The sequence below is a fragment of the Streptodolium elevatio genome (assembly GCF_053592165.1).
In genome coordinates this window covers 1-57,671 of record NZ_JBSFVE010000015.1, presented here as the reverse complement: position 1 = coordinate 57,671, position 57,671 = coordinate 1, and the positions used below count along the sequence as shown (strand labels likewise).

At 70.1% G+C, this 57,671-nt stretch carries 48 protein-coding genes, 3 tRNA genes and 2 pseudogenes; 30 read left to right on the top strand and 23 right to left on the bottom strand.

The annotated features are described in order from the left end of the window. Positions 1 to 88: 88 nt before the first annotated feature. Positions 89 to 1,420, top strand: a complete 1,332-nt coding sequence (locus ACWD12_RS25750; RefSeq protein ID WP_450101530.1) for an aminotransferase-like domain-containing protein — start codon at positions 89 to 91, stop codon at positions 1,418 to 1,420. A 267-nt stretch (positions 1,421 to 1,687) separates the two neighbouring features. After that, positions 1,688 to 2,641, top strand: coding sequence for a D-alanine--D-alanine ligase family protein (locus tag ACWD12_RS25745; protein WP_358362335.1), 954 nt, complete (start codon positions 1,688 to 1,690; stop codon positions 2,639 to 2,641). Positions 2,642 to 2,915: 274 nt separating this feature from the next. On the opposite strand, the gene ACWD12_RS25740 is transcribed toward ACWD12_RS25745, so the two are convergent. From ACWD12_RS25740 to rpmH, 8 genes and pseudogenes are all read right to left on the bottom strand, one after another. Continuing rightward, a complete protein-coding gene (locus tag ACWD12_RS25740) occupies positions 2,916 to 4,103 on the bottom strand; it encodes a ParB/RepB/Spo0J family partition protein (protein ID WP_450101529.1) in 1,188 nt (395 codons plus the stop codon). Beyond that, on the bottom strand, positions 4,100 to 5,107 hold the full coding sequence (locus ACWD12_RS25735; protein WP_450101645.1) for a ParA family protein: 1,008 nt from the start codon (positions 5,105 to 5,107) through the stop codon (positions 4,100 to 4,102). Before ACWD12_RS25735 ends, ACWD12_RS25740 begins: the two co-directional genes overlap by 4 nt. 364 nt (positions 5,108 to 5,471) lie before the next feature. Further along, positions 5,472 to 6,257, bottom strand: a complete 786-nt coding sequence (gene rsmG, locus ACWD12_RS25730; protein WP_435839177.1) for a 16S rRNA (guanine(527)-N(7))-methyltransferase RsmG — start codon at positions 6,255 to 6,257, stop codon at positions 5,472 to 5,474. Between the two features lie 338 nt (positions 6,258 to 6,595). Further along, on the bottom strand, positions 6,596 to 7,147 hold the full coding sequence (locus ACWD12_RS25725) for a R3H domain-containing nucleic acid-binding protein (RefSeq protein WP_435839092.1): 552 nt from the start codon (positions 7,145 to 7,147) through the stop codon (positions 6,596 to 6,598). Positions 7,148 to 7,244: 97 nt separating this feature from the next. Beyond that, on the bottom strand, positions 7,245 to 8,447 hold the full coding sequence (gene yidC, locus ACWD12_RS25720; RefSeq protein ID WP_435839093.1) for a membrane protein insertase YidC: 1,203 nt from the start codon (positions 8,445 to 8,447) through the stop codon (positions 7,245 to 7,247). 2 nt (positions 8,448 to 8,449) lie between these two features. Then, entirely contained in the window at positions 8,450 to 8,791 is a 342-nt protein-coding gene (gene yidD / locus ACWD12_RS25715; RefSeq protein WP_358356443.1) for a membrane protein insertion efficiency factor YidD, read from the bottom strand. 80 nt (positions 8,792 to 8,871) lie between these two features. Then, positions 8,872 to 9,234: pseudogene (rnpA, locus tag ACWD12_RS25710) on the bottom strand (ribonuclease P protein component); the annotation flags it as partial. A 29-nt stretch (positions 9,235 to 9,263) separates the two neighbouring features. Next, positions 9,264 to 9,401 (bottom strand): 50S ribosomal protein L34, encoded by a 138-nt coding sequence (gene rpmH, locus ACWD12_RS25705; RefSeq protein WP_010849920.1) that lies wholly within the window; start codon positions 9,399 to 9,401, stop codon positions 9,264 to 9,266. A 422-nt stretch (positions 9,402 to 9,823) separates the two neighbouring features. Between rpmH and dnaA the strand changes: the two genes are divergently transcribed. From dnaA to ACWD12_RS25645, 12 genes are all read left to right on the top strand, one after another. Continuing rightward, complete coding sequence (gene dnaA, locus ACWD12_RS25700; RefSeq protein ID WP_358356449.1) at positions 9,824 to 11,959, top strand: chromosomal replication initiator protein DnaA; 2,136 nt, start codon at positions 9,824 to 9,826, stop codon at positions 11,957 to 11,959. Between the two features lie 1,032 nt (positions 11,960 to 12,991). Beyond that, positions 12,992 to 14,122, top strand: coding sequence for a DNA polymerase III subunit beta (gene dnaN, locus ACWD12_RS25695; RefSeq protein ID WP_358356451.1), 1,131 nt, complete (start codon positions 12,992 to 12,994; stop codon positions 14,120 to 14,122). A 198-nt stretch (positions 14,123 to 14,320) separates the two neighbouring features. Then, positions 14,321 to 15,199 carry a phosphogluconate dehydrogenase (NAD(+)-dependent, decarboxylating) gene (gene gnd, locus ACWD12_RS25690; RefSeq protein WP_358356453.1) on the top strand — a complete coding sequence of 293 codons (879 nt, stop codon included), beginning with the start codon at positions 14,321 to 14,323 and terminating at the stop codon, positions 15,197 to 15,199. Between the two features lie 89 nt (positions 15,200 to 15,288). Then, positions 15,289 to 16,419 (top strand): DNA replication/repair protein RecF, encoded by a 1,131-nt coding sequence (gene recF / locus ACWD12_RS25685; RefSeq protein WP_450101528.1) that lies wholly within the window; start codon positions 15,289 to 15,291, stop codon positions 16,417 to 16,419. After that, positions 16,416 to 17,057: a DUF721 domain-containing protein gene (locus ACWD12_RS25680; protein ID WP_450101527.1), complete on the top strand. Its 642-nt coding sequence runs from the start codon at positions 16,416 to 16,418 to the stop codon at positions 17,055 to 17,057. The genes recF and ACWD12_RS25680 overlap by 4 nt, the downstream gene beginning before the upstream one ends. Positions 17,058 to 17,477: 420 nt before the next feature. Further along, entirely contained in the window at positions 17,478 to 19,520 is a 2,043-nt protein-coding gene (gyrB, locus tag ACWD12_RS25675) for a DNA topoisomerase (ATP-hydrolyzing) subunit B (RefSeq protein ID WP_358356458.1), read from the top strand. Positions 19,521 to 19,673: 153 nt separating this feature from the next. Beyond that, a complete protein-coding gene (gene gyrA / locus ACWD12_RS25670; RefSeq protein ID WP_358356460.1) occupies positions 19,674 to 22,223 on the top strand; it encodes a DNA gyrase subunit A in 2,550 nt (849 codons plus the stop codon). A gap of 101 nt (positions 22,224 to 22,324) precedes the next feature. Continuing rightward, positions 22,325 to 23,065 (top strand): DUF3566 domain-containing protein, encoded by a 741-nt coding sequence (locus tag ACWD12_RS25665; RefSeq protein WP_358356462.1) that lies wholly within the window; start codon positions 22,325 to 22,327, stop codon positions 23,063 to 23,065. A 100-nt stretch (positions 23,066 to 23,165) separates the two neighbouring features. Continuing rightward, positions 23,166 to 23,239: transfer RNA gene (locus ACWD12_RS25660), tRNA-Ile, on the top strand. A gap of 169 nt (positions 23,240 to 23,408) precedes the next feature. Continuing rightward, positions 23,409 to 23,762, top strand: coding sequence for a YciI family protein (locus ACWD12_RS25655; protein WP_358356464.1), 354 nt, complete (start codon positions 23,409 to 23,411; stop codon positions 23,760 to 23,762). A gap of 87 nt (positions 23,763 to 23,849) precedes the next feature. Next, on the top strand, positions 23,850 to 23,987 hold the full coding sequence (locus tag ACWD12_RS25650) for a DLW-39 family protein (RefSeq protein ID WP_358356466.1): 138 nt from the start codon (positions 23,850 to 23,852) through the stop codon (positions 23,985 to 23,987). 160 nt (positions 23,988 to 24,147) lie between these two features. Beyond that, positions 24,148 to 24,220: transfer RNA gene (locus ACWD12_RS25645), tRNA-Ala, on the top strand. A gap of 293 nt (positions 24,221 to 24,513) precedes the next feature. On the opposite strand, the gene ACWD12_RS25640 is transcribed toward ACWD12_RS25645, so the two are convergent. Beyond that, the gene (locus ACWD12_RS25640) at positions 24,514 to 25,254 is read right to left on the bottom strand and encodes a DUF5324 family protein (RefSeq protein ID WP_450101526.1); all 741 of its coding nucleotides are present in this window, start codon (positions 25,252 to 25,254) and stop codon (positions 24,514 to 24,516) included. A gap of 227 nt (positions 25,255 to 25,481) precedes the next feature. On the opposite strand from ACWD12_RS25640, the gene ACWD12_RS25635 reads away from it, so the two are divergent. Further along, on the top strand, positions 25,482 to 26,003 hold the full coding sequence (locus tag ACWD12_RS25635) for a peptidylprolyl isomerase (protein ID WP_358356469.1): 522 nt from the start codon (positions 25,482 to 25,484) through the stop codon (positions 26,001 to 26,003). Positions 26,004 to 26,143: 140 nt separating this feature from the next. After that, positions 26,144 to 26,908 (top strand): rhomboid family intramembrane serine protease, encoded by a 765-nt coding sequence (locus ACWD12_RS25630; RefSeq protein ID WP_358356471.1) that lies wholly within the window; start codon positions 26,144 to 26,146, stop codon positions 26,906 to 26,908. A gap of 368 nt (positions 26,909 to 27,276) precedes the next feature. On the opposite strand, the gene crgA is transcribed toward ACWD12_RS25630, so the two are convergent. After that, positions 27,277 to 27,528 (bottom strand): cell division protein CrgA, encoded by a 252-nt coding sequence (gene crgA, locus ACWD12_RS25625; protein WP_358356473.1) that lies wholly within the window; start codon positions 27,526 to 27,528, stop codon positions 27,277 to 27,279. A 272-nt stretch (positions 27,529 to 27,800) separates the two neighbouring features. Between crgA and ACWD12_RS25620 the strand changes: the two genes are divergently transcribed. From ACWD12_RS25620 to ACWD12_RS25595, 6 genes are all read left to right on the top strand, one after another. Next, positions 27,801 to 28,487 carry a DUF881 domain-containing protein gene (locus ACWD12_RS25620; RefSeq protein ID WP_358356475.1) on the top strand — a complete coding sequence of 229 codons (687 nt, stop codon included), beginning with the start codon at positions 27,801 to 27,803 and terminating at the stop codon, positions 28,485 to 28,487. A 114-nt stretch (positions 28,488 to 28,601) separates the two neighbouring features. Continuing rightward, positions 28,602 to 29,336, top strand: coding sequence for a class E sortase (locus tag ACWD12_RS25615; RefSeq protein ID WP_358356477.1), 735 nt, complete (start codon positions 28,602 to 28,604; stop codon positions 29,334 to 29,336). Beyond that, positions 29,336 to 29,548, top strand: coding sequence for a hypothetical protein (locus ACWD12_RS25610; protein WP_450101525.1), 213 nt, complete (start codon positions 29,336 to 29,338; stop codon positions 29,546 to 29,548). The genes ACWD12_RS25615 and ACWD12_RS25610 overlap by 1 nt, the downstream gene beginning before the upstream one ends. Next, the gene (locus ACWD12_RS25605) at positions 29,545 to 30,183 is read left to right on the top strand and encodes an aminodeoxychorismate/anthranilate synthase component II (protein WP_358356481.1); all 639 of its coding nucleotides are present in this window, start codon (positions 29,545 to 29,547) and stop codon (positions 30,181 to 30,183) included. Before ACWD12_RS25610 ends, ACWD12_RS25605 begins: the two co-directional genes overlap by 4 nt. Next, entirely contained in the window at positions 30,108 to 31,283 is a 1,176-nt protein-coding gene (locus tag ACWD12_RS25600) for a class E sortase (RefSeq protein ID WP_450101524.1), read from the top strand. The genes ACWD12_RS25605 and ACWD12_RS25600 overlap by 76 nt, the downstream gene beginning before the upstream one ends. Positions 31,284 to 31,379: 96 nt before the next feature. Further along, the gene (locus tag ACWD12_RS25595; protein ID WP_450101523.1) at positions 31,380 to 32,147 is read left to right on the top strand and encodes a class E sortase; all 768 of its coding nucleotides are present in this window, start codon (positions 31,380 to 31,382) and stop codon (positions 32,145 to 32,147) included. 106 nt (positions 32,148 to 32,253) lie between these two features. Here the strand turns inward: ACWD12_RS25595 and pknB are convergent, their stop codons facing one another. The 6 genes and pseudogenes from pknB to ACWD12_RS25565 all read right to left on the bottom strand — a co-directional run bounded on the left by pknB (position 32,254) and on the right by ACWD12_RS25565 (position 40,614). Then, positions 32,254 to 34,143: a Stk1 family PASTA domain-containing Ser/Thr kinase gene (gene pknB / locus ACWD12_RS25590; RefSeq protein WP_450101522.1), complete on the bottom strand. Its 1,890-nt coding sequence runs from the start codon at positions 34,141 to 34,143 to the stop codon at positions 32,254 to 32,256. Between the two features lie 120 nt (positions 34,144 to 34,263). Next, the gene (locus ACWD12_RS25585) at positions 34,264 to 35,769 is read right to left on the bottom strand and encodes a penicillin-binding transpeptidase domain-containing protein (protein ID WP_358356488.1); all 1,506 of its coding nucleotides are present in this window, start codon (positions 35,767 to 35,769) and stop codon (positions 34,264 to 34,266) included. A gap of 364 nt (positions 35,770 to 36,133) precedes the next feature. After that, positions 36,134 to 37,507, bottom strand: a pseudogene (locus tag ACWD12_RS25580) (FtsW/RodA/SpoVE family cell cycle protein); the annotation flags it as partial. Next, positions 37,504 to 39,132, bottom strand: a complete 1,629-nt coding sequence (locus ACWD12_RS25575) for a protein phosphatase 2C domain-containing protein (RefSeq protein ID WP_450101521.1) — start codon at positions 39,130 to 39,132, stop codon at positions 37,504 to 37,506. The pseudogene ACWD12_RS25580 and the gene ACWD12_RS25575, both read right to left, overlap by 4 nt. Positions 39,133 to 39,137: 5 nt before the next feature. Further along, positions 39,138 to 39,680 (bottom strand): FHA domain-containing protein FhaB/FipA, encoded by a 543-nt coding sequence (locus tag ACWD12_RS25570; protein WP_358356492.1) that lies wholly within the window; start codon positions 39,678 to 39,680, stop codon positions 39,138 to 39,140. Between the two features lie 10 nt (positions 39,681 to 39,690). Further along, on the bottom strand, positions 39,691 to 40,614 hold the full coding sequence (locus ACWD12_RS25565; protein WP_358356494.1) for a DUF3662 and FHA domain-containing protein: 924 nt from the start codon (positions 40,612 to 40,614) through the stop codon (positions 39,691 to 39,693). Between the two features lie 493 nt (positions 40,615 to 41,107). Between ACWD12_RS25565 and ACWD12_RS25560 the strand changes: the two genes are divergently transcribed. Continuing rightward, positions 41,108 to 41,191 (top strand) — tRNA-Leu (locus ACWD12_RS25560). A gap of 95 nt (positions 41,192 to 41,286) precedes the next feature. Here ACWD12_RS25560 and ACWD12_RS25555 read toward each other — a convergent pair. Then, a complete protein-coding gene (locus tag ACWD12_RS25555; RefSeq protein WP_450101520.1) occupies positions 41,287 to 41,916 on the bottom strand; it encodes an LUD domain-containing protein in 630 nt (209 codons plus the stop codon). 215 nt (positions 41,917 to 42,131) lie between these two features. On the opposite strand from ACWD12_RS25555, the gene sigJ reads away from it, so the two are divergent. Further along, a complete protein-coding gene (gene sigJ / locus ACWD12_RS25550; RefSeq protein ID WP_450101519.1) occupies positions 42,132 to 43,082 on the top strand; it encodes an RNA polymerase sigma factor SigJ in 951 nt (316 codons plus the stop codon). A 63-nt stretch (positions 43,083 to 43,145) separates the two neighbouring features. On the opposite strand, the gene ACWD12_RS25545 is transcribed toward sigJ, so the two are convergent. Both ACWD12_RS25545 and ACWD12_RS25540 read right to left on the bottom strand, forming a co-directional pair. Further along, positions 43,146 to 43,649, bottom strand: a complete 504-nt coding sequence (locus ACWD12_RS25545; protein ID WP_450101518.1) for a carboxymuconolactone decarboxylase family protein — start codon at positions 43,647 to 43,649, stop codon at positions 43,146 to 43,148. A gap of 122 nt (positions 43,650 to 43,771) precedes the next feature. Continuing rightward, positions 43,772 to 44,644: an alpha/beta fold hydrolase gene (locus ACWD12_RS25540; RefSeq protein ID WP_450101517.1), complete on the bottom strand. Its 873-nt coding sequence runs from the start codon at positions 44,642 to 44,644 to the stop codon at positions 43,772 to 43,774. 172 nt (positions 44,645 to 44,816) lie between these two features. On the opposite strand from ACWD12_RS25540, the gene ACWD12_RS25535 reads away from it, so the two are divergent. Then, entirely contained in the window at positions 44,817 to 45,602 is a 786-nt protein-coding gene (locus ACWD12_RS25535; RefSeq protein ID WP_450101516.1) for a rhomboid-like protein, read from the top strand. A 12-nt stretch (positions 45,603 to 45,614) separates the two neighbouring features. Here the strand turns inward: ACWD12_RS25535 and ACWD12_RS25530 are convergent, their stop codons facing one another. Beyond that, positions 45,615 to 46,115 carry a rhodanese-like domain-containing protein gene (locus tag ACWD12_RS25530; RefSeq protein WP_450101515.1) on the bottom strand — a complete coding sequence of 167 codons (501 nt, stop codon included), beginning with the start codon at positions 46,113 to 46,115 and terminating at the stop codon, positions 45,615 to 45,617. A gap of 175 nt (positions 46,116 to 46,290) precedes the next feature. Here ACWD12_RS25530 and ACWD12_RS25525 point away from each other — a divergent pair, with 175 nt between their 5' ends. Both ACWD12_RS25525 and ACWD12_RS25520 read left to right on the top strand, forming a co-directional pair. After that, positions 46,291 to 47,295, top strand: coding sequence for a helix-turn-helix domain-containing protein (locus ACWD12_RS25525; protein ID WP_450101514.1), 1,005 nt, complete (start codon positions 46,291 to 46,293; stop codon positions 47,293 to 47,295). Between the two features lie 413 nt (positions 47,296 to 47,708). Next, on the top strand, positions 47,709 to 49,124 hold the full coding sequence (locus ACWD12_RS25520; protein ID WP_450101513.1) for a DUF2252 domain-containing protein: 1,416 nt from the start codon (positions 47,709 to 47,711) through the stop codon (positions 49,122 to 49,124). Between the two features lie 65 nt (positions 49,125 to 49,189). Here the strand turns inward: ACWD12_RS25520 and ACWD12_RS25515 are convergent, their stop codons facing one another. Both ACWD12_RS25515 and ACWD12_RS25510 read right to left on the bottom strand, forming a co-directional pair. After that, on the bottom strand, positions 49,190 to 52,873 hold the full coding sequence (locus ACWD12_RS25515) for a hydantoinase B/oxoprolinase family protein (protein ID WP_450101512.1): 3,684 nt from the start codon (positions 52,871 to 52,873) through the stop codon (positions 49,190 to 49,192). 253 nt (positions 52,874 to 53,126) lie between these two features. Further along, positions 53,127 to 53,720, bottom strand: a complete 594-nt coding sequence (locus ACWD12_RS25510) for a TetR/AcrR family transcriptional regulator (protein WP_358356512.1) — start codon at positions 53,718 to 53,720, stop codon at positions 53,127 to 53,129. A gap of 228 nt (positions 53,721 to 53,948) precedes the next feature. Between ACWD12_RS25510 and ACWD12_RS25505 the strand changes: the two genes are divergently transcribed. Together ACWD12_RS25505 and ACWD12_RS25500 are read left to right on the top strand one after the other, a co-directional pair. Then, positions 53,949 to 54,731, top strand: a complete 783-nt coding sequence (locus ACWD12_RS25505; RefSeq protein ID WP_450101511.1) for a hypothetical protein — start codon at positions 53,949 to 53,951, stop codon at positions 54,729 to 54,731. A gap of 486 nt (positions 54,732 to 55,217) precedes the next feature. Continuing rightward, positions 55,218 to 55,547 carry a rhodanese-like domain-containing protein gene (locus ACWD12_RS25500; RefSeq protein ID WP_358356516.1) on the top strand — a complete coding sequence of 110 codons (330 nt, stop codon included), beginning with the start codon at positions 55,218 to 55,220 and terminating at the stop codon, positions 55,545 to 55,547. Between the two features lies 1 nt (position 55,548). On the opposite strand, the gene ACWD12_RS25495 is transcribed toward ACWD12_RS25500, so the two are convergent. After that, a complete protein-coding gene (locus ACWD12_RS25495; RefSeq protein WP_358356518.1) occupies positions 55,549 to 56,265 on the bottom strand; it encodes a PaaI family thioesterase in 717 nt (238 codons plus the stop codon). Between the two features lie 178 nt (positions 56,266 to 56,443). On the opposite strand from ACWD12_RS25495, the gene ACWD12_RS25490 reads away from it, so the two are divergent. After that, a partial coding sequence (locus tag ACWD12_RS25490; protein ID WP_450101510.1) for an AMP-binding protein occupies positions 56,444 to 57,671 on the top strand: 1,228 nt, incomplete at its 3' end.

The following is a 57,671-nucleotide window of genomic DNA, read 5'->3' as shown; positions in this document are numbered from 1 at the left end:
ATCACAGCGCGCCGAGTCGTGCGATTTCGCATACTCGGTGGAACAGCAGCAGGTTCGACCACCCGCATCGCCTCAAGGAGGCCGGTACGTGAACGTCCCGCAGAGCTCCCCCGGATCCCGTCTCGACAACTATGTCGACCGCTACGCCGCCCGTACGGCCGGCATGACGGCCTCCGAGGTACGAGCTCTGTTCGCCGTGGCATCACGGCCCGAGGTCGTCTCACTCGCCGGCGGTATGCCCAATATCAACGCGCTCCCGCTCGACGCGGTCGCCGACACCGTCGCCCGCCTGGTCGCCGAGCGCGGCACCGTGGCACTGCAGTACGGCTCGGGTCAGGGCGACGAGACCCTGCGCGGGCAGATCTGCGACGTCATGCGCCTCGAAGGCATCGACGCGCATCCCGACGACATCACGGTGACCGTCGGCTCGCAGCAGGCCCTCGATCTGGTGACCCGCATCTTCATCGACCCCGGGGACGTCATCCTGGCCGAGGCCCCCAGCTACGTGGGCGCGCTGTCGACCTTCGCGTCGTACCAGGCGAACGTCGTGCACGTCGGCATGGACGACGACGGGCTCATCCCCGAGCACCTGGAGAACGCGATCGCCGCGGTGCGCGCTTCCGGCAAGCGGGCCAAGTTCCTCTACACGATCCCGAACTTCCACAACCCGATGGGCGTCTGCCTGTCGCCGGAACGGCGGGCCCGGATCCTGGAGATCTGCCGCGCCGCGGATCTGCTGATCGTCGAGGACAACCCGTACGGATTGCTGGGCTTCGACGGCGACCCGATGCGTGCGCTGCGCGCCGACGACGCCGACGGGGTCGTCTACCTTGGCTCGTTCTCCAAGACCTTCGCGCCGGGTCTGCGCGTCGGGTGGGCGGTCTCCCCGCACGCGGTCCGCGAGAAGCTGGTGCTGGCGGCCGAGGCCTCCGTACTCAGCCCGCCGGTCTTCTCCCAGATGACGGTGTCCGCGTATCTGGAGACGCAGCCGTGGCGGGCGCAGATCAAGACGTACCGCGAGATGTACCGCGAGCGCCGCGACGCGACGCTCGACGCGCTGCGCACCTACATGCCGCCCGGCGCCACGTGGACGAACCCGGCCGGCGGCTTCTTCGTCTGGGTGACCCTGCCGGAGGGCCTCGACGCCAAGGCGATGCTGCCGCGCGCGGTCACCGCCCGGGTCGCGTACGTGCCCGGCACCGCCTTCTACGCCGACGGCTTCGGGGCGTCCTCGATGCGCCTGTCGTTCTGCTATCCGACCCCGGACCGGATCCGCGAGGGGGTACGCCGCCTCGCGGGCGTCATCTCGCAGGAGCTGGAACTGCGGTCGATGTTCGGCGGCCCGGGCGCCGGCCCCGCACTGCCGGGCGGCGCCTCGCCGTCTCCGACCACCCAGGCGCCGGGACCGGACCTCGCGTGAGCGACGCTCGGACGAGCGTCGGCGGATCGGCGGTGTTTCACGTGGAACGATGCTCGGGCCGGGGCGGTCCGTTACCGCGTCCCGCGCGTTTCACGTGAAACCCGCGGGCACCGGCTCGCACCGCCACGGCTGCACCGGCGGCCGCGCGACGGCTCCTCCTCTCGGCTCGCCGTCGCCTCCGCCTCCGCCTCCCCCGTCTCTCCCCGTCTCCCCAAGGGGTATCCGACCACCATGCCCCCGAACTCCCTCCCGAAAGGACCACCACGGATGAGCGACCTCGGCCGCGTCGTCGTACTCGCCGGCGGGCTGTCGCACGAGCGCGACGTGTCGCTGCGCTCCGGCCGCCGGATCGCCGACGCCCTCCGGGCGATCGATGTGGACGTCGAGGTCCTGGACGTCGACGGACGGCTGCTGTCCGCACTGGCCGCCGACCGGCCGGACGTCGTCTTCCCGGCGCTGCACGGGTCCTACGGGGAGGACGGCGCGGTGCGCGATGTGCTGGACCTGCTCGGCATCCCGTACGTGGGCTCCGGTCCGGACGCTTCGCGGACCGCCTTCGACAAGCCGATGGCGAAGGCGGTGCTGCGCGCCGCCGGGGTGCGGACCCCCGACTCGGTGGCCCTCCCCCACGACACCTTCCGGGACCTGGGCGCGTCCGCCGTCCTGGAGGCGATCGTCGCGCGGTTCGGACTCCCGCTCTTCGTGAAGCCCGCTCGCGGCGGCTCGGCGCTCGGCGCCTCGGTCGCGCGTACCGTCGAGGAGCTGTCCTCGGCGATGGTGGGGGCGTTCTCGTACGGCGACGTCGCACTGGTCGAGACCTACCTCGAAGGAACCGAGGTCGCGGTGTCGGTCGTGGACACCGGATCGGGTCCGGAGGCACTGCCGATCGTCGAGATCGTGCCGGACTCCGGGGTGTACGACTACACGGCCCGCTACACGGCTGGAACGACGGAGTTCTTCGTCCCCTCCCGACTCGATCCGGAAGCCGCTCAGGCGGCCGCACAGACGGCTCTGACGGCCCACCAGGTCCTGCGGCTGCGCGACGTCTCGCGTACGGACCTCATCGTCGACGCCGCGGGCACCGCGTGGTTCCTGGAGTCCAACGTCGCTCCGGGGATGACCGAGACGAGCCTGCTGCCCCAGGCGGTCGCCGCGGCCGGCCTCGACGCGGGCGTCCTCTACCGGGAGTTGCTGCACCGGGCGGTGTCGCGTTCCACGTGAAACGCGGATGCGCCGAAGCGCCGAGGCCCGAATGTGCCGAGGCGTCGGGGGCTCTGTTCCACGTGAAACACCGGCGCACCGAGCGGTACCGAACAGTGCCTCGTGGCCCGGCCACCCGGGCCACGAGGAGCGCACCACGCGACACCCGTGACGTGTTCCACGTGAAACGTCGGGTCTCGGATGCACGGTGACAATGCCGAGGGCCCCACGGACGATGTCCGTGGGGCCCTGGGCATTGCCGACCCGGTCCGCCCGGCGTCGGTACGCGCTCCGGCTATCCCGCAGCCGACTCCGCATCGTCCGAAGTACGGCTGCGCAGGCGCGCGAGCACCCGCTCCTCCCCCGGCGCCATGACCGAGAGGATGCGCTCCAGGTCCTCCACCGTCGCGAACTCGACGATGACCTTGCCCTTCTTCTGGCCGACGGCGATGCTCACGCTGGTCTCGAACCGGTCCTTGAGGCGGGTCTCCAGGTGGTCGATCTCCGCGGCCCGCCGCGTGCCCGCCCGCGCCCGGTTCTGCTTCTTCGGCTTGGCCGGGCCGTTGCGCTCCTCCTCGGCCTGCTGGAGATACACGATCTCCTCGACCGAACGCACCGACAGCTCCTCGGCGATGATGCGTTTGGCGAGCGCGATCTGCGCCTCGGGGTCCGACAGCCCGAGCAGCGACCGCGCATGGCTGGCGGACAACGTGCCGGCCTGCAGCTTGGACTGCACCTCCGGCGGCAGCCGGAGCAGCCGCAGCGTGTTGGTCACCTGAGGCCGGGACCGGCCGATGCGGGCGGCCAGTTCCTCCTGCGTGCAGTCGAAGTCCTTGAGCAACTGGTCGTAGGCGGCAGCCTCCTCGATCGCGTTGAGCTCCGAGCGGTGCAGGTTCTCCAGCAGCGCGTCGAGGAGCATCTTGTTGTCGTCGGTGGCCCGCACGATCGCCGGGATGGTGGTGAGCCCGGCGGCCTTCGAGGCGCGCAGCCTGCGCTCGCCCATGATGAGCTCGTACGCGTCGGCGCCCGTCTGCCGGACCACGATCGGTTGGAGCAGGCCCACTTCCCGGATGGAGTGGACCAGCTCGCCCATCGGCTCTTCTTTGAAGTCGTCACGCGGCTGACGCGGGTTCGGCATGATCGCGTCGACCGGCAGCTCGGCGAAGAACGCCCCGTGCACGGTGGCGGGTTCGGCCGGCGCCGCGGACTCGTCGGGCTCGTCGCGCCGCACCGGGGTCGGCTCGGCCGGCACCACACTCCCCGGCACCACGCTTCCGGGCACCACGCTTCCGGGCACCACCGGCCGCACCGGCTCGATGACCGCCGGAGCCGCCGGATCCGGGATGACCACGGGCCAGGACGTGGGCGACGTCTTGGGCTCGGGGAGCGTCGTGGCGAGTGCCGTTTCGACCGCCGCGGGCTGCTCGGACGAGGGGATCAGCGATGCGAGCCCCCGGCCCAGACCCCTGCGCTTCTCGTTCACTGTGCCCCCTTCGTTTCTGCGGCGATCCCACGAAGCGCGATCTCGCGCGCCGCCTCAAGATACGACAAGGCACCGCTGGATCCCGGATCGTAGGTCATCACCGTCTGCCCGTAACTGGGCGCCTCGGAGATCCGCACGGAACGCGGGATCGATGTGTTCAACACCTCGGCGGCGAAGTGGTCACGCACCTCCTGGGCGACCTGTGAGGCCAACCGGGTCCGGGCGTCGTACATGGTCAACAGGATGGTCGAGACGTGGAGTTGCGGGTTCAGGTGGCCGCGTACCAGCTCGACGTTGCGCAGCAACTGGCCCAGCCCCTCCAGCGCGTAGTACTCGCACTGGATCGGGATGACCACCTCGCGACCGGCCACCAGCGCGTTCACGGTCAGCAGACCGAGCGACGGCGGGCAGTCGATCAGGATGTAGTCCAGGGGCTGTTCGTACGCCTCGATGGCCCGCTGCAACCGGCTCTCCCGGGCCACCAGCGACACCAGTTCGATCTCCGCGCCGGCGAGGTCGATCGTCGCGGGGGCGCAGAACAGCCCCTCGACGTCCACCACCGGCTGCACGACCTCGGCGAGGTCCTTACCCTCGACCAGGACGTCGTAGATCGACGGCACGCTCGCGTGATGGTCTATCCCCAGCGCGGTGGACGCGTTGCCCTGCGGGTCGAGGTCGACCACCAGGACGCGGGCGCCGTGCAGGGCGAGTGCGGCCGCGAGGTTCACGGTCGACGTGGTCTTGCCGACGCCGCCCTTCTGGTTCGCGACGACCATGACCCGCGTCTCCGCAGGCCTCGGCAGTCCCTCGGCGGCCGCCCGGCTGGTTTCGACGGCCTGGCGAGCGGCCCGCGCGATGGGGGTGTCGTCCACCAACTCCGGTTCGGTTTCACGTGAAACTTCGCCGGGGGCGGTGCCGGGACCACCCGGCGGATAGGGATCCCGAGGCCCCGGCACGGGGTCCGTCGGCGAGTCGTGGAATCCCCCGTGCGGCTGAGTGGGCAGGGCAGTTCCCCCTGCCGGCCCGCCCTGCCCGGGGGCGGTGACGTCGGACGACAACGGTCCACTCTCCTCTGCTGCCAGAACCCCGGCGGAGCCACGCGCCCCGTCGGCATTCTCAGAGACTGCCATGTTCGGCGGTCGTTGCGGGCGAGGGGAGCGAACCTGCTGGATCTTTGAAGCCTCCGGGACGCCGAGCTGCGCGGCCCATTTGCGCTTCCACGGAAGTCGTTTCACGTGAAACACGATGCCCGGCGCGATCACGAAGAGGCTTCGCGACACACCGGGCACTTACAACATGAGTCACATATCCGACGGATCGGATCAATCTCCGAACAATCAGCAGAACTCCGATCGAAGTGCGGTGGGCTCAGCCACGCCGCCCCGAACGGCCGCCGCGGGTCGAACCCTTGGCGCCGGTACGGCCGTTCCTCGCGGCCTTGCGGGCTCCCCGGGCGGGGGGACGTACGACTTCACCCATCCGGACGCGTACAACGGTGGTCAGCGGGTCCACGATGCCCTCCCCCACCTGGACGACGTCCCAGCCGACCGCACCGAGCTTGCGCAGATCCGCCTCGGACTCCTGCAGCTCCGCAGCCGCGGTGTCCCCCTTCAACGCCAGCATTTCGCCCCCGGAGCGCAGCAACGGCAGGCCCCAGCCCGCGAGTCGGGACAGCGGTGCGACGGCCCGGGCGGTCACCACATCGGAGGCGATGCTGCCGCGTACCTCCTCGGCACGACCACGCAGCACCTCGACGTGGTCGAGGCCCAACTCGCGCACCACCTCGTCGAGGAAGGTGGTACGCCGCAGCAACGGCTCCACCAGCGTGATCCGCAGGTCCGGGCGCACGAGTGCCAGCGGAATGCCGGGAAGCCCGCCACCGGACCCCACGTCGTGCACCACGGCACCTTCGGGCACCAGCTCGGCGAGCACGCCGCAGTTGAGCAGATGGCGCTCCCACAGGCGCGAGACCTCCCGGGGGCCGATCAGCCCACGACGTACCCCTATGTCGGCCAGGATGTCGGCGTAGCGCACCGCGAGGCCGAGGTTGTCACCGAACAGGCGCGCCGCGGCGTCCGGCGCCTCGGGGGCCCGCTCGGCGGGCTCCCCGGCACCACGCTTCGGCCGCCCGCCCGGGGACGTCTCGTCCTCCACGTGGCCGTGCTCGCCGGAGGACGGCCCGCCGGTCTCCCGGCCGGCCTCACCCGGCACCTCGCCCTTGCCGGAGCCGTGCGCGTCCTGGGGACGACCCCCGGACCCCTTGCTTGCCTCACCTGCTGTCTCGTGTTCCACGTGGCTGTGCCCGCCCGGGGGACAACCCCCGGACCCCCGGCCTACCTCACCCGCTGTCTCGTGTTCCACGTGAAACATCTTCCCAGGAACGGCCGGGGCCCCGCCCTTTCACAGGCGGGGCCCCGGCGACGGATCTGCTCGGTTCAGGACGGCGGGACCGCGCCCGCGCGGTGGCCGCGCGGGTGCGGTCCGGCGGCTCCTCAGGCCGGCAGGACGACGACGCAGCGCTGGGGCTCTTCGCCCTCCGACTCGCTGCGCAGTCCGGACTCGGCGACCGTGTCGTGCACAACCTTGCGCTCGAACGGCGTCATCGCCTTCATCTTGACCGACTCGCCGGTCTCCTTGACCTGCTCGACCGCCTCGGTCGCCAGGCGTGCCAGGTCCTGGCGGCGCTTGGCGCGGAAGCCGGCGATGTCGAGCATGAGGCGGCTGCGCTCGCCCGTCTCGCGGTGCACGGCGAGACGGGTCAGCTCCTGGAGCGCCTCCAGGACCTCGCCCTCCCGGCCCACGAGCCGGTTGAGGTCGCCGGACGCCGCATCGGCGTCCTCGGCCGCGATCACGGAGACCGAGGCGCGGCCGCCCTCGACGTCCATGTCGATGTCGCCGTCGAGGTCGGCGATGTCGAGCAGGGCTTCCAGGTAGTCGGCCGCGATCTCGCCTTCCTGCTCCAGACGGCTGATGTCCTCCGCGGTCAGAGTGATACGCCGCGGCGTCGCGGGGGTGTCGACGGCGGGGGTCGTGCCTTCCGTCACAGGGGTGCTCCTCACTACTTCTCGAACGCTGCGCGTCTTCTCGGAGCCGGGACGGGCCGGCCGGGCAGGGACGGGCCCTGGCGTCGGCCTGCCCCGGTCAGGACTTCTTGCGTCCCTGGTTCTTGCGGCTCTGCGTCTGCTTGCGGGCGGGCCTCGGCCGGCCGTTGGCCGCACCACCGCTCGCGCCGCCGGTGTTCCCGCTGCCGCCGGAGGTCTCGCCCGGGGTGGCGTCGGCCCCGATGGAGGGGGTGCCGTTGGTGCCAGTGGGAGGCGTCCTGGCCGTCGAGCCCTTGACGGTGGAGCGCTGCGCCGGGGAGCCCTGCGTACCGCCGCCGCCCTTGCGCTTGGACTTGGTGGTGCGGGACGGCTGGGTGCGCTTGGCGGCCCGCTCCTTCTCCTCCGCGAGCTTCGCCTCGTACTCCGCGGCGTCGACCACGTCGCCCTCGGGCGTCAGGACCTTGCCCTTCTTGCGCGCCTTCTCGGCAAGCCGCTCCTGGCGGGCGGTGAACGCGAGGCTGCCGGGCGTGGGGTTGCGCTGGATGACGAAGAGCTGCTGGCCCATGGTCCACAGGTTGGTGGTCAGCCAGTAGAGGAGCACGCCCACCGGGAAGTTGACACCGAAGACGGCGAACATGATGGGGAAGACGTACATCAGGATCTTCTGCTGCTGCGCGAACGGGTTCGCGGCCATCGCGGCAGGGTCCGTGTTCTTCACCATCAGCTGGCGCTGCGTGATGAACTGCGACGCCGACATCATCAGGATCATCACGACGGTGACGATGCGGACCGTGGTGATGTCCGCGCCGCCGAGGTTCGCGAGCTTGTCGGCACCGTCGGTGAACTTGGCCGCCAGCGGGGCGCCGAAGATGTGCGCTTCCTTCGCCGAGTCGACCTGGCTCTGGTTCAGCACGCCCACCGTGCGGCCGCCCGACACGCGGTTGAGCACGTGGAAGAGCGCGAAGAAGAACGGCATCTGCACAAGGATGGGGAGACAGCTCGAAAGCGGGTTCGTCCCCGTTTCCTTGTAGAGCTTCATCATCTCCTGGGACTGGCGCTCTTTGTCGTTCTTGTAGCGGTTCTGGATCTCTTTGATCTTCGGCTGCAGGATCTGCATGTTCCGGGTGGCCCGGATCTGCTTCACGAACAGCGGGATCAGACAGATCCGGATCAGCACCACCAGACAGACGATGGAGAGGCCCCAGGCCCACCCGCTGTCCTCGCCGAAGAGCGGGCTGAACAGCTTGTGGAACTGCAGGATGATCCAGGAAACGGCGTCGTAGAGGGGGTTAAGTAGCCCCACGGTCAGGCTCCTCGGGCGATGGTGTGCGCACCGTGCACGTGATCGCCGTGCTCGGCGACGCACTCGGTACGGGAGGTCTTCTGCGCCTCGGGGGCTGCCCCGGAGGACCGGAGACGCCATGGGCGGCGGGTACGCGGCGGCACGGGATCGACTCCACCGGCGTTCCAGGGGTTGCAGCGCAGGATGCGCCACACGGTCAGGTACGTGCCTTTGATCGCGCCGTGCGTGGAGATCGCCTCGTACCCGTAGCGCGAGCAGCTCGGGTAGAACCGGCACACCGGCCCCAGCATCGGACTGATCGTCCACTGATAGAGCCTGATGAGCCCCATGAGCAGGTACTTCATGGCCTCGCCCCTGGCTGGGCCCCTGTCCGGGCCTCGGTGTCACCCGACGGCGGGGGTGCCGCGTGTGTCTCCTTGGAACGACCGAGCAGTCGGCCCAGTGCCGCATCCAGGTCGCCGGCGAGTTCGGCGAACCCGGCATCGGCCGCCGACGGCAGGGCGCGTACCACGACCAGGCTACCTTCCGGCAGCAACGCCAGACGGTCTCGGACCAGATGGCGGAGGCGGCGCTTGACGCGGTTGCGCACCACCGCCGGCCCGACGGCCTTGCTCACGACGAAACCCGCACGCGGCGGCGGGGTCTCCCCTGCGGACACGTGCGGGTCCGTGGAACTGCCGGGCCGTGCGATGTGAACCACGAGCAGCGGTCGTCCGGCGCGTCGTCCGCGTCGGACGGCCACGGCGAACTCGTCGCGGCGCCTCAGCCGGTTGGCGGGAGGGAGCACGGTGAACCGCCTCCTCTCCGCACCGAAGATCAGGCGGACAGCTCGGCGCGACCCTTGCGGCGGCGGGCAGCCAGGATGGCGCGGCCGGCGCGGGTGCGCATGCGCAGCCGGAACCCGTGGGTCTTCGCCCGGCGACGGTTGTTCGGCTGGAAGGTGCGCTTGCTCACTCGGGGGCTCCAGGATTTGACTCGGAGGCTGGCGGGATTTGCCGCCAACCATCACCGAACGTCCGCAGGGCATTTACGGACATGCGGCAGCGGTCGTCGACAACTAGACCGGCTTACGGTACGTACCAACGCCCGTTGCGGTCAAATGGGGGACACGACCGCGTCTCCGGGCGAAGGCCCCGGCCGACGCCCCCGAGGGCGTCCCAGCCCGCAGTGTACGCCGTCTAGCTGGGAAGACACCGTATTCACAGCCTGTGGACAACGGGTTGAGCCGGGGCCCGCCCGACGACTACCGTGGTGGGTTCTGCTCCCCGTCGCCCGCCCCCGCATTCGGTGACGGCCCTCCCGATCGACTTTCCGGTCGTCACGATCGACGCGATCGGCCCGCCGCCCCGTAACGACGCAAGAAAGAGCGTGCACCCGTGGCTGACATCACCAGCGACCTCGCCGCAGTGTGGGCACGGTTCCTGGAACGACTGGCCACAGATGAAAGCGTCGAGGCCAAGGACCGCTCGTGGTTGCAGCGCACGCAACCGCTCGCGTTGATCTCCGACACCGTATTGCTGGCGGCGCCCAACGAGTTCGCGAAGCAGGTGCTCGACGGGCGGCTGCGGCACATGGTGACGGACACGCTGAGCCAGGGCTTCGGGCGGGCCATCACCTTCGCGGTGACGGTGGAGCCGGGTGCGGCGGGCGAGGCGGCGTACGGCCAGGAGGGGTACCAGCCGGAGCCCTATCAACAAGAGCCGTATCAACAGGAGTCCTATCCACAGCAGGACTCCTACGGTCCGCCGCAGCACTACCGCCCTGAGCCGTACCCGGGCAGCGACCCCTATGCCCAGGACTACCGGCCAGACCGCTACGGGCCCGCGCCGCGGTACCCGCAGCGGGACCCGCGCGAGCCGCAGTACGACCCGCGGGATCTGCGGGACCAGCGCGATGCGCGCGACACCCGTGATCCCCGCGACCCTCGGGATCCTCGTGACCCCCGGGACGGCCGGGACCCGCGGGACCACCGCGAGCGGGATCCGCGCGAGCAGTACGACCAGGGCGGCTACGGGCCGGACCGCTACGGCCCCGGCCGGTACCCGCAGGACGGGTACGGCCAGGACCCGTACGCGTCGGAGCACCGCTACGGCGGCGACACGCCGTACCGCCCCGGCCAGTTCGGGCAGGAGGACCACCGCGGTCCGAACGGCCACGATCCCGACCACGGTTCGCCGCTGCCCGCGCAGAAATCCCCCGGCGGGGAAATGCCGGGGCAGGGTGGCGCATCAAGTGACCACAAAACGCCCGGCGCATCAATTCCGGCGGAAGAGGGCACGCTGTTCTCGGGGCGCGATGATCTGATCAACGCTCCTGTGATCAACGCACCGGGGACTTTTTCCACAGCGGCTGTCCACAGCTTTGTGGACAATTCGATTCATGGATCCGACGACAGAATGCCGTCGTCACCCGCGCGGCCCAGTGCCCGGCCCGATGCGCGTCCTGGAACCGGCCGCGAGCAGCTTTCGCCGGGCAAGGAGAACGAGCCGGCCGCCCGGCTGAATCCGAAGTACCTCTTCGAGACGTTCGTCATCGGGTCCAGCAACCGGTTCGCCCATGCGGCGGCGGTCGCGGTCGCCGAGGCGCCGGCCAAGGCGTACAACCCGCTGTTCATCTACGGCGAGTCCGGCCTCGGCAAGACCCACCTCCTGCACGCGATCGGGCACTACGCGCGCAGCCTCTACCCCGGGACCCGGGTGCGGTACGTGAGTTCCGAGGAGTTCACCAACGAGTTCATCAACTCGATCCGCGACGGCAAGGCCGACGGCTTCCGACGCCGCTACCGCGATGTGGACGTCCTGCTCGTCGACGACATCCAGTTCCTGGAGACGAAGGAGCAGACGCAGGAGGAGTTCTTCCACACCTTCAATACGCTCCACAACGCCAACAAGCAGATCGTCATCTCGTCGGACCGGCCGCCCAAGCAACTCGTGACTCTGGAAGACCGGTTGCGGAACCGCTTCGAGTGGGGTCTCATCACCGATGTGCAGCCGCCTGAGCTGGAGACACGCATCGCGATCCTCCGCAAGAAGGCGATCCAGGAGGGGCTCAACGCTCCCCCGGACGTCCTGGAGTACATCGCCAGCAAGATTTCGCGGAACATCCGTGAGCTCGAGGGTGCGCTGATCCGCGTCACCGCCTTCGCGAGCCTGAACCGGCAGCCGGTCGACCTCCAGCTCACCGAGATCGTGCTGAAGGACCTCATCCCGGACAGCGCCGGCCCGGAGATCACGGCGGGCACGATCATGGCGCACACCGCGTCGTACTTCGGCCTCTCCGTCGAGGACCTGTGCGGGACTTCGCGCAGCCGGGTGCTGGTGACGGCCCGTCAGATCGCCATGTACCTGTGCCGTGAGCTCACCGATCTGTCGCTGCCCAAGATCGGCGCGCAGTTCGGCGGCCGCGACCACACGACGGTGATGCACGCGGACCGCAAGATCCGCTCCCTGATGGCCGAACGGCGCTCGATCTACAACCAGGTCACCGAGCTGACCAACCGCATCAAGAGCTGAGCCCGCGGCGGGTGGCCGCCAACCGCCCGCCGTCGTACGCCAGTTCGCCCGTTCGCCAGTTCGCTCGCAGGCCCGCTCCCGCCCCGGGGACGGGCCTTTGGTCTGTCCCCGGCCTTGTGACCGGCCTGTCTCCCCCGCTTGTCCCCAGGCCGGCCCCTTGGCCCCTGGGCTGTCCTCAGCCTGCCTGTGGCGTGCCTGTGGGGTGTGTCTGTGGCACGTCCCGGAACCTCCCCGCGGTCCCGAGAAGCCTCGTAATGCCCCTCCGACAGCCCCGAACGGCTTCCCCGAGCGCCTCCAACTGCCTTGCAGCAGTGTGACTTTCGTCTCATCGTCCCCCGATCGGCCGAGTTATCCACCGACAAGCGGGGAAACCGGCGTCCACACCGTGGGGAAGACTGTGCGTCACCCGGGTTGCCCACAGGGGCTGGGTACGCCGCACTCGAACAGCCTGGTCATCCCCCTGTGGATCTGTGCATCGCGACTGTCCACACTCTGTGGACAACCTTCGGCGCACACTTGTCCACACTCCCGGTCCACCGGTTGTCCACCGGTTGTCCACCGCATCGGGCCGGTTGTCCCCAGGTTGTCCACGGAACTGTCCACAGACCGGGCCCTTTCACCCGATCCAGTGAATACCTGGCCGATGAGGGCACACAAACCATGGGGACAACCCGTTGCCAAGTTGGGGATTGATTGGGGACAACTGGGGGTAAGGCTGGGGACGGCCTGTGGAGCGGATTCCGTCGTCCACAGCGACAGGGGGTTTGTCCACCGGTTACCCACACCCCTGAAGTGGACAAAATTGTGGCTCTGACCTGCGCAGACAACGGTTATCCACGGTATCCACACCCCCTACTACTACGACTACCTAGATAACCCTGGGATTGATCGTCTAAAGGTGGGGTGGGCGCCGATCTGTGGACCACGCCGCAGCGAGGGGTGCGAGCGGGCTGTCGGCCCGGTGCGTCAGACTGTGGGCACACATCCAGTGCCAGACATCAGGCAAGCGGCAGCAGCAGGAGGCGGTGACCGGTGAAGTTCCGGGTCGAGCGTGACGTTCTGGCGGACGCGGTGGCGTGGACCGCCCGGAGCCTCCCGGCCAGGCCCGCCGTCCCCGTGCTGGCCGGCCTGCTCCTTGAGGCGGGCGACGGGTCGCTGACCCTGTCGAGCTTCGACTACGAGGTGTCGGCGAGGGTGGGGATCGAGGCCGACATCGAGGACGCGGGCCGCATCCTCGTCTCCGGCCGCCTGCTCGCCGACATCTGCCGCAGCTTGCCGAACCGCCCGGTGGAGGTGTCCACAGACGGTGCAAAGGTGGCCGTGGTGTGCGGCAGCGCGCGGTTCACACTCCCCACACTTCCTGTGGAGGACTACCCGTCGCTCCCCGAAATGCCCACCGCCGCCGGCTCGGTGGCCGGCGATGTCTTCGCCGCCGCGGTGGCCCAGGTGGCCATCGCCGCCGGTCGTGACGACACGCTGCCGATGCTCACCGGTGTGCGCATCGAGATCGAGGGCGACACGGTCACGCTCGCCGCGACCGACCGCTACCGGCTCGCCGTCCGCGAGTTCCTGTGGAAGCCGGACCAGCCGGGCCTGTCCTCGATCGCACTGGTGCCCGCGAAGACGCTGAACGACACCGCCAAGGCGCTGACCAACGGCGACAGCATCCAGATCGCCCTGGCCGGCGACAAGCTCGGCGAGGGCATGATCGGCTTCGAGGGCGCGGGGCGGCGTACCACCACCCGCCTGCTGGAAGGCGAATTCCCCAAGTACCGCGCGCTGTTCCCGGGTGAGTCCGCGACCGTCGCGACCGTCGGGACCGCGCCGTTCGTGGACGCCGTCAAGCGCGTCTCGCTGGTCGCCGAGCGCAACACCCCGGTGCGCCTGACCTTCAGCGACGGCCGTCTCGTGCTGGAAGCGGGATCGGGCGACGAGGCCCAGGCCTCCGAGGCGTTGGACGCGTCGCTGACCGGCGACGACATCTCCATCGCCTTCAACCCGGCCTTCCTGCTCGACGGCCTGAGCGCGATCGACTCGCCGGTCGCCCAGCTGTCCTTCACGACGTCGACCAAGCCCGCGGTGATGACCGGCAAGCCCGACATGGACGCCGAGGCCACCGACGAGTACCGCTACTTGATCATGCCGGTCCGGCTCTCCGGCTGAGCCCGCTGACGTGATCCGTATGGACGCGTACGAGGCCCGCGGCAGGAATGCCGCGGGCATTCGGGCGTGTTCTGGGCCTTCCGGGTACCTTCCCGGCGCCCGCACCGGCACACCGATGTCTGAACGCCCCCACAAAGGGCACCAGCAGACGGTGCCGTAACCCATCGGCATCAGGGCAGCGAACGAAGGAAGCAGGACATGGAGCTCGGACTCGTCGGTCTCGGCAAGATGGGCGGCAACATGCGCGAGCGGATCCGCCGCGCCGGCCACACGGTCGTCGGCTACGACCGCAACCCCGATGTCGCCGATGTGGACAGCCTCAAGGCGCTTGTGGACAGCCTGCCCGCGCCGCGCGTGGTGTGGGTGATGGTCCCGGCCGGAGGGCCGACCGCCTCCACCATCGACGAGCTGGCGGAACTCCTCTCCCCCGGTGACGTCGTCGTCGACGGCGGCAACTCGCGCTACACGGACGACATCGAGCACGGCAAGACCCTGGGCGACAAGAACATCGGCTTCGTCGACTGCGGTGTCAGCGGCGGCGTGTGGGGCCTGGAGAACGGCTACGCCCTCATGTGCGGCGGCACCGACGAGGACGTCGCGAAGGTCCAGCCGATCTTCGACGCGCTCAAGCCCGAGGGCGACTCCGGCTTCGTGCACGCCGGCAAGGTCGGTGCCGGGCACTTCGCCAAGATGGTCCACAACGGCATCGAGTACGCCATGATGCAGGCGTTCGCCGAGGGCTGGGAGCTGATGGAGGCGTCGGACGAGGTCACCGACGTACGCGAGGTCTTCCGCAGCTGGCAGGAGGGCACCGTCATCCGCTCGTGGCTGCTCGACCTGGCGGTGCGCGCGCTAGACGAGGATGAGCACCTGGCCAAGCTCAAGGGGTATGCACAGGACTCCGGCGAGGGCCGATGGACTGTGGAGGCGGCGATCGACCTGGCCGTCCCGCTGCCCGCGATCACCGCGTCGCTGTTCGCGCGCTTCGCGTCGCGGCAGGACGACTCCCCCTCGATGAAGATGGTCGCCGCGCTGCGCAACCAATTCGGCGGCCACGCGGTCGAGTCCAGCAAGTAGCCGGCGGCCGCGGGCCAGCCCCCGGAACGACGGCACCACGGTTTTCCACAGCGAGGGGAGGCCGGCGCGCAGGCGCCGTATCGTCAGCCATGCACGTCGCGCACCTTTCACTCGCCGACTTCCGGTCGTACGCCCGGGTCGAGGTCCCGCTCGATCCGGGCGTCACCGCGTTCGTCGGGCCCAACGGCCAGGGCAAGACCAACCTCGTCGAGGCGATCGGCTACCTCGCCACGCTCGGCAGCCACCGGGTCGCCAACGACGCCCCGCTGGTCCGGCTCGGTGCCGAACGGGCGTATGTGCGCGCCGGCATCGTCCGCGACGGCCGGACCACGCTGGCCGAGTTGGAGATCAACCCGGGGCGCGCGAACCGCGCTCGCGTCAACCGCTCCCCCGTGCCCAAGCCCCGCGAGATCCTCGGCCTGCTGCGCACCGTGCTGTTCGCTCCCGAGGACCTGGCACTCGTGAAGGGCGACCCGGGCGAGCGGCGGCGCTTCCTCGACGAGCTCCTGACCGCGCGGGCGCCACGCATGCTGGGCGTACGGCAGGACTACGACCGTGTGCTCAAGCAGCGCAATGCGCTGCTGCGTACCGCGGCGATGGCCCGTCGCGCGGGCGGCCGCAACGCGTCGCTGAGCACGCTCGACGTCTGGGATTCGCATCTCGCCGTCGCGGGCGCGGAATTGACCGCAGCCCGCATCGAACTGTCCACAGTCCTGCAGCCGTTGGTGGACAAGTCCTACGACGTGCTGTCCTCGGGCGGCGGCCCGACACTGCTCGAGTACCGCAGCTCCATAGGCGACGAACCGCTCCCCGCGGACCGCCAATTGATCCACGACGCGCTGGCCGCGGCGATCGAGCGGCAGCGTCCCCAGGAGATCGAACGCGGCGTCACCCTGGTCGGGCCGCACCGCGACGACATGCTCCTCAAGTTGGGGCCGCTGCCCGCGAAGGGCTATGCCAGCCACGGCGAATCGTGGTCGTACGCGCTCGCGCTGCGGCTCGCGTCGTACGAACTGCTCCGCTCCGACGGCGGTGAGCCGGTGCTGATCCTCGACGACGTGTTCGCCGAACTGGACGTGCGCCGCCGCGAACGGCTCGCGGCGCTGGTGGCGCCGGGCGAACAGGTGCTGGTCACCGCCGCCGTCGAGGAGGACGTGCCGGCCGCTCTCGAAGGCGCGCGGTTCACGGTGGCCGCGGGCGAGGTCCGGAGGACGGTATGAGCGGAGGGCCGATCGGGGCAGGATCCCCGGGGGCGTCCGGCGGCGCCGAACTCCCGGGGCAGGCCGGGCCGTCCGACGACGCCCCGCCGTCCGCGAGCCTGTCCACAGGTGCTTCGGCGGGCGTGTCCGCGAGTTCGTCCACAAGCGCGTCCACACCGGCGACCGCGGACGGTGTGGAGAAGAAGGGCATCGACCTCGCGCGCGCCGCGCTCATGCAGGCGCGCGCGCAGGCGCGTAGTAGACACGAGCAGCAGCAGGAGCGGCGGGACGGCAGGCGCGGCCTGCGCCGCAGCGGCTCCGGCCCCGACGACCGCGACCCGCAGCCGCTGCGCCGCGTCATGGGGCGCATGATCGCCGAACGCGGCTGGCAGACACCGGCGGCCGTGCACGGGGTGATGGGCCGTTGGACGGACATCGTCGGTCCCGGCATCGCGGCGCACTGCGCGCCGGAGAAGTTCGAGGACGGCCGCCTCGTGGTGCGTACCGACTCGGACAACTACGCCACGCACGTGCGTTGGCTCGCCCCCAAGCTGCTCGCGCGCATCAACCAGGAGCTCGGGGACGGCACGGTCACCTATATCGAGGTGCGCGGTCCCGCCGGCGAGCGGCGCCGCGGGCGCTGGAGCGCGGGCTCCTGAACCGGGCCCGACCGGGTTCTGAACCGGGAGACCGGCTTGCCCGTACCGAGGGCGGACGGTACCCGCACACGGGCGGCAGCCCTTCGCCGAAGGGGGGCGCGGTGCGCGCCAACCGGCTGTCGCACCCACCTGACACCCTGTCATGGCGGACGCGGGTCAAGGCGCGCCAGCGGCCATGAGAGCCCCGAAACACCCCCATACGCATGGGGGGACTTGTGGAAAGGTCTCCCAGGACGCCACACGCGAACTCAGGCCCCTTGGTAACCGGTCTTTGTGTCGCTCGGACCGGTAGACTATGGAGGCAATCCCGCTACGGCGGATCCAGTGTCGACTTCCGCGGCTCCGTGCCCGGGGTGACGTCGGGCCGGCCTCGTGCCGGTTCGGGCGGTCCCTCCGACCGTGCTCCCAGGGCAGGGAGCCGTGCTGTGCCAGAAAGGGCGCTTTGTGGCCGACCCCGGCAACCCCAAGGAGAACAACGTGGCCGAGCCTTCCGGCAGCGGGGCGCCCTCGTCGAACGGCGCGTCGTACGACGCGAGCAACATCCAGGTGCTCGAAGGGCTGGACGCGGTCCGCAAGCGCCCGGGCATGTACATCGGGTCCACCGGTGAGCGCGGCCTGCACCACCTCGTCGCCGAGGTTGTGGACAACGCGGTGGACGAGGCCTTGGCCGGCTACAACGACCGCATCGAGATCACGCTGCTCGCCGACGGCGGCGTCAGCGTGCTCGACAACGGCCGCGGCATCCCCGTCGACCTGCACCCCGTGGAGAAGCGCCCGGCGGTGGAGCTGGTGCTGACCGTGCTGCACGCGGGCGGCAAGTTCGGCGGCGGCGGGTACGCGGTCTCCGGCGGTCTGCACGGCGTCGGCGTCTCGGTGGTCAACGCGCTGTCCACGAAGCTCGCGGTGGAGATCCGCCGCGACGGCTTCCGCTGGACGCAGGAGTACCACTACGGGGCGCCTGTCGAGCCGTTGGCGAAGCACGAGGCGACCACGGACACCGGGACGCGCGTCACGTTCTGGGCCGACCCGGACATCTTCGAGACGACGGTCTACTCGTTCGAGACGCTGTCGCGCCGGTTCCAGGAGATGGCGTTCCTGAACAAGGGCCTGACGATCGTCCTGACCGACGAGCGGCCCGACCACATGCCCGAGGACGAGACGCAGCGTTCGGTGACATACCACTACGAAGGTGGTATTTCGGACTTCGTCACGTACCTCAACTCGCGCAAGGGCGAGCCGATCCACAAGTCGGTGATCGACTTCGAGGCGGAGGACACCGACCGCAAGATCTCGGTCGAGGTCGCGATGCAGTGGAACTCGCAGTACACCGAGGGCATCTACAGCTTCGCGAACACGATCCACACGCACGGCGGCGGCACCCACGAAGAGGGCTTCCGCTCCGCGCTGACCTCGTGGGTCAACCGCTATGCGCGCGACAAGAAGCTGCTCAAGGACAAGGACGACAACCTCTCCGGCGAGGACATCCGCGAGGGCCTGACCGCGATCATCTCGGTCAAGCTGGCGGAGCCGCAGTTCGAGGGCCAGACCAAGGACAAGCTCGGCAACACCGAGGCCAAGACCTTTGTGCAGAAGGTCGTGCACGAGCACCTGGCGGACTGGTTCGACCGCAATCCCAACGAAGCGGCCGACATCGTACGCAAGTCCATCCAGGCGGCCACCGCGCGCGTCGCGGCCCGCAAGGCCCGCGACCTGACGCGCCGCAAGGGCCTGCTGGAGACCGCGTCGCTGCCCGGCAAGCTCTCCGACTGCCAGAGCAACGACCCGACCAAGTGCGAGATCTTCATCGTCGAGGGCGACTCGGCCGGCGGCTCCGCCAAATCCGGCCGCAACCCGATGTTCCAGGCGATCCTGCCGATCCGCGGCAAGATCCTGAACGTCGAGAAGGCGCGCATCGACCGCGTGCTGCAGAACACCGAGGTCCAGGCACTCATCTCGGCGTTCGGCACCGGCATCCACGACGACTTCGACATCGAGAAGCTGCGGTACCACAAGATCGTGCTGATGGCCGACGCCGACGTCGACGGCCAGCACATCCGCACCCTGCTGCTCACCCTGCTGTTCCGCTTCATGCGCCCGCTGGTCGAGGCCGGGCACGTGTACCTCGCGCAGCCGCCGCTCTACAAGATCAAGTGGAGCAAGGACGACCTGCAGTACGCGTACTCCGACCGCGAACGCGACGCCTTCCTCCAGATGGGCCGGGAGGCCGGCCGCAAGCTCCCCAAGGACGACGCGATCCAGCGCTTCAAGGGCCTCGGCGAGATGAACGCCGAGGAACTGCGCGTCACCACCATGGACACCGAGCACCGCGTGCTGCTGCAGGTCACGCTCGAAGACGCGGCCCGCGCCGACGACCTCTTCTCGATCCTCATGGGCGAGGACGTCGAGGCGCGCCGCTCGTTCATCCAGCGCAACGCCAAGGACGTGCGCTTCCTGGACATCTGACCCGGTCTGCGCCGCCGGTTCGCCGGGAAATCCGGTGGCGGCGCAACCGGTTCGTCCACAGCTTCCGTCTGACGCCTCGACAGGTCACGCGGCGTACCCACACTTGAACATCCGAACGCGGTACGCCGCAGTGCGAAAGGAACCGGACCAGAGATGGTCGACGCGACCCCCCCTCCCACGACCGACCGCATCGAGGAGGTCGAGCTCGAGACGGAGATGCAGCGCTCGTACCTCGACTACGCGATGAGCGTGATCGTCGGACGCGCGCTTCCCGAGGTCCGTGACGGCCTCAAGCCGGTGCACCGCCGCGTGCTGTACGCGATGTACGACGGGGGCTACCGCCCCGAGAAGGGCTACTACAAGTGCGCCCGCGTCGTCGGCGACGTGATGGGCTCGTACCACCCGCACGGCGACACCTCGATCTACGACACCGTGGTACGCCTCGCGCAGCCGTGGTCGATGCGTATGCCGCTCGTGGACGGCAACGGCAACTTCGGCTCGCCGGGCAACGACCCCGCCGCGGCGATGCGCTACACCGAGTGCCGCATGGCCCCGCTGGCCATGGAGATGATGCGCGACATCGACGAGGAGACCGTCGATTTCGGGCCCAATTACGACGGCCGCCAGCAGGAGCCCGAGGTCCTGCCGGCGCGCTTCCCGAACCTGCTGGTCAACGGCTCAGCCGGTATCGCGGTCGGCATGGCGACCAACATCCCGCCGCACAACCTGCGCGAGGTCGCCTCCGGCGTCCAGTGGCTCCTCGACAACCCCGAGGCCGGCCAGGAAGAGCTGCTCGAGGCGCTCATCGAGCGCATCAAGGGACCGGACTTCCCGACCGGGGCGCTGATCGTGGGCCGCCGCGGGATCGAGGAGGCGTACCGGACCGGGCGCGGCTCGATCACGATGCGCGCCGTCGTCGAGGTCGAGGAGATCAACAACCGCCAGTGCCTGGTGGTGACCGAACTCCCGTACCAGGTCAACCCGGACAACCTCGCGCTCAAGATCGCCGAACTGGTCAAGGACGGCCGCGTCCAGGGCATCGCGGACGTGCGCGACGAGACCAGCTCGCGCACCGGCCAGCGCCTGGTGATCGTGCTCAAGCGCGACGCGGTCGCCAAGGTCGTGCTGAACAACCTCTACAAGCACACCCAGTTGCAGGACACCTTCGGCGCGAACATGCTCGCGCTGGTCGACGGTGTGCCGCGCACGCTGTCGGTCGACGCGTTCATCCGCTACTGGGTCGAGCACCAGATCGAGGTCATCGTCCGGCGGACGCGCTTCCGCCTGCGCAAGGCCCAGGAGCGCGCGCACATCCTGACCGCGCTGCTCAAGGCCCTCGACGCGATCGACGAGGTCATCGCGCTGATCCGGGCCTCGGCGACGGTCGACGAGGCGCGCAGCGGCCTGATGGGCCTCCTGGAGATCGACGAGATCCAGGCCAACGCGATCCTGGAGATGCAGCTCCGCCGCCTCGCGGCCCTGGAGCGGCAGAAGATCACCGCGGAGTACGACGAGCTGATGGCCAAAATCGCGGAGTACAACGCGATCCTCGCCTCGCCCGAGCGGCAGCGGCAGATCATCAGCGAGGAACTGGCCGCGATCGTCGACAAGTACGGCGACGACCGGCGCAGCCAGCTCATCCCGTTCGACGGCGACATGTCCATCGAGGACCTCATCGCCGAAGAGGACATCGTCGTCACCATCACGCGCGGCGGCTACGTCAAGCGCACCCGCACCGACCTGTACCGCTCGCAGAAGCGCGGCGGCAAGGGGGTGCGCGGCGCGCAGCTGAAGCAGGACGACATCGTCGACCACTTCTTCGTGACGACGACGCACCACTGGATCCTGTTCTTCACGAACAAGGGCCGGGTGTACCGCGCGAAGGCGTACGAGCTGCCGGACACCGGCCGCGACGCCCGCGGCCAGCACGTCGCGAACCTGCTGGCCTTCCAGCCGGACGAGAAGATCGCGCAGGTGCTCGACCTGCGGGACTACGAGGTCGCGCCGTACCTCGTGCTCGCCACCAAGGCCGGCCTGGTGAAGAAGACCTCGCTCAAGGAGTACGACACCAACCGCAGCGCGGGCGTCATCGCCATCAACCTGCGTGCCGACGAGGCCGGTGCGGACGACGAGCTGATCGCCGCCGAACTGGTCTCCGCCACCGACGACGTGCTGCTCGTCAGCCGGAAGGCGCAGTCCATCCGGTTCACCGCGACGGATGAGGCATTGCGGCCGATGGGCCGGGCAACGTCCGGGGTGAAGGGCATGAGCTTCCGCGAGGGAGACGAGCTGCTGTCGATGAGCGTGGTACGCGAGAACACCTTCGTCTTCACCGCCACCGACGGCGGTTACGCCAAGCGGACCAGTGTCGACGAGTACCGCGTGCAAGGCCGCGGCGGTCTGGGCATCAAGGCGGCGAAGATCGTCGAGGACCGTGGTTCACTCGTCGGCGCGCTGGTGGTGGACGTAACGGACGAAATCCTGGCCATCACCCTCGGCGGGGGTGTGATCCGCACCCGTGTTTCCGAGGTTAGGGACACCGGGCGTGACACGATGGGCGTGCAGCTGATCAACCTGGGGAAGGGCGATGCGGTCGTGGGCATCGCCCGGAACGCCGAACCTGAGCCGGAGGGCGAAGGCGAAGGCGACCTGGACATCGAGGGCGTGGTCGTCGCGCCCTCCGAGCCGGAGGGTGACGCGTGACGACAGACCGGACTTCGGCGGGTGGGAGAAGCCGCCGTGCGGACCGGGATCGACCGGGCGGTCACGCCGAGCCGGCACCCGGCTCGGCCAATCCGGGCGCGGTGCCCCCGCGGCCCGCGGCCCCTCCCCCGCCCGCCGGTCCGCCGCCGGGCGCCCCGCCTCGCCCCGGCGCCACCGCCGCCGGTACGGGCTCGGGTTCGGGTTCGGGCTCCGGCACCACGCGCGGCCGCGCCAAGTCCGGTGGTACGGGCGGTGCCGCGCGCGCCCGCCGGGCGGACGCCCCCGCGGCGCAGGCCGCCCAACCGGCCGGCCCGGTGGACGGGTACGCGCGCGGCGCGACCATGACCACCGCCCGCCCCGACGCGGCGGCAGGCCACCCCCAGCCGCCCCAGGCGACGGGGCAGAACAACGCACACGCCGGCGCGGCGCGTACGGCCTCCGCCGCCCGCCCGGTGACCCCCGCCCCGCGCACCCGCAGGGCCCGCCTGAAGGCCGCCCGAGTGGACCCCTGGTCGGTCATGAAGGTCAGCTTCCTGCTGTCCGTCGCGCTGGGCGTGGTCACCATCGTCGCGGTCACCGTGTTGTGGATGGTCCTCGACGGCCTCGGCGTCTTCGACTCCCTCGGCGGCACCGTCAAGGAGGTCACGCAGTCGGAGACGGACCCCGAGGGCTTCGACCTGAAGTCCACGCTGTCGATGAAGAACACCATGGTCTTCAGCAGCGCCATCGCGGTCATCGACGTCGTCCTCGTGACCGCCCTCGCGACCCTCGGCGCGTTCCTCTACAACCTGACCGCCTCGTTCACCGGCGGCATCGAGGTCACCCTCGCCGAGGAGGACTGACCGCGCCCCGAACCCCGGGAACCGCACCCCGAATCACCTCGCCGAATCCCGTTTTGGCGGGCGGGACGGGGTGCGGTACTCTCTTGGAGCACGCCCACGAGGGCCTATAGCTCAGACGGTTAGAGCGCTTCCCTGATAAGGAAGAGGCCACAGGTTCAAGTCCTGTTAGGCCCACTCAAATTGCGTGCATTCAAGGCCACCACTCCGGTTCCGGGGCGGTGGCCTTGCTCGTTCCGGCGACGGGGCGGAACGGCGCCGATCGACGCGCCCGCTGGGGACGTTCACACGCCGACCGGTGACGGCTGAGGGTCTTGATCGTTCTTCGGGGGACAGGAGGACTGCGGTGAAGTACCTGCTGATGATCTACGGCAACAAGGAGAAGTGGGAGTCGATCTCCCCCGAGGAGTGGCCCGAGGTGGTGGCACGGCAGGACGCGTTCAACGCGAAGTACCGTGCCACGGGGGAGCTGTTGGGGGCGTACGGTCTCGGCGACGCCGCCGAGGCGCGGCTGGTGCGCCGCCGGGACGGGCTCCCGGCGGTCACGGACGGGCCGTACCTGGAGACCAAGGAGTACATGGCCAGCTTCTACCTTCTCGACGTCGAGAACGAGGAGCGGGCGTTGCAGATCGCGGCGGAAATGCCGCTCGCCGAGCAGGACCCCGTGGAGGTGTGGCCGGTACCCCACGGGTCCCCCTGAAGGTAATCAAGCTGTTATTGTCGACGCCATCCCAGGCTCCTCGGATGCCTTGGGGAGGACGTCACTCGCAGGACGGAGAGGCACGCGATGAAGAAGCTGATCCTGGTGGCCCTGGCCGCTGTGGGCGGACTGTTGGTCTACCGGCAGATCCAGGCGGACCGTGCCGAGCAGGATCTGTGGACCGAGGCGACCGACCCGGTCCCCGCGGGTTCCTCGGCACGCTGAGGCCCTGCACGACCCTGCCGCGCACACGCGGAGAATCGCAGACGCGGGTCCCGGCCGAACGCCGGGGCCCGCGATATGCGTGGGCCCGCCGTGCCGTTGTTCGGTATGCTCGTACCGCCCGGAGCGCCCACCGCTGTCGCGGGGTGCGCAGGGCTCCCGAGGGGCCATAGCTCAGCTGGTAGAGCGCTGCCTTTGCAAGGCAGATGTCTGGGGTTCGAGTCCCCATGGCTCCACTCGACGACAGGCGACCTACGCCCGCGGAAAGCGCGGGCCGGGTCGCCTTGTTGCTTCTCGGGCGGCTTCGCCGCCGGGCGGGGGCTTCGCTACCCGCACCCCCTGACCGTGTCGACGGGTTCCGTCTCGCGGGCGGGGCGGCGCCGTTCGGCTCGCGGGCCGGGCGGTCAGCCGGATTGCGTGTTCGGTCCGCGGATTCGGGGTGGGTGCGCCGGCGACTTTTGCGCGGGTGTTGCGGACGTGCGAAGGCCCGGTCGTCCATGAGGACTTCCGGGCCTTCGAGTGGTACGGGTCAGGACTTGTTGCGGTTGCGGTGCTTGCCCTTGGTGGAGCCCGCGGTGTGCATCTCGTCGGTGTCCTCGTCCTCGGCGACGTGGCCGGGGTCGGTGACGGCCATGTCGACGGCGGGTTCGCTGCGGTAGGCGTCCGGGCCGGCCGGGGGCATGGGCAGGCTCTCGTCGGCCTTCCACTCGGGCTCCGAGGCCTTCCGCTGCCACCAGACCCAGCCGGCCGTCGCGCCGATGGCCAGGGCCAGAAGCACGACGAGCGAGCTGTTGCGCTTCTTGTGCCGCTTCTTCTTGACGATCTTGTTCATCTCGGCCGCGGTGACGTCGCCGCGCAGCGCCAGGACGGCCGCCTCGGCGCGCGAGCGGGCTTCGTTGAGCACCGGCTCCCCCGCCTCGCGGGCGGCCACGGCGGCGTGGTTGACGCGCGGTACGACGTCGTCCTGCACGCGCTGCTTGGCGGTGTCCATCGCGTACTGCGCGCGCGGGCCGACGGCGGGTGCCACGGTGTCGCGGCCGAAGGCGGTGAGCTTCATCCGTGCGGCGGCCACCGCCGGTACGACGCGTTCCCGCGTCGTGTCGCGGGCTTGGCGCCGTGCCACCGCCACGCCGTGTTCCAGACGTGGCGCCGCCCAGTCCCGGGCGTCGGCGGCATGGTGCACCGCGGCGTTCCGTGCGTGCGCGGCGCGTGGCGCGATCCAGACGACTGTCCGGTCACCAGCGTCGCGGGCCTGCTCCCAGCGGGTCACGACAGCCTCCTCCTCGGCGGGTACATCCGCTATCTGTTCCCGAGGTCCAGCGGATCATGCCTGAATTGTCATCTCATATCCTGTTGGTGCAATCGGGGGGGTGCTTCCGCCAGTAGCGGGTCCCTGCGGTCTCCGTGACGTTTGCGCGGCGGACCGCCGCGCGTGCGAGGATTCCGTGACCGGAGATTGTCCGGGACGGGCGCAGGGAAACGCAGAAAGGGTTGTCCGTGCCGCAGGAGCTGCTCGCCACCATCAAGACCGACCACGGGGACATCCAGGTCAGGCTGTTCCCGAACCACGCGCCGAAGACGGTCGCCAACTTCGTCGGCCTGGCGGACGGCTCGCGTGAGTGGACCGACCCGCGCACCGGGCAGCCGGGTCAGGGCCCGCTCTACAACGGTGTGGTCTTCCACCGGGTGATCGCCGGCTTCATGATCCAGGGCGGCGACCCGACCGGCACCGGCAGCGGCGGCCCCGGTTACCAGTTCGCCGACGAGATCCACCCCGACCTGCAGTTCTCCAAGCCGTACCTGCTGGCCATGGCGAACGCCGGGCGCGGCACCAACGGCTCGCAGTTCTTCGTCACGGTCCGGCCGACGCCGCACCTGAACGCCAAGCACACGATCTTCGGCGAGGTCGCCGACGAGGCGAGCCGCAAGGTCGTCGACGCGATCGCGGCGGTTCCCACCGACGCCGACCGCCCCGAGACCGACGTCGTCATCTCCGAGATCGTCATCGAGAAGCGCTGACCCAGTTGAACCCCATCGATGGCACCGGACCCGCCGACCCCGAGCGGGGTCCGGCCGGTCCGCCGGTCTGCTACCGGCACCCCGGTCGTGAGTCCAACATCCGTTGCACCCGGTGCGAACGCCCGGTGTGCTCCGACTGCATGGTGAGCGCGTCCGTCGGCTTCCAGTGCCCGGACTGCGTCCGCGAGGGCGGCAGGACGGTACGCGAGGCCCGGACCATCGCCGGCGCCCCGGTGCGCCAGGCCCCCGGCACCGGGACGAACGCGGTCGTCACCAAGACGCTCATCGGCCTCAACCTGGCCGTGTTCGTGCTCGTGCTGGCCGTCGGCGACGACGTGGTGGACCGCCTCATGCTGGTCGGCCGCGCGATCATCGACAACAACTGGGCCGGGGTCGCCGAGGGCGAGTACTACCGGCTGCTCACCGCCGCGTTCCTGCACCAAGAGGCGTGGCACATCCTGTTCAACATGGTCAGCCTGTGGGTCCTCGGGCCGCCGCTGGAAGCGGTGCTGGGACGCACCCGGTTCCTGGTGCTGTACCTGGTGTCGGCGTTCGGCGGCACCGCCGCGTCGTACCTGATCGCCGCGCAGAACCAGGGGTCGCTGGGGGCGTCGGGGGCGATCTTCGGGCTGTTCGGTGCGGCGATCGTGGTCGGCCACCGGATGAAGGCGGACCTGCGGCCGCTCATCGCGCTGCTGGTGGTGAACCTGGTGATCACGTTCCTGAACACCAAGTGGATCGACTGGCGGGCGCACATCGGCGGCCTGGTGATCGGCGCCGTCACCGCGGTGTGCCTGGTGCACGCGCCGAAGAACCACCGGCTCGCGGCACAGGTGGTGTCGGTGGGGGCGGTCGTCGCGGTGCTCGTGGGCATCGTGCTGGTGCGTACATCCCAGCTCACCTGATCGGTTACACTGAGGATATTGCGAATGACCCAGCGTGATGAAATGCAGGTCGCGGGCGTGCCGGGCGGTCCCGGCACGCAACCGGCGCGCTAGGGTTATCCACAGGCTTTGCCTAGTTATCCCCACTGTGGATAACTCTGTGGACGGACAACTCTGTGGATGCCGCACAGGACATCGCGGAGGACATCGGTGCGCCCACGCACAGTCGGGCCCGGTTCCGGGCGTGCCTCGGCCGGGCATGCCTCGGCCCCGCGGCGGGTCCGCGGCACTTCACGGACAAGGCCGTCACAGGGCTTGAGCGGGGCCTGCTTCCGCAGTGACTGCGTCTGCTGCCGCGCGGCGTGCTTCCGCGGGGCTTTCCGCGCGGCCTACTTCCACTGGGTGGAGACACCGAAGCCGGCGGCGATGAAGCCGAAGCCGACGACGATGTTCCAGTTCCCCATCTGCTCGACCGGGAAGTCGCCGTTGGTCACGTAGTACACGACGATCCACAGCAGCCCGACCAGGAACAGGCCCAGCATGAACGGCGCGATCCACCGCCGCGTGTCCAGCTTTATCGCCGTCTTCTTGTCCGGCGGCGGCGTGAAGTCGGACTTCTTGCGAATCCGGGACTTCGGCACGAGAGTCTCTCCTGTCGATGCTGCCCTGGCCTACTGCTTCCGGACGCCTAGCACCGGGCTTCGGCGCCCCTGCCGTCGGCGGGGAGTGTAGGGACGCGACGCGGCCTGCGACGTGTCGGTTAGCGTAGTCGCTGTCAGGTCCGGATGGAGGGTACGACAACGTGCGTATGCCCGGTGTGAGCTTGCCGCGCCCCGGCGCCGCCGAACCCGGATCTGATCCCGGCCGCTCCGGATCGGCCTGGCGAGCGATCGTACCCCGCACCCTCGCCCTCGTGGTGTTCGGTCTGGCCGGCTTGCTGTTCTGGATCAGCGCCAACACCTCGCACGGCACGAACCTGCGCAACGACAGCCAGGCGATGGAGTACCGCGACCTCGTCCGCAAGCAGGGCCAGCACAACGTGGACGTCGAGCGCGACGTCAGCGACCTGAGCCAGGAGGTCGAGGACCTGCGCAAGGCGCAGGTGAACGACCCCGCGGCGCAGGCCCGTGTCGACGCCCTCACCGGCCCCGCCGGGCTCGCGCCGCTGTCCGGGCCCGGCCTGACCGTCACGCTGACCGACGCCCCGGCGGACGCCGAACCGCGCAACGGAGCGCCGCCCCCGACCGCCGACGACCTGGTGGTGCACCAGCAGGACATCCAGGGTGTGGTGAACGCGCTGTGGGCGGGCGGCGCGCAGGGCATCCAGATCATGGACCAGCGGCTCGTGGCGACCAGCGCGGTGCGGTGTGTGGGCAACACGCTGATCCTGCACGGCCGCGTCTACTCGCCGCCGTACGTCATCTCCGCCATCGGGGATGTGGACAAACTCCGCCTCGCGCTGGACGACAGCGAGGCTGTGTACAACTACAAGACCTACGTGGACGCCTACGGCCTGGGCTACAAGCTGGAGGACCGCGCGCAGTTGAATCTTCCGGGGTACACGGGCCCGCTGGACCTGCAGTATGCGAAAGTCTCCTAGGTTCCGGTAGCCACCGTGCGATCCGCAGCTTGATCCGCAGCTTGACCGCAGTTCCACGACCGCAAGCGGCCGCACGCCGGCCCGAACAGAGCAGCAGAGGGGAGCCGGGAGACCGTGCGTACCGCGATCCGCGGGCTGGGCGAGGGTTTCATCACTCTCGGTGTCGTCATCCTGCTCTTCGTCGTCTACCAGCTCTACTGGACCGGTGTCCTGGCACGGCAGGCGCGCGCCGACGAACTGGACGAGCTGCACAAGAAGATGAAGCAGACCCTCGCCGCGCCCGCGGCACCCGCGGCGGTCGGCACCGCGGCGCCCGCGCCGCCGGCACCCGGCCCGCCGCCGGCGTACGAGGACGGCAAGAGCTTCGCGGTGATGTACATCCCGCGCTTCGGCTCGGGCTGGAAGTGGACGGTGCTCGCCAACACCGACACCGACACCCTGAAGAAGGGCCTCGGCTGGTACACCGGTTCCGCGAAGGCCGGGCAGGACGGCAACTTCGCGGTCGCCGGCCACCGCAAGACGTACGGCGACCCGATGATCGACTTCCCGGACCTGCGGGTGGGCGACAAGGTCATCGTCAACGACACCGTGAACTGGTACGTCTACACACTCGACAAGCCGGTGGTGAACGGCACGAACAACAAGGCCGTGTACAAGACGCTGCCGGACGACACCGGCGTCGTCGCGCCCGTCCCGGTCAAGGGCTTCGACAAGCCCGGCAAGTACATCACCCTCACCACGTGTGAGCCCGAGTACGGCAGTTCGCACCGACTGATCGTCTGGGGCCACCTCGAGTCGGTCCAGCCGCTGTCCGCAGGCGAGCCCGCGGCGCTGAAGGGAGCCTCCTGATGTACGCCTGGATCTGGCGCCATCTGCCGGGCAACGTATGGGTGCGCATCGCCATCAGCCTCTTCCTCGTGCTGGCGATCGTGTACGCGCTGTTCAACTGGATCTTCCCGTGGGCCGAGCCCATGCTCCCGTTCAGCGACGTGACCGTGGACGGCGGGAACGTCGACGACGTCCAGCCCACCGGCGGACTCCCGGGAGGGCTGCCCGGATGACCGCGCGCATTCTGGTCGTGGACAACTACGACAGCTTCGTCTTCAACCTGGTCCAGTACCTCTACCAGCTCGGCGCGACGTGTGACGTGCGTCGCAACGACACGGTGACGGTCGACGACGCGGCGGCATACGACGGCGTCCTCCTGTCCCCGGGGCCGGGCACTCCCGAGGAGGCCGGGGTGTGTGTCGACATGGTCCGGCACGGCGCCGGGAGGGTCCCGGTGTTCGGCGTATGCCTGGGCATGCAGTCAATCGCCGTCGCCTACGGCGCTACGGTGGGCCGGGCACCGGAACTTCTGCACGGCAAGACGAGTTTGGTCGAGCACGAGGGCTCGGGTGTCTTCTCCGGGCTGCCGTCGCCGTTCACCGCGACGCGCTACCACTCGCTCGCGGTGGACCCGGACACGGTGCCGGCGGAATTGGAGGTGACGGGGTGGACCGGGAGCGGAGTGATCATGGGGCTCCGTCATCGCGACCTACCGGTCGAAGGCGTGCAGTTCCACCCGGAGTCGGTGCTGACGCAGGACGGGCACCGGATGCTGGCGAACTGGCTGACGACATGCGGCGACCCCGGGGCCGTCGCGCGCGCGGGCGGGCTGGCACCGGTGGTGGGCAGGACGGGGACGGTCGCATAGCGGGGCCCCCGCGGTCCGACGACGACCCGGGGTACCGGTACGGCGCCCCGGACTTCCGCGAGCGCACCGCCGAACTCACCGTCGTCTCCCTCGCCGACCTGCCGTCGCGCGACATCACGCCGGCACTCGGCACTCCCGCCATCGGCACCCCGGGTCTGGACGCGCCCGACGCCGGTACGTCCGCCATCGGCGCCGCCCCGGCCGACACACCCGCCGACGGCGCCCCCGGCGGCCGTGCGGCCCGCCGTCGTGCCCTCCAGGAGCAGCAGAAGACCTCCCGCAGGCGCGGCGGCGCCGGTACGCGCCCGGCCGCCGGTACGCGCGGCGCGGTCGCCGAACTGCCGCCCGGTGCGGGCCGCGCCGCCCGCCGCAAGGCCGCGCGGCCGTCGACCCGTTCGCGCGTCGTCACCGGGGTCGCCACCGGCGTCGGCGAGGTCGCCATGACGCTGGGCCTGGTGCTCGTCCTGTTCGTCGTCTACACGAAGTGGTGGACGAACGTGGTCGGCGACCGCAACGCCGCACGCGAGACCACCCAGTTGCAGGAGCAGTGGGACCAGGCCGCGATCGGTGACGAGCCGCTGCCGCAGCCGGACCCGCGCGAGCCCGACGGCTTCGCGCCAGGCAAGGGCTTCGCGGTGCTCTACATACCCAAGTTGGGGGTCAAGGTCCCGGTCGCGCAGGGCACCGACAAGTACAAGGTGCTCGACAAGGGCCTCACCGGCCACTACACGAACCCGAAGACCGCGATGCCGTGGGACAAGCAGGGGAACTTCGCGGTCGCCGGCCACCGCAACACGCACGGCGAGCCGTTCCGCTACATCAACAAGCTCAAGACCGGCGACGAGATCGTCGTCGAGACCGCGACGGTGTACTACACGTACACGGTGTTCGCGCAGTTGCCGGAGACGTCTCCGCGCAACATCGGGGTGATCGACCCGATCCCCAAAAACAGCGGGAAGACGAAACCCGGCCGCTACATCACGCTGACCACGTGCACGCCCGACGGCGCGTCGACCTTCCGGCTCATCGTGTGGGGTGAGATGAAGGAGGAACGGCCGCGCTCGGAGGGCAAACCCGACGCCTTGGTGAAGCCCCAGTGACGCACCGTCAGCGAAGTGGAACTGACAGGCGGTAGATCGCGGTTCGGGGCCTGACCCGAGAGCTTGCTTGTGCCAAGCTGTCGGCTCATGGGCGTCGTGCGCAAAGTCATACGCGGCACTGCCGAGGTGGTCTTCACCCTCGGCCTCGTCGGTCTGCTCCTGTGTGTCCACCAGTTGTGGTGGACGAATATCGAGGCGCGCGAGAAGGCCGAATCCCACGTGTCGGAGCTGCACGACATGTGGAACGACGACGAGAGCACCCCGGTCGCGGCGGCGAACCCGCCGGAGAACGCGAGCCCTCCCCCGTACCTGGGCCCGGACGAGGGGCCCGACAACATCGGCGGGGACGGCCAGGAGGACGGCACGACGACCCGTGGCGGCACGGTCCGCGGAAAGGCCTTCGCGATCGTCTACATCCCGCGTCTGGGCAAGAACTTCCAGAAGCCCGTCGTCGAGGGGACGAGCCTGAAATCGCTCGCGCAAGGCGTCGGGCACTACACGTACGCGCCGTATACCGGCCCCGGCGAGCAGGGCAACTTCGGCCTGGCCGGACACCGCAACGGCCACGGCGAGCCCTTCCGGTACCTCAACAAGCTGAAGGTCGGCGACTACGTGGTGGTCGAGACCGAACGCGTCTGGTACACGTACCAGATCGTGAAGGGGCCGTTCATCACCAAGCCGGGCAACGGCGCGGTGCTGGCGCCGAATCCGCCGATGCTCGGGCTGCCGGAGGGGCAGAAGATCATCACGCTGACCACGTGCGACCCGGAGTTCACGTCCAAGAACCGCATGGTCTTCTGGGGCACCATGACCGCCGCGGAGGACAAGCGCCCCGGCTTCCGGCCCGCCGCGCTGACCCGCTGAGTCGCAGGCGCCGCAGCACAGTTGAGGGGCCCGTACCGGATCGGTACGGGCCCCTCAACGTGTCGTCGGCTCCGCGGCCGCCGGGCCGCGATCCGAAGGCGAGCGACTAGCCCCAGTTGCGGGGGTCGAACGGGTTGTCCGAATCGCCGCCTCCGGGCTTGTTGTTGCCGCCCGGGTTGCCACCGCTCGGCGACTGCGTGTTCGTCGCCGTGTTGGTCGGCGAGCCGCCCGTCGGAGTGGTCGGCGTCGGCGGCGTCGTCGGCGGTGTGGGAGTCGGCGAGGCGCCCTGCGACACCGTGATGGTGACCGTCGTGCCCTCGTCGTACTTGTTGCCGCTCTCCGGGGTCTGCTTGGTCACCGTGCCCTGCGGCTGGTCGCTGAACTCCTTGACGACCTGGGACTTGAAGCCGTCTTCCTTGAGCTTGCTCTTGGCCTCGGACTCGGTCATGCCGATGACCCGCGGAACCACTGCCTGCGGCTTGCCGCTGTTCACCTTGAGGGTGATCACGGTGGTCAGCGGGACCTCGGTGTTCGCCTTCGGGTCGGTGTCGCAGACCGTCTCGCGTGGGCAGTTGAAGGAGGTGTTGCGATCGATCTTCGGCTCGGGGAAACCGGCGTCCTTGAGCGCCTTGACCGCGTCGTCCTCCTGCTTGCCGACCAGCAGCGGCACCTTGCCCGACGCCGGGCCGGCGGAGAGCTTGACCGTGACCTGGCTGTCCTTGGCGACCTGCGCGTCGGCGGCCGGGTTCTGGCTGCAGATGACGCCCTTGGGCTGGTTGCACGTCTCGCTGTCCGGCGAGACGGTCAGCGTCAGGGTCGCGTTCGTGAGGCTCTCCCGCGCCTGCTGCTCGGTCTTGCCGACCAGGCTCGGGACGGTGGCCTTGTCGCCCTCGCCGCCGTCCCCGCCGAGCAGCGTCTTGCCGACGAAGAAGGCGGCGACCAGGACCGCGACACACGCGATCGCCAGCAGCGCCCACGCCCAGCCGCGCTGCTTGGGCGGGTCGTCGTCGTAGTCGTCGTCCAGGTCGTACTGGTGCTGGTTGTGCTGCGGCGCGGTGGAGTACGCGGGAGACATCTGCGTCGACGGTCCCGGCGTCGCCGGAAGGTACTGCGTGGCCGCCTCCATGGGGGCCATCACCGCGGGTGCCGCCACCGGCATGCCGTGCAGCGCGCGCTCGAGGTCGGCACGCATCTCGTCGGCGCTCTGGTAGCGGTTGTCCGGGTTCTTCGCGAGCGACTTGAGCACGATCGCGTCGATGGTCGGGGAGACCTCGGGGTCGTACGCGCTCGGCGGCAGCGGGTCCTCGCGGACGTGCTGGTACGCCACCGCGACCGGCGAGTCGCCGACGAACGGCGGGCGCTCGGTCAGCAGCTCGTACAGCAGGCAGCCGGTGGAGTAGAGGTCCGAACGGGCGTCCACGGTCTCGCCGCGCGCCTGCTCGGGGGAGAGGTACTGCGCCGTGCCGATGACCGCGGCGGTCTGCGTCATCGTCATGCCGTTGTCGGCCATGGCGCGCGCGATGCCGAAGTCCATCACCTTGACCGTGCCCTGCCGCGTCAGCATGACGTTGGCGGGCTTGATGTCGCGGTGGATGATCCCGTTGCGGTGCGAGTACTCCAGCGCCTGGAGCACGCCGGCGGTCATCTCCATCGCGCGCTCGGGCAGCAGGCGGCGGCCGGAGTGAAGAAGCTCACGCAGCGTGGACCCGTCGACGTACTCCATCACGATGTACGGGATGGAGATCCCGTTGATGTAGTCCTCGCCGGTGTCGTACACCGCGACGATCGCCGGATGGTTCAGCGACGCCGCGGACTGCGCCTCGCGCCGGAACCGTGCCTGGAACGAGGGATCGCGGGCGAGGTCGGCGCGGAGCGTCTTCACCGCGACGGTACGGCCCAGACGGATGTCCCGGCCGAGGTAGACCTCGGCCATTCCGCCGCGGCCCAAGACCGCGCCGAGCTCGTACCGGTCGCCGAGGCGACGCGGCTCTTCCATAGCTTCCAGCCTTTCCCTCACCGGTCCACGGCCCTGAACGTCCTCGGACACGCTACCGGGGCCGGGGCTCGCACGGATGTCACGGACTGATCAAGTCTGCGCGGCCCGTTGTGTCGGGTCTCACTTGCCCAGCGCCGCCTTCATCATCGAGACGGCGATCGGGGCGGCGCTCTTGCAGCCGCTGATGTCGTTGCGGTCGATGTCCGCCTCCTGGTCCTCGACCACCACGGCGACGGCGACCTTCTTGCCGTCGACCTCGGCGAACGAGACGAACCAGGCGTACGGCCGCTGGTCGTTGTTCGGACCGCGCTGGGCGGTCCCGGTCTTGCCGCCGACCTTGACCCCCGGGATCTTGGCGGCCGTACACCCGTTCTCGACGACGCCGACCATCATGTCCTGGAGCTGCGAGGCGACTTCGGGCTTGACCGCCTCGTTGAGCTGCTTCTGCCCGCGCTGCTCGATGGTGTCCAGGCTCTGCGAGCGCAGCGAGCTGACCAGGTACGGCTCCATGACCTTGCCGTTGTTGGCGATGGTCGCCACCACACTGGCCATCTGCAGCGGGGTGGACGCCACGTCCTGCTGGCCGATCGAGGCGCGCATCGTGGCGCCCTGCTCGTCGTTGGCCGGGTAGACGCTGGCGGTGACACGGGTCGGGATCGTCAGGTTGTTCTTGGTGTCCACCGACTTGGTGAAGTCGTACTTGCCGAAGTCGTTGAACCCGAAGGCCTGTGCCTGGTTCTTGATGGCTTCGTCACCCAGCTGCATGCCGATGCCGGCGAACACCGAGTTGCAGGACTTCTCCAGCGCGACCTTGAGCGTCGAGCCCTGGCACGCCGCGGCGCCCGCCTGGTCGGACAGCGAGCTGACCGAGTTCGGATAGCGCAGCGGCGACTCGAAGTTGGTGGCCGTCTCCGGTTGGAACTGGCCGCTCGACAGCGCCGCGGCCGCGGTGACCAGCTTGAACGTCGACCCGGGCGCGTAGGTGTTGCGGATCGCCCGGTTGTCCATCGGCCGTGCGGGGTTCGCGTCCGGCTGCAGGGATTCCCACTCGGCCTGCTGCGCCTTCGAGTCGTTGACCGCCAGCTTGTTCGGGTCGTACGACGGTGTCGACGCCATCGCCAGTATCTTGCCCGTCGTCGGGTCGATCGCGACGGCCGCGCCGGTCTTGCCGTTGAGGCCGTTGAACGCCGCCTCCTGCGCCTTCGCGTTGATCGTCAGGTCGACGTTGCCGCCGCGGCGGTCCTTCCCGGTGATCACGTCGATGACGCGGCGCACGAACAGCCGGTCGTCGTCGCCGTTGAGGATGTCGTTCTCGACGCCCTCCAGGAAGTTCGAGCCGAAGAACTGCGACTTGAAGCCGGTGATCGGCGCGTACATCGGGCCGTTGAGATAGGTCCGCTGGTACTCGTAGTACTTGCTGTCGGTCTCCACCGAGCCGGTGATGGGCTTGTTCTCGACGAAGAAGTCACCGCGCGGGTGCGAGTACTCCTCGTAGACCGCGCGGCGGTTCTTGTCGTGCCCGGAGTATTCGTCGGCCTTGACGACCTGGATCCAGTTGGTCCGCACCATCAGCGCGGCCACGAGCAGCATGCAGAACACGGACACTTTGCGCAGGGGCTTGTTCACTTGCGATCCCAATTCCTCACTGGCTGTGTCCTCTCGGTCCCGTCGGATCCGCGTTGGGCGGTGCCCCGGGGGGACCGGCCGGCCGGGGCGGGACGCCGGGCGCTCCTCCTGGCACGGTCAACGCGTCAGGTGGAGACGCGGTTTCCGCCCCCCGTGGTTCCGCCGCCGACCCGGAACCCGGTACGCGGGAGTCCGATTCATCCGATTCATCCGTGTCGAAACCACCGCCGCCACGCCCCTGGCCGCCGCCCGACAGGTCGCCGAGCTCCGAGCCCTGCACCGGGGTCGGCTCGGCGAGTTCGTCCAGGTCGGCCTGGTCGAGCGGGGTCTCCTCGATGCGCCGACGGCGTCCGCCCCGGCTGTTCTGGGTCGTGGAGACCTCGCCGGCGACCGCCGGGGGAGCCGGGCGGCGCGCTGTGTGGCTGATCACAATGAGGATCGCCACCAGGATCCAGTTGGTGATGACCGACGAACCGCCCTGCGCGAGGAACGGCATGGTCATACCGGTCAGCGGGATGAGGCCGGTGACGCCGCCCGCGACGACGAAGACCTGGAGCGCCATGACGACGGACAGGCCGGCCGCGAGCAACTTGCCGAAGGGGTCGCGGGCGGCGAGGGCGGTGCGCAGGCCGCGCTCGATGAGCAGCGCGTACACCATGAAGATCGCCATCATGCCGGCGAGGCCGAGCTCTTCGCCGACCGTGGTGAGGATGAAGTCGCTTCGGGCGGCGAAGCCGATCTCGTTCGGGAAGCCCTGGTTGAGGCCCTTGCCGAGTAGGCCGCCGTCGCCGTACCCGAACAGTGCCTGGGCGAGCTGCTCCGAGCCGCCGCTCGGCGGCTTGTCGCTGTAGATCGCCAGCGGGTCGAGCCACGCCTCGACGCGGCTCTTGACGTGCGGCTCCACCGAGCCGACCACCGCGGCGCCGGTGGCGGCCATGACCAGGCCGAAGATCAGCCAGCTGACGCGCTCGGTCGCGATGTAGAGCATCACCACGAACATGCCGAAGAACAGCAGCGAGGTGCCCAGGTCGCGCTCGAAGACCAGGATCAGCAGGCTCAGGATCCACACCACGAGGATCGGGCCCAGGTCGCGGCCGCGCGGCAGGTACATCCCCATGACCTTGCGGCTGGCCAGCGCGAGCGCGTCGCGCTTGACCATGAGGTAACCCGCGAAGAACACGGTCAGCACGATCTTTGTGAACTCACCGGGCTGGATCGAGAACGGGCCCAGGCGGATCCAGATCTTCGCGCCGTAGGTGTCGCCCGGGAAGGGGATGGGGGACACCAGCAGCACCAGCGCCACGAGCATGGCGATGTACGTGTACCGCTGCAGCAGCCGGTGGTCCCTCATGAACACCACGACGCCCACGAACAGCGCGACGCCGACCGCCGTGTACATCAGCTGGGTCGGCGCGGCCTTGCGGGACAGGTCGAGGTCGAGCCGGTAGATGAGGACCAGGCCCATGCCGTTGAGGAAGGTCGCCAGCGGCAGCAGCAGCGGGTCGGCGTACGGCGTGAACTTGCGGACCACCAGGTGCGCGAGCCCCGCCATGAGGCCGAGGCCCAGGCCGTACGAGACGAGCCCGGTCGGCAGGCTGCCGTTGTCCGCGAGACCGACGTTCGCATACGCCAGCACCGGGACGAGCACGGCGAAGCCGAGCATCATCAACTCGGTGTTGCGGCGGTTCGGTGCGGACTGGGGGGTGATCGTCGTGTTGCTCACGGCGTTCCCCCTCAACTCTGGCCGTTCGGCTGCTCGTCGCACTTGATGATCAGTTCCTGGTCGGGACCGAGGTCGATCTTCGGCGTCGGAGCCGTGGTGGCCGGTGGCGGCGTGGTCGTCGGCGCCGGTGCGTTCGGCAGGCCCTGCGGCGGCGACTGGTTCGCGCCGGGCCGTTGCCCCGAGCCGGCGGTCTTGCCCGGCTCGGCGGTGGGCCTGGTCGTGGACCGCGAGACGCTGTCCGACCCGGGCCGCGCACTCGTGGTCGGTGTCGGCGTGCGCATCGGCGCCGCCTGCACGCTCGTGGTCGGGGACGCGCTCACGTTATCCCCTCCCGGGAGGCCGGTCACCGGGGCCTGCGGCTGCTCCGGGATCTGCGGTACCTCGGGAGAGACGGTCGGAGGGTGGTCGCGGTTCCAGTCGACGACCTGCCGGCACACGCTCGCCTGGCGTTCCAGCTTCTGCACGTACTCCCGGGCGTCCGTCAGGCTGGAGGCGTCGTAGCGCTCCTCGACGCTGTCGCGGTACTCCGCACCGATCAGGTTCATCGTGACCGCGGAGTACTGCTTGTAGGGGCTGGACAGCGAGATGCCGAAGATCTCGGTGTCGATGCCCCGGTAGATCGAGACGTGCTCGCCGTCCTTGGCGACGTAGTACTGCGTCTGGGTCCACCAGTACGCACCGCCGAGCGCGGCGAGCAGCACCACCGCCGGGCCCCAGACCGGGAGCGTGCGTCGCCACGCGGGCTTGGGGCGGCGGCGGTTCGGTACGCCGGCGTCCGGGACCAGGGCCTCGTTCTCGTACTCGCCGGCGGTGAGTTCGCGGGCGCGCGAGGCGGGGGTGGTGGGCAGGGTCGCGGTGTCCCCGGCGAGGTCGTCGGCGACCGCGCCGACCACCAGCGGGATGTCGGACGGCGTCTGGTCGACGTCGACGATGTCCGCGACGATGCACGTGATGTTGTCGGGGCCGCCGCCGCGCAGCGCGAGCTGGATCAACTCCTGTACGGCGTCCCGGGGGTCGACGAGCGCGAGCAGGGTGTCCTGCATCGTCTCGCGGCTGACCACGCCGGACAGGCCGTCGCTGCACACGAGGTAGCGGTCGCCGGCGCGTGCCTCGCGGACGGCGAGGTCCGGTTCGACCTGGCCGCGTCCGTCGAGTGCGCGCATCAGGAGCGAGCGCTGCGGGTGGTGCCCGGCCTCCTCCTCGGTGATGCGGCCCTCGTCGACGAGGCGCTGCACCCAGGTGTGGTCCTGGGTGATCTGTTCGAGGATTCCGTCGCGCAACAGGTAGGCGCGCGAGTCGCCGACGTGTACGAGGCCGAGTCCGGTGCCGGTCCACAGCAGCGCGGTCAGCGTCGTCCCCATGCCTTCGAGGCCGGGGTCGTCGTCGATCATCACGCGCAGCCGGTCGTTGGCGCGGTCGACCGCGAGGCGCAGCGTGTCGCGCAGGTCGGCGCCGGGGAGGTCCTCGTCGAGCTCCACGATCGTGGAGAGGACCTCGGAGCTCGCCACCTCGCCCGCGGCGGCGCCGCCCATGCCGTCGGCGACCGCGAGCAAGCGTGGACCGGCATAGCCGGAGTCCTCGTTGCCCTCGCGGATCATGCCTTTGTGCGATCCGGCGGCGAAGCGGAGAGAGAGGCTCATTCAGGCTACCTGCGCAGCTCGATAACGGTCTTGCCGATGCGGATCGGCGCTCCGAGGGGAACGGGGGTGGGGCCGGTCAAGCGCGTGCGGTCCAGGTAGGTGCCGTTGGTGGACCCGAGGTCCTCGACGATCCAGGTGCCGTCGGGAGCCGGGTAGATGCGGGCGTGCCGACTGGACGCGTAGTCGTCGTCGAGCACGATGGTGGAGTCGTGGGCCCGGCCGATGGTGATCTGCTGCTCGGTCAGATTCATCGTCGTACCGGTCAACGAGCCGCCGGTGATGACGAGTTTGGACGGCGCGTTGCGTTGCGGCTGCGCCGCTCCGCGGCGCTGGCCGCGGGCTTGCGGGGGAGGCGCCTGCTGGGCGACCGGCGGAGGCACCGCGGCGGCGGCGTTGGCCGGTACGGCGGCATTGCGCCGCCGCATGGGCCGTTGGGTCACGCGCGTGCCGAACAGGTCGCTGCGGATCACCTGGACCGCGACGATCACGAACAGCCACAGCACGGCGAGGAAACCCAGCCGCATGACGGTGAGGGTCAGCTCAGACATGCGCCCGATGTCACCCCTCGGTTTGACGGAACACGACAGTGGTACTGCCCAGCACGATCCTCGACCCGTCGCGGAGCGCTGCACGCTGGCAGTGCTGTCCGTCCACGACGATCCCGTTCGTCGAACCGAGGTCGGCGATCGACGCCGGGGGGCCGATCCTGATCTCGGCGTGGTGCCGCGACACGCTCGGGTCGTCGACCCGTACGTCCGCGTCGGTGCTCCGGCCCAGCTTCACGACCGGGGCGGTGATCTCGTGGCGCATCCCGTTCACCTCGACCCAACTGCGCAGCACCGGCGGGCGGTACGGCGCGGGTCCGGGCGGCGGGCTCGGGGGACGCGGCGGCAGGCCGGGGCCCGATCCGGGACCCATGCCGGGGCCCATGGGCGGACCTGGTGGCATGCCTCCCGCCGGCTGGTAGGCCGACGGGTTGTGGAACTGCGGTGCGGGGCCCTGCGGCGGGTGCCCGGACGAACCGTACTGCTGTTCCACGGGATAGTGCGGTTGCGCGGGAGACGCTACCGGTCCCGGCGGCCCGTACCCAGGGGAACCCTGGGACTGGCTGCCGGCCAATGCCTGGCTGCGCACCCGGTACAGGCCCGTGTCGAGGTCGTCGGCCTGCTCGAAGTGCACCTCGACGGGGCCGATGAAGGAGTAGCGCTGCTGCTGCGCGTAGTCGCGCACCATGGTGGAGAGCTCCGCGCCGAGCTGCTGCGCGTACGGGCTCAGCCGCTCGTAGTCGTGCGAACCCAGCTCGACCACGAAGTCGTTCGGCACCATGGTCCGGTCGCGGTTCCAGATGGTCGCGTTGCTGTCGCATTCGCGCTTGAGCGCGCTGGCGATCTCGACCGGCTGGACGTCCGACTTGAACGCCTTGGCGAAGGCGCCGTTGACCAGGCCCTCAAGTCGTTGCTCGAACTTCTTCAGGACACCCATGGGCACCTCCTTCCTTCAAGCGTCGCCGTCGTCGCCCGGGGCACGGGCGTGCCCGGACCGGGCGCACCGGTCCGGACCAGTCCTACAGTCAGCTCACTGATCGTATCCACGCTCGGGAAACGGGCATGGTTCCCCGTCATGGTCACTGTAGGGAGTGTTGGCCCTCACAGGGATTCCTACACCCCCAGCCCCTCGTCCTGGCTCGCTTGTCGTAGTTGTGGTGTGACCAGGTGCGTCTACCCCGCGGACACGCCCTCCTATCCGGACGGCGCAGGTCAAGCATGCCGGAGTCGCGGGGGCGGCGGGGATGGCCCCGACGAAACCGGTGGCGTTCCGGCCCACCGAAGCACACCTCCGGGCGACGCCGCGCGGGCACCCCAAGCCGGGGAGGTGCGTTCTGTACCCGTCCGCACTGTTTGGGTGTGGCCCAGGCCACCAGCGGGTAAGGATTCGAGTCGGCCGCGGCATCCGTGCTAATCTTCAATCGTTGCTCGCGCGGGTGGCGGAATAGGCAGACGCGCTGGATTCAGGTTCCAGTGCCCGAAAGGGCGTGGGGGTTCAACTCCCCCCTCGCGCACCGCGAGACACACCGAACGGTGTCTTACCGAGAGACGAAAGTCGATCGATAAGACACCGTTCGGCGTTTCCGGGATTGGCTGCTTTGTCGGGGGTTCAGAACCCGATTGCTTCGCGGACGAGCAGGATGGTGACGCGGCCCGGACGGGCATCGGCGTTGAGGACCAGCAGGCTGTTGACGGCGCTCGGCATTCCGTAGACGACCCGCGCGCGGGCGTCTTCCAGAGGGAGTGCGTGCTCTTCGAGTCGGCGCAGCGCAGTGGCCAGGTCGGGGACCACTTTCTGCGCGCCGACGACCAGGATCACGCGGCCGGCGCCGCCGGAGTACGCGGGCAACTGGCTGCCGCTGCCCGAGGCGACCACGACCTGGCCGGCCTCGGTGAGCGCGGCGACGCTGCCCACGACGACGTCGGGACGGGCGAGAAGGTGCCGGATCTCGTCGGCCCGGGTGGCGCGGTCCATGGCCAGGACGCGCGGCTTCACGGCCTGGTACCGGCCGCCGGAGTTGAGGTCGGCGTCGATTCCGGACAAGCGGACGGTCTCGCTCGCCGAGGTGAAGACCTCGGTGCCCTCGGGGATCAGCTCGGCGATGCGGGTGCGTGCGGCGGCGACGTCGTCGAGTATCTCGGTGGTGAATCCGTTCCCCGTCAGTGCGGCGGCCGCCTGTTCCAGGCGGTGCGCGGGGGCGGGATCGGTGTACGAGGTGGACGGGGCCTGGTTCGTCATGGTCGGTGCTGTCCTTCGGTCGCTTCGGTCGGGTGGCGGCGGGCTTGGCCGGCGGGGTGTGCCGTCTTGCCGGGGCGCCGAGGGGTCTCGGTGTGTGGTCCCGGCTGTGCGACAAAACAGCGCCGCGGAATGTGAGGCGCGTGGACGGCCTCACAAAGCGGCGTGCTGCTTTGTCGAACCTGTGGAGGGCGACCGCGACCGAGGAGCAGAGCACCATGACCATTCCTGCCGAGCCGGGCGACGACCGGCACGACCGGCACGACCGGCACGTGAGCGCGGTGACGAGTGAGCGGCGCCGGCTGGTCAACCTCGCGTACCGGATGCTCGGCTCGCGGGCCGATGCCGAGGACGTCGTGCAGGAGACGTACGCCCGTTGGTACGCCATGTCCCGGCAGGAGCAGGACGCGATCGACACCCCCGGTGCCTGGCTGACGACTGTCGCGAGCCGCGTCTGCCTGACCTTGCTGGGCTCGGCGCGCGTCCGGCGGGAGCGCTACGTGGGCCAGTGGGTCCCCGAGCCGGTGCCCGACGAGACGGAGTGGATCAGCGGTCGGCGGACGGCCGTCCCCGTCGATCCGGCGGACCGGGTCACCCTCGACGAGTCGCTCAACATGGCGTTCCTCGTCGTGCTCGAGTCGATGACCCCGGCCGAACGCGTGGCGTTCATCCTGCACGACGTGTTCCGCTACCCCTTCCCCGAAGTGGCGGAGATCGTCGGACGCACCCCCGCGGCCTGCCGTCAGCTAGCCACCTCCGCCCGGCGCCGCGTCCGGGCGGCTCGGACCCCGGCCGCCGCCCCGCCGGCCCGAATGGCGGGCGTGGTCCGGGATTTCAAGGCGGCCTGGGAGGCGAAGGACATCGACGCCCTGCTCGGCCTGCTCGATCCCGACGCGACGGTCACTCCCGACGGCGGAGGCGTGACCGGCGCCAGGCTGCACCCCATCGAGGGGGCCGAGGAGATCGCCCGCTACCTGGTCGAACTCGCCGGCCGGGCGGTCGGCGGCATGGGTTTCGTGCTGCGGACGGTCAACGGACAGCCTGGCTTGGTGGCTCAGCGGGACGGCGTCACGATGGCCGTGTACGCGTTCGACGTCGCGGGGGACCGCATCCGGCACATGTGGGCGGTCCTCAACCCCGACAAGCTCCGCGCCTGGTCGGTCGGCTGACGGCATGCCAGGAGGCCCACCGGTCAAGGCCGGTGGGCCTCCTGGCAGGTGTCGCGCGGGTCGTCACGGCCGGCGCCACTGCTCCTCGGGGGCCTTGCCGGGGAGCGGCTTGCCGATGAGGGCGAGGGGGACGAAGAACGAGACCTGACTGATCGCCAGGATCAGGGTGGTGAGTGCCTTGTCGTCGTAGTGCGCCGATGCCCGGGCGTACAGGTCGTCGGAGACGCGTTCGCCCTCGGCCGGGGCGGTGTACACGGCTTCGACGAGTTCGAGCGCGACGCGTTCGGCCTCGGTGAAGTGGGGCGCGTCGCGCCACGACGCCACGGCCGCGACGCGCTCGTCGCTCTCGCCGGCGCGGGCGAGGTTGCCGGTGTGCAGGACGGTCAGGTACTCGCTGCCCACGATCTGCCCGGCCCGCAATTGCACCAGGCCGATGGTCGTCCGCGGGACGGAGCCGTTCCCGACGACCTTGAAGAGTGCCGCGCCCACCTCGGCCATCTCCGGGACCAGCATCGCCGGGTTGGGCAGCCGCGACTGGGCGTTCGCCGTGATCTCCGTGTTGCTCATGGTCGTTGCCTCCGTTTGTGCCGCCCGCTCTTGCGGGCTGTTACAGCACTGACGGACGCCGGAGCGCGGTTGTGACAGCCCCGGCCGAAGAAGGGTGCGCGACATCCGCGGACAGGTGCCGGTCAGGCGCGGGCGTCGAGGAAGGCGGCGATGAGCGGGGCGATTTCCGGGAGCTTGTCCTCCAGGGCGAAGTGGCCGGTGTCGAGGAGGTGCAGTTCGGCGTCGGGCAGGTCGCGCAGGTACGCGCGGGCGCCGGGCTCGGGGAAGAAGAAGTCGTTGCGGCCCCAGACGACGAGGGCCGGCGGGCGGTGGGTGCGCAGCCATTCCTGCCAGACCGGGTAGAGCGCCAGATTGCTGTGGTAGTCGAGGGCGAGGGCGACCTGGACGGCGTCGCGGCCCGGCAGGTCGAGGAAGTGCTGGTCGGCGGTCCACCCGTCGGGGGCGACGAGTTCGGGGTCGGTGGTGCCGCCTTCGTACTGCGAGCGGGTGACCGGGAGGGCGAGGAGTCCGCGCACCGCCTCTTCGGCGCCGGGTACGCCGGGCCGGTTGGCGGTCATCTCGCGGGCCGCGTCGGAGAGCCCGTCGAGGTACGCGTTGCCGTTCTGCACGATCAGGCCCTCGATCCACTCCGGGTGCCGGGTGGCGATGCGGAAGCCGACCGGTGCGCCGAAGTCGAAGACGTACATGGAGAAGCGGTCGAGCCCGAGGGCCAGCAGGAACTTCTCGGTGACGTCGGCGAGCGCGTCGAAGGTGTAGGTGAAGGACTCGGCGTCCGGGGCGTCGCTGTGGCCGAAGCCCGGGTAGTCCGGAGCCACCAGGTGGTAGTCCGTCCCGAGCGCGTCGATCAGGCGCGCGAACTGCCTTGAGCTGGACGGGAATCCGTGCAGCAGGAGGAGGGTCGGCGCGTCGGCGGGCCCGGCCTCGCGGTAGAAGACCCGCAGACCGTCGACCTCGATGTGGCGGTGCCTGACCTGGGGGAGGACGAGGGCGGGCATGGCGGACCTCCGGGTTTCGGGCGTTGTTCGGTGCACTCCAGACACTAATGGATTTTCTCTCTTCTTTCCATTAGTTCGAGAGAATCGCCTTGGCCGGTGGTGGCGCACAGGTGGAGTCGGATGCGGAGATTAGTATCGTTTTGCCCTGATTTCTTAGGTCGGGAGGACGTGCGTGGCCGCCGTCGTCGTCGTGCTCGCGCTCGTCGTCGCCTGGTACGCCCTGCGCGGCCTCGCCCAGTTCTGGGCACCCGCCGCCGACGTCGCGCGGCGCCTCTCACCCTGGACCGTGCGCCTGCGGGCGTGGGTGCTCTCCGCGCCGGCGACGTTCACCTACATCGTGCTGTTCACGGCGGGCACCTTCGTGCAGAAGACCGCGTCCCCGAAGCTGATCGACCTGCTCACGCGCATGGACAGCACCAATCTGTGGCGGCTGTCCGACGACCCCGCGACGGTGCTGGTCACCAGCGCACTGTGGGTTGCGGACGAGGGGTCGGGGCTGGCCATGTACGCGGCGGTCTTCGGTACGGTCGTCGCTTGGGCCGAACGCCGCTACGGCACACCGCGGTTGATACTCATCGCGATCAGCGCGCACGTACTCGGGTCGCTGTGCACCGCGCGTATCGAGAGGTGGGCGATCGACAGCGGCCGCGCGCCGGAGACGCTGGTGCTCGCCACCGACGTCGGGGTCAGCTACATAATGGTCGGCAGCTGCGCGGCTGCGGTGCTGATCATGCGCGGCCGGGTGCGCTGGGTGGGGGTCGCGGCGCTGGTCGTCACCGTCGCCGTACCGGTGTTCGTGAGCCGGACCATCTGGGACCTCGGCCACCTTCTCGCGACGCTGTTCGGCCTGGGCACCGCGGCACTGGCGCTGCTGGCGGCCCCGCCGCGCGACCCGCCTCCGCTGACCGAGCCGTGGGCCCGGGAACCGGCGGTCGGTGGGCGTGTCGTGCCCCGCTGAGCCGATGTTGTGTCAGCAGGCGCACGAGACACCCGAGATGGGCGCGGTGAGCGGGTCGGGTGCGGTACGCGACGTACCGCCGGTCGACTCGACCTCGAAGCCCTCCCGCGCCCAGTACTCGAAGCCGCCGATCATCTCCTTGACCGGGTAGCCGAGCCGGGCGAACGCCAGCGCCGCCTTCGTCGCGCCGTTGCAGCCAGGACCCCAGCAGTACGTCACCACCGTCACGCGGCTCTCCGGACCGCCGATCAACTGTGGGGCGAGTTCCGCGATGCGCGCGGTGGGGATGTGCAGCGCGCCCGGGATGTGCCCCTGGTCCCAGCTCACCCGGCTGCGCGAGTCGACCACGACGACGCCGGGTGCGCCCGAGGTCAGGTCGGTGTGCACGTCGGAGACATCGGCCTCGAAGGCGAGGCGGGCGGCGAAATGCGCGGCCGCGGCCTCGGGCGCGGCGGCCGGGACGGCGGTGACCGCGGACTCGATCGCGGCGGCGGCCGCGAACTGCATCGTCACTTCGTGCTCCTGGTGGGTGTGGGCCTCGGCTTCCGGAATGTTCCGGGGAGCCCGGGAAGTTCCGGGAGTTCCGGGCGGGTGACCCGCGGCGTCTCCCGCGGACAAGGAAGATCTTGTCCCGGCGGGCCAGGGCCTCGACAGTGGCGCTAACGACCACTATCGCTAACATTTCGCCATGACGTTCGTCGACCTTCCGGCACCCGCCCCAAGCGCCGAGCCGCACTGCGGGACCGTCGCCGTGCTCGCCTTCGAGGGCATGGCGCCGTTCGAGATGAGCTCGGTCGTGGAGATCTTCGGACTCCCCCGTCCCGAGTTGGGGGTCCCCTGGTACCGGCTGTCCGTGTGCGGCGAGACGCGCGAACCGATGCGTGTCCTCGGCGGCTTCTCGATCACCGTCGAGCACGGCCTCGACGTGCTGGCGTCGGCGGACACCGTGATCATCACGGCGGTGCCGGACGTACGCGGCGACGCCTCACCCGCCCTCGTCGAGGCGCTGCGCACGGCGCGGGCGCGGGGCGCGCGCATCGTGTCCATCTGCTCCGGCGCGTTCGCACTCGCCGCCGCGGGGCTCCTCGACGACCGCGTGGCCACGACCCACTGGAAGTACGCGCACCTGCTCGCCGAGCGCTACCCGCGCGTGCGGGTCGACCCGGACGTCCTCTATGTCGACGGCGAGGACATCCTCACCAGCGCGGGCAGCGCCGCGGGCCTCGACCTGTGCCTGCACCTCGTACGCAAGGACCACGGCGCCCGGGTGGCCAACGCGGTGGCCCGGCGCCTGGTCGTCCCGCCGCACCGGGAGGGCGGCCAGGCGCAGTTCATCCAGGCGGCGGTCGGCGAGGTGGCCGCCGACGACGGCATCGGCCGCTCGATGGCCTGGGCGCTGGAGCACCTCGCCGAGCCGATCACGGTCGCCGACCTCGCGGCACAAGCGCGTGTGTCGCAGCGCACCTATCTGCGCAAGTTCTCCGCGCAGACGGGGACGAGCCCGGTGCGGTGGGTGCTTGCGCAGCGCGTCGCGGCGAGCCTCAGCCTGCTGGAGGACACCGCGGCGTCGGTCGAAGAGGTGGGCGCCGCCGTGGGGTTCGAGAGCCCGGTGACCTTCCGGCACCACTTCGGGCGGGCGATGGGGACGTCGCCGTCGGCGTACCGCCGCACGTTCCGCACCACCGTCGCCTGAGCGTCCGCGCACACCGCGGCGCTCGATGTCCGGAACTTCCGTGCGTGGCAAGGCTCGTCACGGGCGTGGCCAAGGATCACCGAAGGCCGCCGTCCCGAATCGTTCGGGACGGCGGCCTTTGCCGTACGGGTGTCTGCGGCGGTTGGTCAGACCGCCGTGGTGCCGGCGCGGCGCTTGCGTGCGTACAGCGCGAAGCCGCCGCCGACCACCAGGAGGCCCGCGGCGCTGCCCGCGATGACCGCGGTGCCGCAGGGACCACCGGCAAGGTCGGCTTCACGACCAAGTCCGACGCCACCGTGCGGATCGAGCGGAGTTAATGGGGTGGTAAAGCCGGACCGGGACGCGGTGGGAAGCCGGACGGAGGGGTAGTTTCGGGACGGCCCGCCGGTGGGGTGGGGGACGGAGGTGCTGGCATGGCGATCGGTGACACGGCCCGTTCGGCGGTGGCGGATCCGGTGGCCGAGGGACGCGACTTCGCGGTTCCCGGGTTCCGGGCGCGTGGGGACGTCGCGGCGCGGAACCGCGGCAAGGCGCTGCGCAAGGACGTGTCGCGGACCGCGCACGACCGGTTCGTACCGGCCGCCGACCGGCCCGCGGTGCTGGACGTGGTCGAGCAGTCCAACGAGGGGCGCCTGCCCGAGCTGGTGCCGCTGCGGATAGGCCGCATGGTCGCCACGCCCTTCGCGTTCCTCCGCGGATCCGCTGGGCTCATGGCGGCGGACCTCGCGCAGACCCCTGCCACCGGGGTGCACGCGCAAATCTGCGGCGACTCGCATGCCGGCAACTTCGGGCTGTACGGCAGCTCGGACGGCCGCCTGTGCATGGACGTGAACGACTTCGACGAGACGGTGCGCGGGCCCTGGGAATGGGACCTCAAGCGCCTCGCCGCCAGCCTCGTGGTCGCCGGTCGGGTGAGCGGCGCGTCGGAGGATGTGTGCCGCGAGGCCGCACACGACGCCGCCGAGGCGTACCGGCGCACGCTCGCGCTGCTCGCCGGCATGCCGGTGCTCCAGGCCTGGCAGGCGATCGCCGACGAGTCACTGGTCTGGCACGCGGAGGCGCACGACCTGACGGGTCATCTGCAGCAGGTCTCGGCGAAGGCACGGCGCAACACCAGCGACCGCTTCGCGGCCCGTTCGACCGTCGAACTCGACGACGGGCGCCGCCGCTTCGTGCCCGATCCGCCGGTGCTCACGCTGGTCTCCGACGAGACGGCCGAGGCGGTCGCGCTGTCGCTCGCCGGGTACGTGCAGACGCTGTCCCCGGACCGCCGCCCGATGTTCGAGCGGTTCGTGGTGGAGGACGTGGCGTTCCGCGTGGTCGGCACCGGCAGCGTGGGCCTGCGCGCGTACGTCGTGATGCTGGAGGGCAGCGGGGACGAACCACTCGTCTTGCAGGTGAAGGAGTCCCGGCGTTCGGCGCTCGCGCCGTACCTCGACATCGGCGACGCCGAACACGAGGGCCGCCGCGTGGTGTTCGGGCAGAAGGTCATGCAGGCGGTCGCCGACTCGCTGCTGGGCTGGACGACCGTCGAGGGGCGGCACTTCATCGTGCGCCAGTTCCGCAACATGAAGGGCAGCATCGACGCGAGCACGCTGCCCGCCGAGCAACTCGACGACTACGCGCGGATGACCGGCGCGCTGCTCGCCCGCGCACACAGCCACTCCGTGGACCCGAAGCTGCTTGCCGGCTATTGCGGCAAGAGCGGCAAACTCGACGAGGCGGTCGCGGCTTTCGCGGTCACGTACGCCGACCAGACCGAACGCGACCACGCCGAACTGGTCACCGCCGTCAAGGCCGGAGCACTGCCCGCCGAGACCGGCGTCTAGGCGCGGCGCGGCCGCGGACGGCGGCCGCGGGGGATCCGTCGGGAACCTCGCGGCACTGCCCGTCGTCAGGGGCGGTTCGGTTCGCCGTACCCTCCGCCGCCCGGGGTTTCGATCACCAGGACGTCGCCCGCCGCAACTTCGGCGACGTCGCAGCCGGACATCGCGGCCGTCTCGCCGTCCGCCCGTCGAATCAGATTGCGGCCCAGGGCGCCCGGGGCGCCGCCGGCCATCCCGTACGGGGGGACCCGGCGGTGGCCCGAGAGCGTGCACACGGTCATGGGTTCGAGGAACCTGATGCGCCGCACGGCCCCGTCGCCGCCGCGGGTCCGACCCGCCCCACCGCTGCCGTGCCGGACGGCGAACTCCTCCAGGAGCACCGGGAACCGCCACTCCAGGACCTCGGGGTCGGTGAGCCGTGAGTTGGTCATGTGGGTCTGGACCACCGAGGCGCCGTCGAAGCCGTCTCCCGCGCCCGAGCCCGAGCCGACCGTCTCGTAGTACTGGTGGTTCTCGTTGCCGAAGGTGATGTTGTTCATCGTGCCGGAGCCTTCGGCCTGCACTCCCATCGCGGCGTACAGGGCGCCGGTGACCGCTTGCGAGGTCTCGACGTTGCCGGCCACGACGGCGGCCGGGTACTCGGGGGCGAGCATCGAGCCGGGCGGGATCACGATGGTCAGCGGGCGCAGGCAGCCCTCGTTGAGCGGGATTTCGTCCGCGACGAGGGTGCGGAAGACGTACAGGACCGCAGCGGAGACGACCGACGAGGGGGCGTTGAGGTTGGTGGCCAACTGCGGTGACGTTCCGGTGAAGTCCACGGTCGCGGACCGGTTCGCACGGTCGACGGTGATCCTGACGGCGATCGTCGCGCCGGAATCGGTCTCGTAGGTGTACGCGCCGTCGTCGAGGGCGTCGATGACGCGGCGGACCGCCTCTTCGGCGTTGTCCTGCACATGCCGCATGTACGCTTGCACGACGTCGAGCCCGAAGTGGTCGATCATGCGGCCGACTTCCTCGACGCCCTTGGCGTTGGCCGCGACCTGGGCGCGCAGGTCGGCGAGGTTCGCCAGCGGGTTGCGCGACGGGTGGGCGGCTTCGGTCAGCAGGCGGAGCGACTCCTCCTCGCGGAACCGGCCGCCGTCGACGAGCAGCCAGTTGTCGAGCAGCACGCCCTCCTCGTGGATGTCGCGGCTGTCGGCCGGCATCGAGCCCGGCGTGATGCCGCCGATCTCGGCGTGGTGGCCGCGGGCGGCCACGAAGAAGAGGATGTCCGGCGACTTGCCCGACGCGCCTGACCCGCCCGGCCCCGCCGAGGCGTCCGGCGCGCCTGACTCGACCGACTCACCGGACGTGCTCGGCTCCGCGGTGCCCGCGGCGAACACCGGGGTGATGACCGTGACGTCCGGCAGATGCGTGCCGCCGTGGAACGGGTCGTTGACCGCGTAGACATCGCCGGGCTTCATGTCGGTGCGCCGCCGCACGACCTCCTTGACCGACCGCCCCATCGAGCCCAGGTGCACCGGAATGTGCGGTGCGTTGGCGATGAGGTTGCCCTCCGGGTCGAACAACGCGCAGGAGAAGTCCAGGCGTTCGCGGATGTTGACGGACTGCGCGGTGGATTCGAGTGCGCTGCCCATCTGTTCGGCGATCGACATGAACAGGTTGTTGAAGATCTCCAGCATGACGGGGTCGGCCGTGGTGCCGGCGTCGGATTCCGCCGGGTCGGCCATGCGTTCGACCCGCAGGTGGCCTTCGGTGCTGAGGGTGGCCTGCCAGCCCTCGTCGACCACGGTGGTGGAGTTGGGGTCGGAGATGATCGCGGGGCCGGTGACCGCGGTGCCCGGTGTCATGTGCCGGCGTCGGTGCAGCGGGACGTCACGCCAGGCGCCGGTGGAGTACATGCGTACGCGCACCGCTTCGGCCCCGGGGACGGCGTCGTCGAGGCCGCGCAGATCCGGCTGGTCGGTCAGACCCGTCACCTCGACCGAGACCGACTCCACGACGAGCTGACGGTCCATCAAGAAGGAGTACGTGCGCTTGTGTACGCCCTCGAAGGCGTTCACCATGGCGCCCGGCCCGGCCAGTTCCACCGCGAGGGCCGTGTCCGTGCCGTCGTAGCGCAGGTGCGCGCGTCGGGTCACGCGGATGCGGTCCTCGGGTACGCCCTCGTCGAGCAGTTCGCCCCGCGCGGCGGCTTCGAGGGCGTCGGCAGTTGCGACGACCCTCGGCATGTTCGCGGCGGACAGCGGCGCCTCGACGGAGTGCTCGCGCATCGCGGTGGTGTCCGCCAGGCCGATGCCGAGTGCGGACAGCACCCCGGCCATCGGCGGTACGAGAACGGTGCGGATGCCGAGGGAGTCGGCGAGCGCGCACGCGTGCTGGCCGCCGGCGCCGCCGAACGTGGTGAGGGCGTACTCGCCGACGTCGTGGCCCTTTGCCACGGAGATGCGCTTGACCGCGTTGGCGGTGTTGGCCACCGCGACGCGCAGGAACCCTTCCGCCACCTCCTCGGGCGTACGGTCGTCGCCCGTGGTCGCGCGGATCTCGGCGGCGAGTTCGGCGAAGCGCAGGCGCACTTCGTCGGCATCGAGCGGCTGGTCGCCGCCCGGGCCGAACACGTGGGGAAAGTGCGCGGGTTGTACGCGGCCGAGCATCACGTTGGCGTCGGTAACGGTCAGCGGCCCGCCGTTGCGATAGCACGTGGGGCCCGGGGCGGCGCCCGCAGACTCGGGGCCGACGCGGTAGCGGCCGCCGTCGAAGCGCAGGATCGAACCCCCGCCCGCCGCGACGGTGTCGATGGCGAGCATGGGGGAGCGCAGCCGCACGCCGGCGATGAGGGTGTGGAAGACCCGTTCGTACTCGCCCGTGTAGTGCGACACGTCGGTCGAGGTACCGCCCATGTCGAAGCCGATGACCTTGTCGAAGCCCGCCAGCTCCGACATCCGGGCCATACCCACGATGCCGCCCGCGGGGCCGGACAGGACCGCGTCCTTGCCGCGGAAGTGCCCGGCCTCGGCGAGTCCGCCGTTGGACTGCATGAACATGAGCGGCACGCCGGGCAGCTGGTCCGCGACCTGGGAGACATAGCGCCGCAGCACGGGCGAGAGGTAGGCGTCGACCACAGTGGTGTCGCCGCGGGGCACCACCTTCATCAGCGGGCTGACCTCGCTGGACAGCGAGACCTGCGGGAAGCCGAGGTCCTCGGCCAGTGCGCCGATCGCGCGTTCGTGGTCGGGGTGGAGGTGGCTGTGCAGGCAGACCACCGCGACGGAGCGGATGCCGTCGTCGTACGCGCCGCGCAACTCCGCGGCGAGCGCCTTCAGGTCGGGGGCGCGCAGCACGGTCCCGTCCGCGGACATGCGCTCGTCGGCCTCGATCACCCGCTCGTACAGCGACTCGGGCAGCACGATGTGCCGGTCGAAGATGCGCGGCCGGTTCTGGTAGGCGATCCGCAAGGCGTCACCGAACCCGCGCGTGATCACCAATGCGGTGCGCTCGCCCTTGCGTTCGAGCAGGGCGTTGGTGGCCACAGTGGTACCCATGCGCACCTGCTCCACCAGCTCGGAGGTGACCGGCTCGCCGTCGGCGAGGCCGAGCAGCGCGCGGATGCCCGCCACCGCGGCGTCGCGGTAGTGGGCCGGGTTCTCGGAGAGCAGCTTGTGGGTGACGAGTCGGCCGTCCGGTCGTCGCGCGACGATGTCGGTGAAAGTTCCGCCGCGGTCCACCCAGAACTGCCAAGCACGCCCGGTCACGTTGCCTCCTGTCGTCACGCCCGATGCCATCCTGCTGCATTCGGGACGTGTCGTCGGCGTGCCGGCAGTGCGTTTGTGGGATCAGGGCGGACTCGCTCGCCCCCGGGTGGAACCGCGGTGGCGAGCACTGGCAGGTGCTTGCCGCGCCACCGCGGGCCCGTGGTCGATCCATGCGTCCCTGGTGCACCCGACGACCGGCTCCGTTCTACGGAGTTGACGGACCCGGTCCTCGGTTTGTCGCGTGGGTTCCCGCTCAGCCCTGCGGTTGCTTCACCGCGGCTATGGACTGGCGGGTGAACTCGACCAGGTGTTCCCGTCGGCGGGCCTGGGCTTGTTCGGATTCCGTCTCGGTGCCCAGGATGATCCGTGCCATCTGGGGCATCGTGGACTGCCACGCGGCGACCCCGATCAGCGAGAACAGGAGCTGCGCCACATCGGGGGTGGGCTGCACGCCGAGTTGCTCGGCGAACTCCTGGAGCTTGACGGCGTAGCTCGTGGCCCGCCGGTCCTCGTCGGGGATCGGCTCGTGGCCGTAGTACAAGGCCTCCCACAAGAGCAGCCGGAGCAGCTCGGGGCGGGCGCAGTAGAAGTCGTAGATCTGCGCGACGTACTCGGCCGGGTCGTCACTGGACATCGTGACGACCGCGGTCAGCTCTTGCAGCGACTCACTGAGGACGTGCTGGAACAGTTGCTCCTTGTTTCCGAAATACGCATAAATGCGCTCCTTGTTCACCCCAGCGCGCAGGGCGATGCGGTCGACGCGGGCGCCGGCGATGCCGTGCTCGGCAAACTCCGCTCGGGCGGCGTCGAGAAGTTTGGCTCGGGTACGTGCGGTGTCGGGCGGCATGGCTGGATCTTATCCCCTCTAGCCAACTGCTTGGTTGGATCGACTGGCCAGGGACGGCCCGACCATGCTGCCCTAACGCTTAGGCTGGCGTGGGCTGTTGTGCGTGATTTGATCTTCTCGACACCTATCAGGTTTGTTCCAGGGGGGCCTGGAATGCATCCGCAGGGCGTTCCCCGCGGGCCGACAGCCCTGTCGCGCGGCCGTGTTCGACACCGGAAGAGGGCTTGAATGGACGAGGGCAACGCACCGGCGATCTGGTCGGATCCCCAGGTCGCGGCCCTGGAGGCCCAGGTCACCGCGGTCGAGGCGGGCCTGCTGGACGCCGAGGTGGACGTCGCGACGTTGCGCGTCGAACTGGACAATCTCGCGATCGTGCACCACCGGCGTCTCGGACCGCTGTACGAACGCCTCGACGAACTGGACGCACTCGTCGCCGAGGCGGTCGCGGCACGCAGCCGCGACGCCGACGACATCCGCCGTGCCCTGGAGGCGCGGGCGATCGTCGATCCGATGCCCGACCTCGACGAACTGATGGACGCCTTCGCCGCCGAGACGGGTGCGGCGCCCGAGGTCGAAGTGCGGCGGGTGAAGCCGAGTGACGAGGCGCGCCGGCTCTACCGCGAACTCGCCCGCCGGGCGCACCCGGACCTCGCCCAGGACGCGGCCGAGAAGGAGCGCCGGGGGGACTTCATCGCGCGCGTCAACGCCGCGTACTCGGCCGGTGACGTGGCGACTCTCATGGCCCTGGACGACGAGTGGACGGCCGGATCCGCGGGTGCGCCTGAAGTGGTGCCTCCGGACCGTGCGGAGTGGCTGCGCGGCCGACTGGCGCTGCTGACGGCCCGTCAGCAGCAGTTGGCGGCCGAGCGGGAGACGCTGTTGGAGAGTCCCATGGGCCAGTTGCTCGCGCTCGCTCCGGACGACCCGGACGGGCTGTTGGAGCACCTGGCCGAGCAGCTGCTCGCGCGCATCGACGAGCGCGAGAAGGAACTCACGTCGCTGCTGGGGTAATTGTTCGGATTCGTGGCAATTGACCGATGGATTTCGGTCAATTGGGGCCGGCCCGGTCCGGCCGGATGGGCGTCGGCCGGACCGGGCCGGGTCGGTGGGCTGATCACCGATCAGCGGGTGTTCCGATGAATCACACGATCTACCTGAAATTCGGGCATATCAATCATCTTGTGGGCGTGTTGCCCGACGAAACCCGTTCAGCACGCCAGTTGCGCCGTTAGAGGCGGCGCAAGCGGCACGAGACAGCACGAGGCAGCACGAGGCAGCACGGTGGCGCGGTGACGACGTCGAGGCGGCACACGGCAGGCGTAGGACACGCGCACGGCACACATGCGACGCGCGGGCGGCGCGCAGACGGCGTGCGAAGCGACCGGCAAGATGAGCGACCGGCAAGATGACGGAGAATGGGCGGACGGGGAGCCCGACCCGTGCCACCACACACCCCACCCGCCACACACCCACCCCCACAACTCCCACGGAGAACCGATGCACCAGTCGCTTCCGGCCGTCGGCGCCGCCGAAGTCCCCGCCGACGCCTTCGTGCTCGACGTCCGCGAGGACGGCGAATGGGTCGCCGGGCACGTCGCGGACGCCGTGCACATCCCCATGGGCACGCTGATCGGCCGCATCGACGAGGTGCCGCAGGAGGCGCGCGTGTACGTGATGTGCCGCGTCGGCGGGCGCTCGGGCCAGGTCACCGCGTACCTCGTGCAGCGCGGCTGGGACGCGGTCAACATCGACGGCGGCATGCTCGCGTGGGAGGCGGCCGGTCGTCCGATGGTCTCGGAGACGGGCACGCCGCCCTACGTCGCCTGACTCACGCGCCGGCGTCCGCGGGGACGCGGTCGGAGACGAACACGGCCGTCGCCTCGGCCGTCACGACGTCCCCGACGCGGATCTCCGCGGTCGCGAACGTCTTCCGCCCTTCGCGGCGTACGAAGCGCGCCGCCACGTCGAGCGGCACGTCGTACGGCGTCGCCTTGCGGAACCGGATGTCCAGTCCGGCGGTGAACCCCGCCGGCCCGCTCGCCGACGCCGCGACACCCAGGACCTGGTCGAGGACCGTCGCGACCACGCCCCCGTGCGCGCGTCCCGGCGGACCGCCGTGCTGCGCGGTGAGCGTGACCCGCGCGAGGATCTCGACCGGCTCGCGCACCTCGCCCGGCTCGGCCGGCTCGGGCAGGTTCAGGTACTCGACGCGCGGCGCCTGCGGGTTGAGGCGGCCGGAGCCCGCCTGCGACAGGTGTTCGTAGCGCCCGTTCTCGTGGCGTACCAGCTGCACGACCGAGTCCTTGGGCCGCTGGGCGGCCTTCAGCAGCGCGGTGGCCTCGGCGACGTGGGTGCTCGCCGCCGCCCGGGCCGCGGCGTCCACGTCGGTCAGCACGACCGCCTCGACGAGGTCGCGCACCCGCTCCACCAGCTCGAACGCTTCGGGCGGGATGTCGGCGATGTCGGGCATGCCGGCGCCCAGCATGGCCGCCAGCGTGGACGCGGACGGCCCGGTCAGGGCCGGCGCGTGGGGGTCCGGACTCATGCCGCCACCTCGCTCCGCGCGCCGGTCGCATTCGCGAAGCGCGTCCCCTCGCTGATTCGCCTGCTTCGCTCGTTCATGCGTGCTCCTCGTGCGGCCTGACGCGTGTCAGTTGACAGTGTCAATCATGCGGACAGAATTCATCTGACGGTGTATCAGGAATCCGGCGGAGGAGCACACCATGGTCACGATCGCCGAATTGGTCCACGCCCAGGTCGGCGACGATCGTCCGGGTCTGATGTACGAGGACCTGGTGTGGACGCATGACCAGGTTGCCAAGGCCGCTGCTGCCCGTGCCGCGTTCATCGCCGACCGGCTGCCCGCGGGTGCCGCTCCGCACGTGGGTGTGCTGCTGGACAACGTGCCGGAGTTCCCGATGTGGCTGGAGGGCATCGCCGTGGCGGGCGGGACGCTCGTCGGCGTCAACTCCACCCGGCGTGGCGCCGAGCTGGCCCGTGACATCACCCACGCGGACTGCTCGTTCCTCGTGACCGAGCGCGCCTATCTGCCGCTGCTCGACGACTTGGACCTGGGTATACCGGCCGAACGCATCCTCGTCGTCGACGACCCGGGATACGACGAGGTCCTCGCGCCGTACACGGGCGCCGCGCTGCCCGGCACCGAGGTGGCCCCGGGCGAACGCCTGCTGATCGTCTTCACTTCCGGCTCCACCGGCGCCCCCAAGGGCGTCATCTGCTCGCAGGGCCGTCTCGCGGGTGCGGGCACGGCGCTGACCGACCAGTTCGGGTTCGACGAGGACGGTGTGCACTACATCTGCATGCCGATGTTCCACGGCAACGCGCTGATGGCCAACTGGGCGCCGGCGATGCGGGCCCGGGGCGCGGTGGCGCTGCGCCGCAAGTTCTCCGCGTCCGGGTTCCTGGAGGACGTGCGGCGGTACGGGGCGACGTACACGACCTATGTGGGACGCGCGATCTCCTACATCCTCGCGACCCCCGAGCAGCCCGACGACGCCGACAACTCGCTGCGCAACGCCTTCGGCACCGAGGCCGGGACCGTCGACATGCAGCGCTTCGAGAAGCGCTTCGGCACGAAGCTCACCGAGGGGTACGGCAGCTCCGAAGGCGGCATGAGCGTCAACTGGCAGCCGGGCACCCCGGACCGGGCCGTGGGTCCGTGCCCGCCGGAGGCCGCGTTGCTGGACCCGGCCACCGGCAAGGAGTGCCCGCGTGCGGTGTTCGACTCCGCGGGGCGGCTGGCCAACGGCGACGAGGCGATCGGCGAACTGGTCAACCTGGGCCGCAACGGCTTCGAGGGCTACTGGCGCAACGACGACGCCAACGCCGCCCGCATCCGCGACGGGCAGTACTGGACCGGCGACCACTTCTACCGCGACGACGCCGGATACCTGTACTTCGCGGCCCGCTCGGACGACAAACTCCGCGTCG

Coding starts and splice junctions, on each gene's coding strand:
- ACWD12_RS25745 (WP_358362335.1), top strand. CDS start 1,688: ATGAGCGACCTCGGCCGCGTCGTCGTACTCGCCGGCGGGCTGTCGCAC.
- yidD (WP_358356443.1), bottom strand. CDS start 8,791: ATGAAGTACCTGCTCATGGGGCTCATCAGGCTCTATCAGTGGACGATC.
- gnd (WP_358356453.1), top strand. CDS start 14,321: ATGGAGCTCGGACTCGTCGGTCTCGGCAAGATGGGCGGCAACATGCGC.
- recF (WP_450101528.1), top strand. CDS start 15,289: ATGCACGTCGCGCACCTTTCACTCGCCGACTTCCGGTCGTACGCCCGG.
- ACWD12_RS25680 (WP_450101527.1), top strand. CDS start 16,416: ATGAGCGGAGGGCCGATCGGGGCAGGATCCCCGGGGGCGTCCGGCGGC.
- gyrA (WP_358356460.1), top strand. CDS start 19,674: ATGGTCGACGCGACCCCCCCTCCCACGACCGACCGCATCGAGGAGGTC.
- ACWD12_RS25650 (WP_358356466.1), top strand. CDS start 23,850: ATGAAGAAGCTGATCCTGGTGGCCCTGGCCGCTGTGGGCGGACTGTTG.
- ACWD12_RS25630 (WP_358356471.1), top strand. CDS start 26,144: ATGGTGAGCGCGTCCGTCGGCTTCCAGTGCCCGGACTGCGTCCGCGAG.
- ACWD12_RS25610 (WP_450101525.1), top strand. CDS start 29,336: ATGTACGCCTGGATCTGGCGCCATCTGCCGGGCAACGTATGGGTGCGC.
- ACWD12_RS25605 (WP_358356481.1), top strand. CDS start 29,545: ATGACCGCGCGCATTCTGGTCGTGGACAACTACGACAGCTTCGTCTTC.
- ACWD12_RS25600 (WP_450101524.1), top strand. CDS start 30,108: ATGCGGCGACCCCGGGGCCGTCGCGCGCGCGGGCGGGCTGGCACCGGT.
- pknB (WP_450101522.1), bottom strand. CDS start 34,143: ATGGAAGAGCCGCGTCGCCTCGGCGACCGGTACGAGCTCGGCGCGGTC.
- ACWD12_RS25575 (WP_450101521.1), bottom strand. CDS start 39,132: ATGAGCCTCTCTCTCCGCTTCGCCGCCGGATCGCACAAAGGCATGATC.
- ACWD12_RS25570 (WP_358356492.1), bottom strand. CDS start 39,680: ATGTCTGAGCTGACCCTCACCGTCATGCGGCTGGGTTTCCTCGCCGTG.
- ACWD12_RS25565 (WP_358356494.1), bottom strand. CDS start 40,614: ATGGGTGTCCTGAAGAAGTTCGAGCAACGACTTGAGGGCCTGGTCAAC.
- ACWD12_RS25555 (WP_450101520.1), bottom strand. CDS start 41,916: ATGACGAACCAGGCCCCGTCCACCTCGTACACCGATCCCGCCCCCGCG.
- sigJ (WP_450101519.1), top strand. CDS start 42,132: ATGACCATTCCTGCCGAGCCGGGCGACGACCGGCACGACCGGCACGAC.
- ACWD12_RS25545 (WP_450101518.1), bottom strand. CDS start 43,649: ATGAGCAACACGGAGATCACGGCGAACGCCCAGTCGCGGCTGCCCAAC.
- ACWD12_RS25540 (WP_450101517.1), bottom strand. CDS start 44,644: ATGCCCGCCCTCGTCCTCCCCCAGGTCAGGCACCGCCACATCGAGGTC.
- ACWD12_RS25525 (WP_450101514.1), top strand. CDS start 46,291: ATGACGTTCGTCGACCTTCCGGCACCCGCCCCAAGCGCCGAGCCGCAC.
- ACWD12_RS25520 (WP_450101513.1), top strand. CDS start 47,709: ATGGCGATCGGTGACACGGCCCGTTCGGCGGTGGCGGATCCGGTGGCC.
- ACWD12_RS25510 (WP_358356512.1), bottom strand. CDS start 53,720: ATGCCGCCCGACACCGCACGTACCCGAGCCAAACTTCTCGACGCCGCC.
- ACWD12_RS25505 (WP_450101511.1), top strand. CDS start 53,949: ATGGACGAGGGCAACGCACCGGCGATCTGGTCGGATCCCCAGGTCGCG.
- ACWD12_RS25500 (WP_358356516.1), top strand. CDS start 55,218: ATGCACCAGTCGCTTCCGGCCGTCGGCGCCGCCGAAGTCCCCGCCGAC.
- ACWD12_RS25495 (WP_358356518.1), bottom strand. CDS start 56,265: ATGAGTCCGGACCCCCACGCGCCGGCCCTGACCGGGCCGTCCGCGTCC.